This is a genomic window from Halovibrio salipaludis (genome assembly GCF_002286965.1).
GTDB lineage: Bacteria > Pseudomonadota > Gammaproteobacteria > Pseudomonadales > Oleiphilaceae > Halospina > Halospina salipaludis.
In genome coordinates, this window is record NZ_NSKD01000011.1 from 1 (window position 1) to 57,671 (window position 57,671).

General features: G+C 61.4%; 49 protein-coding genes and 1 pseudogene (1 of these 50 running past the window's edge). 22 read left to right on the forward strand and 28 right to left on the reverse strand.

The features are described from left to right. Positions 1 to 242, forward strand: a 242-nt coding sequence (locus CK501_RS15415) for an IS30 family transposase (RefSeq protein ID WP_143421455.1), incomplete at its 5' end; no start/stop codon positions are given. Between the two features lie 795 nt (positions 243 to 1,037). Here the strand turns inward: CK501_RS15415 and CK501_RS15420 are convergent. The 4 genes and pseudogenes from CK501_RS15420 to CK501_RS15430 all read right to left on the reverse strand — a co-directional run bounded on the left by CK501_RS15420 (position 1,038) and on the right by CK501_RS15430 (position 5,447). Further along, the gene (locus CK501_RS15420) at positions 1,038 to 1,814 is read right to left on the reverse strand and encodes a hypothetical protein (protein ID WP_233128926.1); all 777 of its coding nucleotides are present in this window, start codon (positions 1,812 to 1,814) and stop codon (positions 1,038 to 1,040) included. Between the two features lie 506 nt (positions 1,815 to 2,320). Continuing rightward, positions 2,321 to 2,968, reverse strand: coding sequence for a hypothetical protein (locus tag CK501_RS16760; RefSeq protein WP_143421456.1), 648 nt, complete (start codon positions 2,966 to 2,968; stop codon positions 2,321 to 2,323). A gap of 95 nt (positions 2,969 to 3,063) precedes the next feature. After that, the gene (locus CK501_RS15425) at positions 3,064 to 4,119 is read right to left on the reverse strand and encodes an SIR2 family protein (RefSeq protein WP_198949558.1); all 1,056 of its coding nucleotides are present in this window, start codon (positions 4,117 to 4,119) and stop codon (positions 3,064 to 3,066) included. Between the two features lie 336 nt (positions 4,120 to 4,455). After that, positions 4,456 to 5,447: pseudogene (locus tag CK501_RS15430) on the reverse strand (IS30 family transposase). A 164-nt stretch (positions 5,448 to 5,611) separates the two neighbouring features. Here CK501_RS15430 and CK501_RS17295 point away from each other — a divergent pair. Next, on the forward strand, positions 5,612 to 5,740 hold the full coding sequence (locus CK501_RS17295; RefSeq protein WP_408607580.1) for a PEP-CTERM sorting domain-containing protein: 129 nt from the start codon (positions 5,612 to 5,614) through the stop codon (positions 5,738 to 5,740). A 337-nt stretch (positions 5,741 to 6,077) separates the two neighbouring features. Here the strand turns inward: CK501_RS17295 and CK501_RS15440 are convergent, their stop codons facing one another. From CK501_RS15440 to CK501_RS15480, 9 genes are all read right to left on the reverse strand, one after another. After that, positions 6,078 to 7,466 carry an amidase gene (locus CK501_RS15440; protein ID WP_095618638.1) on the reverse strand — a complete coding sequence of 463 codons (1,389 nt, stop codon included), beginning with the start codon at positions 7,464 to 7,466 and terminating at the stop codon, positions 6,078 to 6,080. Between the two features lie 12 nt (positions 7,467 to 7,478). Then, entirely contained in the window at positions 7,479 to 9,302 is a 1,824-nt protein-coding gene (locus CK501_RS15445; protein WP_095618639.1) for a long-chain-acyl-CoA synthetase, read from the reverse strand. A gap of 158 nt (positions 9,303 to 9,460) precedes the next feature. After that, a complete protein-coding gene (locus CK501_RS15450; RefSeq protein ID WP_095618640.1) occupies positions 9,461 to 10,294 on the reverse strand; it encodes an SDR family oxidoreductase in 834 nt (277 codons plus the stop codon). Further along, the gene (locus CK501_RS15455; protein ID WP_095618641.1) at positions 10,284 to 12,275 is read right to left on the reverse strand and encodes an acetyl-CoA carboxylase biotin carboxylase subunit; all 1,992 of its coding nucleotides are present in this window, start codon (positions 12,273 to 12,275) and stop codon (positions 10,284 to 10,286) included. Before CK501_RS15455 ends, CK501_RS15450 begins: the two co-directional genes overlap by 11 nt. Positions 12,276 to 12,342: 67 nt before the next feature. Next, the gene (locus CK501_RS15460; RefSeq protein WP_095618642.1) at positions 12,343 to 13,155 is read right to left on the reverse strand and encodes an enoyl-CoA hydratase-related protein; all 813 of its coding nucleotides are present in this window, start codon (positions 13,153 to 13,155) and stop codon (positions 12,343 to 12,345) included. After that, positions 13,155 to 14,321 carry a citronellyl-CoA dehydrogenase gene (gene atuD / locus CK501_RS15465; protein WP_095618643.1) on the reverse strand — a complete coding sequence of 389 codons (1,167 nt, stop codon included), beginning with the start codon at positions 14,319 to 14,321 and terminating at the stop codon, positions 13,155 to 13,157. The genes CK501_RS15460 and atuD overlap by 1 nt, the downstream gene beginning before the upstream one ends. Positions 14,322 to 14,572: 251 nt before the next feature. Continuing rightward, entirely contained in the window at positions 14,573 to 16,189 is a 1,617-nt protein-coding gene (locus CK501_RS15470) for an acyl-CoA carboxylase subunit beta (protein ID WP_095618644.1), read from the reverse strand. 5 nt (positions 16,190 to 16,194) lie between these two features. Then, complete coding sequence (locus CK501_RS15475; RefSeq protein WP_095618645.1) at positions 16,195 to 17,067, reverse strand: SDR family oxidoreductase; 873 nt, start codon at positions 17,065 to 17,067, stop codon at positions 16,195 to 16,197. A 187-nt stretch (positions 17,068 to 17,254) separates the two neighbouring features. Continuing rightward, the gene (locus tag CK501_RS15480) at positions 17,255 to 19,048 is read right to left on the reverse strand and encodes an acyclic terpene utilization AtuA family protein (protein ID WP_095618646.1); all 1,794 of its coding nucleotides are present in this window, start codon (positions 19,046 to 19,048) and stop codon (positions 17,255 to 17,257) included. A 127-nt stretch (positions 19,049 to 19,175) separates the two neighbouring features. Here CK501_RS15480 and CK501_RS15485 point away from each other — a divergent pair, with 127 nt between their 5' ends. The 7 genes from CK501_RS15485 (at position 19,176) to parE (ending at position 29,328) form a co-directional block, all read left to right on the forward strand. After that, positions 19,176 to 19,787: a TetR/AcrR family transcriptional regulator gene (locus CK501_RS15485; protein ID WP_269844211.1), complete on the forward strand. Its 612-nt coding sequence runs from the start codon at positions 19,176 to 19,178 to the stop codon at positions 19,785 to 19,787. Between the two features lie 253 nt (positions 19,788 to 20,040). Continuing rightward, positions 20,041 to 21,087 carry a hypothetical protein gene (locus CK501_RS15490; protein ID WP_095618648.1) on the forward strand — a complete coding sequence of 349 codons (1,047 nt, stop codon included), beginning with the start codon at positions 20,041 to 20,043 and terminating at the stop codon, positions 21,085 to 21,087. A gap of 50 nt (positions 21,088 to 21,137) precedes the next feature. Continuing rightward, positions 21,138 to 22,166, forward strand: coding sequence for a putative solute-binding protein (locus CK501_RS15495; protein WP_095618649.1), 1,029 nt, complete (start codon positions 21,138 to 21,140; stop codon positions 22,164 to 22,166). Positions 22,167 to 22,194: 28 nt separating this feature from the next. Continuing rightward, complete coding sequence (locus CK501_RS15500; RefSeq protein ID WP_095618650.1) at positions 22,195 to 24,243, forward strand: TRAP transporter large permease subunit; 2,049 nt, start codon at positions 22,195 to 22,197, stop codon at positions 24,241 to 24,243. 103 nt (positions 24,244 to 24,346) lie between these two features. Continuing rightward, the gene (locus tag CK501_RS15505) at positions 24,347 to 26,833 is read left to right on the forward strand and encodes a S8 family peptidase (RefSeq protein WP_143421459.1); all 2,487 of its coding nucleotides are present in this window, start codon (positions 24,347 to 24,349) and stop codon (positions 26,831 to 26,833) included. 18 nt (positions 26,834 to 26,851) lie between these two features. Continuing rightward, positions 26,852 to 27,337, forward strand: coding sequence for a protease complex subunit PrcB family protein (locus CK501_RS15510; protein ID WP_095618652.1), 486 nt, complete (start codon positions 26,852 to 26,854; stop codon positions 27,335 to 27,337). 92 nt (positions 27,338 to 27,429) lie between these two features. Beyond that, positions 27,430 to 29,328 carry a DNA topoisomerase IV subunit B gene (gene parE / locus CK501_RS15515; RefSeq protein WP_095618653.1) on the forward strand — a complete coding sequence of 633 codons (1,899 nt, stop codon included), beginning with the start codon at positions 27,430 to 27,432 and terminating at the stop codon, positions 29,326 to 29,328. 21 nt (positions 29,329 to 29,349) lie between these two features. Here parE and fabB read toward each other — a convergent pair whose 3' ends face one another. The 3 genes from fabB to CK501_RS15530 all read right to left on the reverse strand — a co-directional run bounded on the left by fabB (position 29,350) and on the right by CK501_RS15530 (position 32,540). Beyond that, positions 29,350 to 30,567 carry a beta-ketoacyl-ACP synthase I gene (gene fabB / locus CK501_RS15520; protein WP_095618654.1) on the reverse strand — a complete coding sequence of 406 codons (1,218 nt, stop codon included), beginning with the start codon at positions 30,565 to 30,567 and terminating at the stop codon, positions 29,350 to 29,352. Positions 30,568 to 30,581: 14 nt separating this feature from the next. Continuing rightward, complete coding sequence (fabA, locus tag CK501_RS15525) at positions 30,582 to 31,091, reverse strand: bifunctional 3-hydroxydecanoyl-ACP dehydratase/trans-2-decenoyl-ACP isomerase (protein ID WP_095618655.1); 510 nt, start codon at positions 31,089 to 31,091, stop codon at positions 30,582 to 30,584. Between the two features lie 162 nt (positions 31,092 to 31,253). After that, positions 31,254 to 32,540 carry an EAL domain-containing protein gene (locus CK501_RS15530; protein ID WP_095618656.1) on the reverse strand — a complete coding sequence of 429 codons (1,287 nt, stop codon included), beginning with the start codon at positions 32,538 to 32,540 and terminating at the stop codon, positions 31,254 to 31,256. 231 nt (positions 32,541 to 32,771) lie between these two features. Between CK501_RS15530 and CK501_RS15535 the strand changes: the two genes are divergently transcribed. Both CK501_RS15535 and CK501_RS15540 read left to right on the forward strand, forming a co-directional pair. Beyond that, positions 32,772 to 33,350, forward strand: coding sequence for a cytochrome b (locus CK501_RS15535; RefSeq protein ID WP_095618657.1), 579 nt, complete (start codon positions 32,772 to 32,774; stop codon positions 33,348 to 33,350). 23 nt (positions 33,351 to 33,373) lie between these two features. Continuing rightward, positions 33,374 to 33,976: a YceI family protein gene (locus CK501_RS15540; protein ID WP_198949559.1), complete on the forward strand. Its 603-nt coding sequence runs from the start codon at positions 33,374 to 33,376 to the stop codon at positions 33,974 to 33,976. Here CK501_RS15540 and CK501_RS15545 read toward each other — a convergent pair. Further along, positions 33,970 to 34,218 (reverse strand): hypothetical protein, encoded by a 249-nt coding sequence (locus CK501_RS15545; RefSeq protein WP_143421460.1) that lies wholly within the window; start codon positions 34,216 to 34,218, stop codon positions 33,970 to 33,972. The two genes, CK501_RS15540 and CK501_RS15545, sit on opposite strands and share 7 nt — an antisense overlap. A gap of 163 nt (positions 34,219 to 34,381) precedes the next feature. Between CK501_RS15545 and parC the strand changes: the two genes are divergently transcribed. After that, on the forward strand, positions 34,382 to 36,685 hold the full coding sequence (gene parC / locus CK501_RS15550; RefSeq protein WP_233128927.1) for a DNA topoisomerase IV subunit A: 2,304 nt from the start codon (positions 34,382 to 34,384) through the stop codon (positions 36,683 to 36,685). Further along, entirely contained in the window at positions 36,678 to 37,913 is a 1,236-nt protein-coding gene (serB, locus tag CK501_RS15555) for a phosphoserine phosphatase SerB (protein ID WP_095618660.1), read from the forward strand. Before parC ends, serB begins: the two co-directional genes overlap by 8 nt. Before the next feature lie 18 nt (positions 37,914 to 37,931). Here the strand turns inward: serB and CK501_RS15560 are convergent, their stop codons facing one another. The 3 genes from CK501_RS15560 to epmB form a co-directional block, all read right to left on the reverse strand. Continuing rightward, entirely contained in the window at positions 37,932 to 40,019 is a 2,088-nt protein-coding gene (locus CK501_RS15560) for an EAL domain-containing response regulator (protein WP_095618661.1), read from the reverse strand. Between the two features lie 41 nt (positions 40,020 to 40,060). Further along, positions 40,061 to 41,833: a GTPase gene (locus CK501_RS15565; RefSeq protein ID WP_095618662.1), complete on the reverse strand. Its 1,773-nt coding sequence runs from the start codon at positions 41,831 to 41,833 to the stop codon at positions 40,061 to 40,063. A 101-nt stretch (positions 41,834 to 41,934) separates the two neighbouring features. Next, a complete protein-coding gene (epmB, locus tag CK501_RS15570; RefSeq protein WP_095618663.1) occupies positions 41,935 to 42,981 on the reverse strand; it encodes an EF-P beta-lysylation protein EpmB in 1,047 nt (348 codons plus the stop codon). Between the two features lie 33 nt (positions 42,982 to 43,014). Between epmB and efp the strand changes: the two genes are divergently transcribed. Next, positions 43,015 to 43,590: an elongation factor P gene (gene efp / locus CK501_RS15575; RefSeq protein WP_095618664.1), complete on the forward strand. Its 576-nt coding sequence runs from the start codon at positions 43,015 to 43,017 to the stop codon at positions 43,588 to 43,590. Next, the gene (epmA, locus tag CK501_RS15580) at positions 43,587 to 44,531 is read left to right on the forward strand and encodes an EF-P lysine aminoacylase EpmA (RefSeq protein WP_095618665.1); all 945 of its coding nucleotides are present in this window, start codon (positions 43,587 to 43,589) and stop codon (positions 44,529 to 44,531) included. The genes efp and epmA overlap by 4 nt, the downstream gene beginning before the upstream one ends. A gap of 10 nt (positions 44,532 to 44,541) precedes the next feature. Here the strand turns inward: epmA and asd are convergent, their stop codons facing one another. From asd to CK501_RS15610, 6 genes are all read right to left on the reverse strand, one after another. Then, complete coding sequence (gene asd, locus CK501_RS15585; protein ID WP_198949560.1) at positions 44,542 to 45,396, reverse strand: archaetidylserine decarboxylase; 855 nt, start codon at positions 45,394 to 45,396, stop codon at positions 44,542 to 44,544. Continuing rightward, on the reverse strand, positions 45,393 to 46,205 hold the full coding sequence (locus tag CK501_RS15590; RefSeq protein ID WP_095618666.1) for a sulfurtransferase: 813 nt from the start codon (positions 46,203 to 46,205) through the stop codon (positions 45,393 to 45,395). The genes asd and CK501_RS15590 overlap by 4 nt, the downstream gene beginning before the upstream one ends. Positions 46,206 to 46,267: 62 nt before the next feature. Next, positions 46,268 to 48,058 (reverse strand): sodium-extruding oxaloacetate decarboxylase subunit alpha, encoded by a 1,791-nt coding sequence (gene oadA, locus CK501_RS15595; protein WP_095618667.1) that lies wholly within the window; start codon positions 48,056 to 48,058, stop codon positions 46,268 to 46,270. 22 nt (positions 48,059 to 48,080) lie between these two features. Then, on the reverse strand, positions 48,081 to 49,502 hold the full coding sequence (locus CK501_RS15600; protein WP_095618668.1) for an acetyl-CoA carboxylase biotin carboxylase subunit: 1,422 nt from the start codon (positions 49,500 to 49,502) through the stop codon (positions 48,081 to 48,083). Positions 49,503 to 49,513: 11 nt separating this feature from the next. Then, positions 49,514 to 50,110 carry a CBS domain-containing protein gene (locus CK501_RS15605; RefSeq protein WP_095618669.1) on the reverse strand — a complete coding sequence of 199 codons (597 nt, stop codon included), beginning with the start codon at positions 50,108 to 50,110 and terminating at the stop codon, positions 49,514 to 49,516. A 62-nt stretch (positions 50,111 to 50,172) separates the two neighbouring features. Next, on the reverse strand, positions 50,173 to 50,511 hold the full coding sequence (locus CK501_RS15610; protein ID WP_095618670.1) for a hypothetical protein: 339 nt from the start codon (positions 50,509 to 50,511) through the stop codon (positions 50,173 to 50,175). Between the two features lie 155 nt (positions 50,512 to 50,666). Between CK501_RS15610 and motA the strand changes: the two genes are divergently transcribed. Next, on the forward strand, positions 50,667 to 51,518 hold the full coding sequence (gene motA, locus CK501_RS15615) for a flagellar motor stator protein MotA (protein ID WP_095618671.1): 852 nt from the start codon (positions 50,667 to 50,669) through the stop codon (positions 51,516 to 51,518). A gap of 34 nt (positions 51,519 to 51,552) precedes the next feature. Beyond that, positions 51,553 to 52,488, forward strand: coding sequence for a flagellar motor protein MotB (gene motB, locus CK501_RS15620; protein ID WP_095618672.1), 936 nt, complete (start codon positions 51,553 to 51,555; stop codon positions 52,486 to 52,488). On the opposite strand, the gene rsgA is transcribed toward motB, so the two are convergent. Further along, a complete protein-coding gene (gene rsgA, locus CK501_RS15625) occupies positions 52,478 to 53,467 on the reverse strand; it encodes a ribosome small subunit-dependent GTPase A (protein WP_095618673.1) in 990 nt (329 codons plus the stop codon). The genes motB and rsgA overlap by 11 nt on opposite strands. Before the next feature lie 71 nt (positions 53,468 to 53,538). Here rsgA and orn point away from each other — a divergent pair, with 71 nt between their 5' ends. After that, a complete protein-coding gene (gene orn / locus CK501_RS15630; protein ID WP_095618674.1) occupies positions 53,539 to 54,093 on the forward strand; it encodes an oligoribonuclease in 555 nt (184 codons plus the stop codon). 31 nt (positions 54,094 to 54,124) lie between these two features. Here orn and bcp read toward each other — a convergent pair whose 3' ends face one another. Next, positions 54,125 to 54,601 carry a thioredoxin-dependent thiol peroxidase gene (gene bcp, locus CK501_RS15635; RefSeq protein ID WP_095618675.1) on the reverse strand — a complete coding sequence of 159 codons (477 nt, stop codon included), beginning with the start codon at positions 54,599 to 54,601 and terminating at the stop codon, positions 54,125 to 54,127. 211 nt (positions 54,602 to 54,812) lie between these two features. Here bcp and CK501_RS15640 point away from each other — a divergent pair, with 211 nt between their 5' ends. The 4 genes in view from CK501_RS15640 to CK501_RS15655 are tightly spaced (at most 20 nt apart) and all read left to right on the forward strand, a layout consistent with a single transcriptional unit that may run on beyond the window. After that, positions 54,813 to 55,838: a chromate resistance protein ChrB domain-containing protein gene (locus CK501_RS15640; RefSeq protein ID WP_095618676.1), complete on the forward strand. Its 1,026-nt coding sequence runs from the start codon at positions 54,813 to 54,815 to the stop codon at positions 55,836 to 55,838. Continuing rightward, positions 55,835 to 56,494 carry a ferric reductase-like transmembrane domain-containing protein gene (locus CK501_RS15645; RefSeq protein ID WP_095618677.1) on the forward strand — a complete coding sequence of 220 codons (660 nt, stop codon included), beginning with the start codon at positions 55,835 to 55,837 and terminating at the stop codon, positions 56,492 to 56,494. Before CK501_RS15640 ends, CK501_RS15645 begins: the two co-directional genes overlap by 4 nt. Before the next feature lie 12 nt (positions 56,495 to 56,506). After that, positions 56,507 to 57,403 (forward strand): TolB family protein, encoded by an 897-nt coding sequence (locus CK501_RS15650; RefSeq protein ID WP_095618678.1) that lies wholly within the window; start codon positions 56,507 to 56,509, stop codon positions 57,401 to 57,403. A 20-nt stretch (positions 57,404 to 57,423) separates the two neighbouring features. Next, a protein-coding gene (locus CK501_RS15655) for a hypothetical protein (RefSeq protein WP_095618679.1) crosses the window boundary here: on the forward strand, positions 57,424 to 57,671 show its 5' portion. The gene runs 805 nt beyond the window's last position; 248 of the gene's 1,053 nt are visible here — the first part of the coding sequence; its start codon is at positions 57,424 to 57,426; its stop codon lies off the right edge, out of view.

Consider the following 57,671-nt stretch of genomic DNA (forward strand, 5'->3'; position numbering starts at 1 on the left):
ATTTCTGCGATCCGTACCGCTCCAGCCAGCGGGGCACGAATGAGAACACCAACGGGCTGCTGCGCCAGTATTTCCCGAAGGGCACGGACTTCCGCAAGATCTCTGACAAAGCGCTCCGGGCCACCGTAAAGCAACTGAATAACCGACCCCGGAAACGGCTCGGTTATCGCACACCGGCGGAAGTGTTCTGGGGTGAATACTCAGGCGCACTGGAAACGGGTGGTGCTGCAGTTATTAGTTGAAACCAAGGGTCAAGGTGGGAGGCCAGTGCGGATACGCATTCGTAAATCCGTGAATAGACATATCCCATAGCGTGAAGAAGCTCCGATGAGGGCAGGTTCGACACCACCCATCTACGCTCTACACGAATACCAGATGCGCGCGAAATTCCAGATGGAAGCTGATCTCTCGAAAATTGGATGAGCTTGTCGGTGCTGCTCTTCAGAAGCTTGTCGCTATTGCAGGGGATTTCGATGTCATCTTCCTCAAGATAAGAGAAGATCAATCTCAACCGGAGGACACTGCAAGCCTCTAAATCTCCCTCCTTTTCAATTGTGTTCCGGGCGTTTTTGGCCCATTCCATGAACTTGTCGTCTTTCCACGGTTCAACCACCGTGTTCCTGTACCAGTTGTCAAAGTCCGGGATCTGTTCTTTATTCTTTTGGACTATGAATGTGACTGTCCTCGCTGTCTGCAGGAAATAGTTCGTGTTGCGGCGAAAAAGCTCCGGATCGAAGTAAGTGGAGTCACAATTCTGGAGCGCGTGGGCGAGATCCTCCAGACGCCTTTCCCAGGGTTTTCTATGAAGCATTGGACCAACCACCGCTAACGTCACGTAGCTTGATGGCTAATGAATTGGGGCGAAGCCGCAATGCAGTAGCTGTTGCTGTGACTGGGATTTTAAGCACCGTGTGAGGCTGCTCCATCAGACCACCAACCAACTCTTGTTCTGGTTTGCTAGCTCATGCATAGTCGTGCGCTTCCGTTTCGCAAAGCGGGAGCGAGGCAGAGGTTTTTGGATCCTGTGCATGGCCTGGTTAATCATCCTCAACGGGCTCTTCTTCCCCATCAGGCCCCGTAATTTTATCAAGAACGTAACTTACCGGGCCGGTCAACATCCTTTTTAGTTTTAATGCTCTAGCCGTGAAAGCATCAAGCTTATCAAGCAACCCACCCAACCGTTCGAGAATATCAGGCTCATCTGTTTCCAGTTGCTTCAGGCTTTGGTGGTTTGCAACCACTGATCCCACAAGCGATTGCAGCGCCTCTTTCAGTCCCTTTGCACCCTTTATTTTTATCAGCACGATGGCCTTCTGTATGCGATCAAGCTCCTCAAGAAGAGCAAGCTTTAGCTCTGGCGATATTGAGCTATCAGTGATCGCATCGGAAAGTGCACTAACCATTTCGTGAATTTGGGAGACATCTTCCTCTGAGATAGCCTCTTCGGAATAGAATCCTTGAAGAGCTTCTGCACAAAATTGAAGCCGGGCAAGCACCTCCCCGTCGAGATTGCTTCTCAGTGCCTTCCATTGTTGCCCAAGGTTTACAGGAAGAATGGCTTTTTCGATTTTCGGGAAGGAGGCCAGGTAAAGGTCATGGTTCAAATCTGGATTAAGTTTGATCAGATTTTTTACTTCTTCACATAGGCCATATACTTCGACTAATCCGCGCAGGACAGAAGCTTCGTCTTTTGGGCTGCAACCAAAAACAGGAGCCCAGACATCCCTGACGCAGATGCCGTCTCCGTTCTTTGTAGCCACTTCGGAAAGTATCCGGTGAAGTCTGCCTGCAGGATTACTTTCGTCAATCACCATTCTACGGTCCTAGTGTTTAACGCCGGTGGAACAAACCGCTCCCGTTGATGCACTTGTATGGATAATTTCACGCATCTGCACCAAACATCATAGAATCTAACTGGTCATTCGTTGAAACAGAGCCTAGCTCAATGATCCTTAACAGAACCTCTCTAAGCAAGTTGAGCGCATCCAAAATACTGCGACTGTGCTTCGGGCGGCCGTGGGCAACTTTAGACGTTCATTGTACAGCTTCTTTTGGCGCTCTTTTCGGTCCGTACCAGGGGGCTCCAGAAACGAGGCAATGAGGGCGGATACCCGAAACTGAAGTTCGGCCGAGCTTGGTGAAAACAAGGGTTCTAGAGCACCCCACAACGACACATGGGTCAGGGCTGTGTTTTGAATGAACTGCCCAAACAGCCCAAAACCGGCAAAAGGGAAGCAGATGTAAAAGCTGCTTAAATAAGGGCTCCATCGGGGCATGTGTCAGGGGAATACTGTCACTGTACATCCTTTGCTTGCACCTGTTAGAGCTCGTCATTGTTCCTTTTCTCACGGTATGTTCTTGAGAACGCTCTGAAATAGATGTCTAAGAGTGGGTTTGATTTAACCATTTGTATTATTAAATTATAAAATAGATCCTCACTGCTAGCGTCATAGTTCTTCTTTAAGACCAACTTAACTCCAGGTGCTCTATATTTTACTTCTACATCGTCCGGAATATTTGCAAGTAAGATGTATCCACTCACTTTTTCACCCGGATTAAGATATCCTGCCTTGATGCTTATCCCACCTTCATTTTCCCACCCAACAACTAAATCAAGTTCGTCAGAACTATCAAAATTCTTCTCAGGGACATTTCCACCTATAATGTCAGTATTTCCTATTGTTTTTACTCCAATATTTACGTCGTCGATTACAGAGTTACCGGTATTCGCAATATAATAATCCATATGACTTGCGGTCTCGGCTTTCCTGCCGGCAACTTTTATTTCAATGGAGTCCTTAATGACATCATCCACACTTACCAATCGCTTTGGTTTTGATAAATAAATGGTAAGTTCTTTTCGTTGCCTACTTTTACGATGGATGATTATTGCTACCAATGCGGTAATTAATGCGCCTAATACGGCGCCGACAATAGAAAAGAGCCCATTAATAACTTCCGTGCTCAAAATCATCCTCCAATAGCCCTGATGCGAGGGCAGCAGGTGGGGTTATCGATTGTAGCGGAACAAATAAATTGGTCCCGTTGACGTGTTGGTTAGAACTAGCCTCCAGTGTTTGGCTGCAAAGGTTCGCCAGAAAATCGCTCCTTTTTCTTGTCGTAACGCTGTTCTTCTTCGATCAGAGGTCTAACCCATTCTTGTAGCTCACTGAGCTCTTCAAACCTTGGGTATGGATTGTCGTGCCAAGGCGAGCACATGAGCGTAGCCGAAGAGAATGCATCACAGCTGCGGCGAGGATGAGTAAATAAATAGCTACTAAAGATATCTTCAACGATCATGTAATGGTGACTGAATATGAACTCATTCCAGCTATCCTCGACGTCTTCTTTCGGACGAATATCGATAACCTCAACTTCAGCTAGCTCAAGCGATTTATTATCCTCCCAGACCTCAAGCATCAGCGTGCGCGCTTCAATATCAGTCTTGGGTGCACTGTATCCAAAAACAGTCAGAAAGTAGCCATAGTTAAGATTTGTACGTAAAGCATCCCACTCGCCCCGTATAAATGGATCTGAGTTATAGTCTTTATGTTTAACCGGATAGAGCAGTCTGGAGGGTGAGAGTGGCTGTTTACACTGCGAGCAAACTTCGCCCTTAACGCCAGAAACTTTATCTTTTTCGCAAATACCGATGGAAACATTGCCATGCAAAAAGGCTAATTGAGGCCTCCGACCCTTGGCAACGCCTTCATTTCGCATATATGCCTGAAGCAAAAATGGGTCCCAATTAAATGTTGCAATTATGTCCTTTTCTCGAAGGCTGAGAACAAGGTAATCGTAGATTGTTGGCTTTTCTGGCAAAGATAGCGAGCTAAAATAGTCGTACACCTTCGATTCGATTTTGGATAGCAGGTCAGGGTATTCACCTGATGATGCCAGCTCATCATAGAATGCTTCGAAGTTTAAATTAACCACTTCGAATCCGGCGTTTTCAATATCTTCACGAAGTCCAATAGTATCGATCAGTCCTTGCATTGATGGGAGCTCATCTCCTTCGGAACCCCAGTCTAGGTATGCCGCAATGCTCGCTCCTGCGCCTAGGATAACGACATGTGGCGCGTGATTGACGTTGCCATCCATAGGCGGTATTGCAGGCATATCGTCTCCTTGTTTGATTTAACGCATAGCTTCCAGCAAATTTGGAGGCGCAAGGCGATGCGAATTTCACCTAGTTTCGCGTTACGGAGTTTATGAGCGTTCTGAATATCGCACCATAGCATCCGTTTGTGTGGGTGCGGCCTTTAATCCTTAAGTAAAAGCTTAGCTGAAGACAGATCTAGGGTCCATGCGGTCATTTTTTGGTTTCCGGTTGTCACGTAGGGTCGGTGGCAGTTCACTGTCGGCAGTACGGTCTGCTCTGATGCGCTCTTGCACGGCATCCTCCTGGCAGTTAGCTTTCCAATTCATCGTTGCTGGTAGTCTGTGGTCTTGGTTTCAACTAATAACTGCAGCACCACCCGTTTCCAGTGCGCCTGAGTATTCACCCCAGAACACTTCCGCCGGTGTGCGATAACCGAGCCATTTCCGGGGTCGGTTATTCAGTTGCTTTACGGTTGCCCGGAGTGCTTTGTCGGAGGTCTTGCGGAAGTCCGTGCCCTTCGGGAAATACTGGCGCAGCAGCCCGTTGGTGTTCTCATTCGTGCCCCGTTGGCTGGAGCGGTACGGATCGCAGAAATAGGTCCCGACACTGAGCGTTTGAGAGATCCATTCATGGGCCGCGAACTCAAATCCGTTATCCAATGTCAGCGTGCGCACCGCGCCTCTTATGGGCCGGAACTGGCGGATGATCGCCTCGGCTGTCGGCCTAGCTTTGAGCTGTACAAGCCGTTCAGCCAGAAGGTAACCACTGCGCCGCTCCGCCAGAGTGACAAGGCCCGATTGCTTATGCCCGTGAAGCACGGTATCGCCTTCCCAGTGTCCAAGTGTTCCACGAGTCTCAACATCGCTGGGCCGTTGCTCGATTCCAACCCGGTTCGGGATGCGGCCAAGCCCGGCACGCTTGGCCAGGCGACGCTGATAGCGCCGACGCCCCGGCTGGCGGCAGTAGCGCCAAAGATCGCCGCCCGCTGCCTTGTCCCGATAGATCAGCTCATAGATCCACTGATGGGAAATGAGCCTGCTTCCCACCCGGGCATGAACCCGATGATCTGGCCGGGACTCCAGTATTCACGCAGACGTTTGCTCACCCAGATCATCAACGACCACGCCTGCTTGCTGGCTTTGTGGGCCTTCTGGCGGCGGCTGGAACTGATGCGCTGGGCCTGTTCAGGACAGTAGCCATGGGCGCTTGTGTTGCGCCGAATCTCTCGCGAGACCGTGCTACTGTTGCACCCAATACGCTGGGCGATCGCACGAAGGCTGCAGCGGTGCTGCAAACCGGCCTCAATCTGGTATCGTTGTCGCTGGGTCAGTTGTCGGTATCCCATCTGCTCTTCACTTTGGTCGGTAAAGGCGGTGAGGGTACCGGCGGCGGCCCTCCTACCTCTACCGGTTCAAGCCAAAGTGCTGCAGTTATTATCTGAATTTAGGTTTATCCGGGTTTGTATCGCCTAATTTTGGCTCAAGCGGAAGTGTTGAATTAAGGACACAAATCTTCGGCAACCAGGACGAGCCAGATGACGTTCCTCCTAGTGCTTCCGTTCCTGAACCAGGTACATTGGCGCTTCTAAGCCTTGGTTTACTTGGAATGGGAGTCCTACGCCGTAATAAATCCAACTGAAATGTTCTAAAGAAGGGATCCCCGATTCGCTCGGGGATTTACAGCTCTTAAAATCCTTATCTTTGGGCGCATCTTTGCAGACTGGCACAGTCAAGTCCTAGTTAATCGCCTGAACTGGCTGTGGTCGAGTTAGCACCTACCAGACAACATGCATATACTGGGCGATGCAGGCATGTACTGTGTCACAGAAGCTATCTGGTGCTTCGCGCCCGACTGCCCTAATAAGACACTTACCGCCAATTATGAGCGGTAATCCCCCCAAGTCCCATATTAGGGGTAGGGTTGAGCAATCCCAGCCAGACCAACCCGATTGAATGCTTCGAGTCCAGGTTCGGCTTCACCCGCTTTCCAGTTCATACCCCAGCTCCAGCAGCAACCGCTCCTGCCCGTGCCCGGCGGCCAGATGGACGCCGATGGGCAGCCCCTGGTCCGTCCAGCCCATGGGCATGGAGAGTGCCGGGCCGCCGGCGGTGTTGCAGTAGGGCGTGAAGCTCACGTACGCCGACAGGCGCTCCATCAGGGTGTCGTAGGACACATCCGGGTGCAGCCAGCCCAGTTCCGGGGTGGTGTGGCCGAGCACCGGCGAGAGCAGGATGTCGTAGTCCTCGAAGAAGCGCGCGTACTGCTTCCGGGTGCGTTTGAGGCGTGTGATGATCGCCGGCAGGCGGTGCATGTTGCGCCGGAAACGTTGATAGAGCCCACGGCTGAGGCCGTCCACCTGCTCAGGGTCAAACCCTTTGCCGAAGGCGAAGCGGCCGCCGGCGGTAGCCAGGAATGACAGCATCCCCCAGTAGTGCTTGAAGTCCTCCGGGAACGAGGGATCCACCGGTGGGGCCACGGGCTCGATCCGGTGGCCGTTGAGCTCCAGCTGGTGGGCGGTGTCCTCCACGGCGCGCCGGGTGGCCTCGTCGGTCGGGGTGCCGTTGATGGAGTCCGGCATCAGGCCCACGCGGCACCGCTTATGGCCCGGCCCCTGGACATGGCCGATGGGCGGTAGTTTGCGGTTGCGGTGCACGCGTTCCATTTCGGCATGAAAGAGAGCAGTGTCACGGACCGTGCGGGTGACCACGCCTTCGCTGACCACATTGATCGGTAGTGGGCGGGCGGTTTCACTGACAGCATGGCGCCCCCGTGTGGGCTTGAGCCCGACCAGGCCGCAGCAGGCAGCGGGAATGCGGATGGAACCACCGCCATCGTTGGCATGGGCCATGGGGACGGCGCCAGCCGCCACCATGGCCGCGGACCCACCTGAGGAACCGCCGGTTGAGAATGCCGGGTTCCAGGGATTGCGGGTCGGCTCGTCGTGGGCCGGTTCGGTGGTGGCGTTGAAACCGAACTCGGGTAGAGCCGTCTTGCCAAGCAGGGTCAGGCCCGCAGCCAGGAATTCCTTTGCGTAGGCGCCGTCGTGCCTGGCCGGGTGCGGTTGGATGGCGGCGGAGCCATGGCGGCTGGGAATCCCCTTGAGGTCAGTGTTGTCCTTGAGTAGTGACGGGATGCCGGACAGACTGCCGTTTTGGCCCGGCGTACTTTTCCTTGGCTCGTCGAAGCATTCCACCACCAGGGCGTTAAGCTGCGGATCCAGCTGGCGCAGGCGTTCGATGGCCGCCCGGGTCACGTCCTGCTCGGAAACCGCACCCCGGTTGAGCCGTTCCTTCAGCGCCACCGCATCATCATTGCCCAGGGCATCGTCCTGGAAGGCATGGATCTTCGGCGTTGGGTCTGTCATCGATACACTCCCTCAGAATGCGATCTCGCCGCGGTCGATGGCCGCCACGGTGGCCTTGTCCAGTTCCTGGTAACCGTTGCCGCCCGGCAGCAGCGCGAACACCTGATCGCCTTCGTCGCCCGGGTGCCAGGCCTGCTTCTGGAGGTCGGTTTTCTTGTACTTGAAAGTGCCGGTGGTCTCGATGGCTTCGGTCAGCCGCAGGAAGACAGGCACTGCGTAGGGCGGCAGGTTGTCCTTCAGGTAGCGGTGGAAGGCATCCATATCCGGCGCCTGGTCACGCGGCACCAGGGTGGCCATGCCCGCCTTGCCATCGTGGCCCGGGATGGTCACGCCGTAGACGACAATGTCCTCAAAGCCGCCGAAGCCGTCGATGATGTTTTCCACCTCGTTGGTGGAGACGTTCTCGCCCTTCCAGCGGAAGGTGTCGCCCATGCGGTCGACGAACTGCAGGTGGCGCCAGCCGATGTCGCGCATCATGTCGCCGGTGTTGAACCAGGCGTCGCCTTTTTTGAAGGCGTCCCGGATGATGGACTTCTCGGTGTCTTCCTTGCGGGTGTAGCCCTCGAAGTTCCACTTCTGGTTGATCTCGCCGATCAGCAGGCCGGGCTCGCCCTTCGCGACTTCCTGCAGCTTGCCCTGGTTATCCCGGATGGGTTCCTTGGTGCCTTCCTTCACTTTTACGAGCTTGTAGGGGGCCGTGGACATGCCCACCGTGCAGTCGAGATTGAAGACATTGGTGAACCCGATGTTGCCTTCGCTGGAGGCGTAGAACTCCGCTACCTGTTCGATACCGAAGCGTTCCTTGAACTCGCTCCAGATGGAGGGGCGGAGCCCATTACCGATCATCTTACGCAGTGGATGGTTGCGATCCTGGGAGGTGGCCGGCTGGTTCAGCAGGTAGCGGCAGAGTTCGCCCACATACCCGAAGGTGGTGGCGCCGTAGTAGCGCACGTCATCCCAGAAGCGGCTGGCGCTGAACCGGCGTTTCATGACCAGCGATGAAGAGCCGGAGAGCACCGACCCCCAGCACACCAGCAGCGCGGTGCCGTGGTAGAAGGGCAGGCTGCAGTAGAGTACATCGTCCGGCGTCATGTTCAGCGCCATGAGCCCGAAGCTGCCGCTGGCCTTGAAGAACTTGCGGTGGCTGCTCGGGGCTGCCTTGGGCAGGCCGGTGGTGCCGGAGGTGTAGATGTAGACGGCGGTGTCGCCGAGCCGGGGCGGGTCCTTGGGGGCCGGGTCGAGTGTGTCGACGGCACTGATGGCCTCGGCGAGATTGGTATAGCCTTCCGGGGCATCGCCGAAGTCGCTGCGGGTATCCCGGTCGGCAAGGTACAGCAGGGTGTTGTCGCCCTCCGGGGTGACGCGGTCCCGTATGGCTTCAAACGTGTCCAGGAGTTCCTCGCCCACCACGATCTTTTCCGGCTCGACCAGGCCAATGCTGTGTACGAGGACGTCACCTTTCTGCGAGGTATTGAGCATGGCGCAGGCAATGCCCATCTTGCCTGCGCCGGTGACGACCGCCAGGAGTTCCGGGCGGTTCTCAAGCAGAACGCCAATGGTGTCACCGCGCTTCAGACCCTGGCTTCGGAACCAGTGGGCGTACTGGTTGGCCCATTGGTTGAACTGGTGCCAGGTGAGGGTCTGCTCGCCGTAGTGGATGGCGGCGTTCTCGCTGTGGCGGCGCGCGTTGCGCTCGACGAAGGTGCCGATGCTCTGGGGCTTGTCGTCGTTGCTCAGGGAATAGTAATAGAGGCCCCGGGCCATGTAGGGGGCTTTGCGGATGAGGCCGGGGACTTTGCGGATGACGTCGGTTGCTGTGATCTGGTCCGTGGTCATGGCGATCCTTGTTTAGCTCGTTGCAGGAGGGGGAGCGGGGCACCCTTCACGGGAAACGCTGTAAATACATCCCTGTACGCTGCTCTTCCGCCATCCATGGCTCCAGAGCTTCCCGTGAAGGGTGCCCCGCTCCCCCTCATCGAGCTCGTTGCTGGTCTTCAGTCGTCGAGGAAAAAGTCCTTCATCAGCTCCGGTCCGTTCGGGTCGTACCGGTAGTGCTCCAGGTCCGTCACGCCTTCTTCCGCCAGTACGTCATCGTCGATCAGGCACTGCCCGGTGGTGCGCGACGGTGGGCGCTGGAGGATGGCGGCTGCGGCGTCGCCCATGATCTCGGGTTTGCGGCCTTTCGCCATCAGGTCCGGGCCACCCACTTCGAATTCAATGGCGGCCGTGGACACCAGGGTTCGCGGCCAGAGCGAGTTCACCGCGACTGGCATTTTGCGGAACTCTTCCGCCATGCCGATGGTGAGCATGGACATGCCGTACTTGCTCATGGTGTAGGGCGCATTGTTGGCGAACCACTTGGGGTTGAGGCTGATCGGTGGCGCTAGGTTCAGGATGTGGCCGTGATCGGATTCGCGCAGCCAGGGCAGTGCGGCCTGGCTGCAGACGAAGACGGCGCGTGCGTTGATCGACTGCATCAGGTCGTAGCGTTTGACCGGCAGGTCGGCGACGCCCTGCAGGCGGATCGCGCCGGCGTTGTTGACCAGGCAGTCGATGCCACCGAAGTGGTCAGCGGCTTTCTGCATGACCTCGCCCACCTGGTTTTCGTCCTGGACGTCCAGCTTCAGCGCCAGTGCCCGGCTGCCCTCGGCCTCCACTTCCTCGGCGACGGTGTGGATGGTGCCAGGAAGCTTGGGGTGAGGCTCGTCCGATTTGGCGGCGATCACGATGTTGGCGCCCTGGCGCGCGCAGGCCAGCGCAATGGCGCGGCCGATGCCGCGGCTGCCGCCGGTGATAAGGACCGTTTTTCCGTTCAGGTTACTTGTCATTGTTGCTCTCCGCGTCGCGTGAGGCGTCGGCCGTGACGGTCATCAGGATCTGGCGGGTTCGCACCTGGTCGCCGGTGCTGACCCGGACCCCGGTGATCTCACCGTCGCGATCGGCCCTGAGTGGGTGTTCCATCTTCATTGCTTCCAGTACCGCCAGTGTCTGGCCGGCCTGGACCCGGTCACCCTCGGTCACGCTCACTTCAACGACGGCGCCATCCATTGTGGCGCGGACCTCGCCGCTGCCCTGTTCGTCGGCCCGCCGGGCCGGAGCGTGGGTCGTGTCCTCAAAACGCAGGGCGCGACCCTTGGCGTGACAATATAGGGTTGATCCGACAATCTGATATTGGCTCTTCTGACGCACACCGTCGAGGGTGACGACCAACTCATTCGCATCCTGGGACTCAATCCGCAGCTCATGGCGGATTTCACCGACTTGCGCCTCGATCAGGCCCCGCTGATCGGTCAGCCGGACCCACTGCTGGTGCTCACCGGTCGCCAGCTGGATCGGGCAGGCACTGGGCAGGCTGTTGCTCCAGCCCGCGTGATCCTCAAGGGGGCCGGTGGTGCCTGTCCGGTACAGGATGAGCGCCGCCAGCGCCAGTTCCGCGGTTGTGGGTTCAAGCGGGGACAGGCTGGGGTCGCCCTGGAATTCGGTCTCAAGGAAGGCCGTGGTGGCCTCGCCGGCGGCAAAGGTTTCATGGGCGAGGATGCGGGAGAGAAACCAGGCGTTGTGCGTGACGCCGAGCAGGACCGTATCCTCGAGGGATCGGATCAGCCTGCGCCGGGCGCTGTCGCGGTCCTGGCCGCGCGCCACGACCTTGGCGATCATCGGGTCGTAGTGCGGCGTAACCGCGTTTCCTTCGCGGATGCCGTCATCCACGCGGATACCGTCGCCCAGGGCGGGGCGCCAGCGGTGGAGCGGGCCGGTCTGAGGCATGTACCCCTGAGCGGGATCCTCGGCATAGAGCCGGACTTCGATGGCGTGGCCCTGAATGCGGACATCCGACTGCTGCAACGGCAGTGGTTCACTCTGGGCGACCCGGAGCTGCAGTTCCACCAGGTCCAGCCCCGTGACTTCCTCGGTGACCGGGTGCTCCACCTGCAGGCGCGTGTTCATCTCCAGGAAGTAGAAGTTCCGCGCCTCGTCCACGATGAACTCCACCGTGCCGGCGCCCACATAACCACAGGCCTGGGCGGCCTTCACCGCCGCATCGCCCATGGCCTGACGCATGGATTCATCGACGAACGGTGAGGGCGCTTCCTCGACCACTTTCTGGTGACGGCGCTGAACGGAGCAGTCCCGTTCCCCCAGATGGATGGCATGACCCTGCTGATCCGCGAACACCTGGATCTCGATGTGTCGCGGCCGGACGATCGCCTTTTCCAGGATCAGCTCCCCGTCGCCGAAGGCCGACTCCGCCTCTGAGCGGGCCCGGGCCAGCTCATCCGCCAGTTTGTCGGGCTCATGCACCAGCCGCATGCCTCGTCCGCCGCCACCGGCGGACGCCTTGATCATCACCGGGTACCCGATCTCCTCGGCGGCCTTCTGCCAGGGGGAGGGATCCGTCTCCGCGCTCTGGAAGCCCGGCACCGTCGGTACGCCCGCCTCGGCCATCGCCTCCTTGGATCGCCGTTTGCTCCCCATCAGCTCCATGGCATGTGCTGGCGGCCCGATGAAGGTGATCCCGTGTTCCGCGCAGGCTGAGACGAACGCCGCGTTTTCCGACAGGAACCCATACCCCGGATGGATTGCATCCGCCCCGGTCAGGCGCGCCGCCTCCAGGATGGCCTCAATATTCAGGTACGACTCACCCGCCGGCGCCGGCCCCACGCGAACCGCTTCATCCGCCACCCGCACATGCGGCGCGTCCCGGTCCGCATCACTGAACACCGCCACCGTCCGATAACCCATCGCCTGGGCCGTCCGGTTGATCCGCACCGCGATCTCGCCACGGTTGGCAATAAGAACCTTATTGAACATCCATCACCCCTCATCGGTGGTGTAGTTATTTTCCACCGGCAACACACTCAGCCGTCTGGAAAACAGACTATTCCTCGGCCCAGGAAGGCTTGCGCTTCTGCATGAACGCCGTCGTCCCTTCCTGCCCCTCGTCACCGCGCACCGCCCCGGCAAAGTCCCGGGCCGCCTTGTCGAGCAGTGCGTCCAAAGGCTCCGATTCGACTGACAGCAGAAGCTCCTTGGTCATCCGCGACGCGTGCGGTGCACAATGCCGGATCCGCTCCAAAAGCTGCTCCAGCTTCTGATCCAGCTCCTCACCGGACTTGGCAAAGTCATGCACAACGCCAAGCCAGAACGCCTCACTCCCATCAAACCGATGCCCCGTCAACGCCAGCCGCCGCGCCTGGGTCAGCCCGATCCGACGCACCACAAAGGGCGCGATCTGCGCCGGCGTGATCCCCAGGGTCGTCTCCGGCAGCCCGAATTTCGCGCTCTCCAGGCACAGGGCGACATCTGACACACAGGCCAGCCCGAAACCGCCGCCCATGACGACGCCCTCCAGTACCGCGACCGTCGTCTGCGGCGCCGATTCCGCTTCGCTCAACAGATGCCCGAACGCCCGGTTCAGCTCAAAGATCGGATCACTGCCATCCTCCGCCTTCTGCCCACGCGCCGAGGCCATGTCCTTCACATCACCCCCGGCACAGAAGTGCCCGCCGGTGCCGCGCAGGACCACGGCCCGCACCCCCGTGTCGTCGCGAATGGCGGCAAACACCGAGCGCAGCTCGTGAACCATGGCCAGGCTCATGGCATTGCGGCTGTCCGGCCGGTTGAGGGTGAGATGCAGGATGCTGCCGGACTGTTCCAGTTTCAGCGTCTCGCACTCGGGGAGGGTGGCCATCACGAGTCTCCTTTCTGCTTGCCGGGCAGGGTGCCCATGAGTTTGCAGATGATGCCGAGCATGATCTCGTCGGCCCCTCCGCCCACTGACACCAGGCGCACGTCGCGGTAGGCGCGGGAGACCGGGTTATCCCACATGTAGCCGTTGCCGCCCCAGTACTGCAGGCAGGCGTCTGTCACTTCGCGGCCCAGACGCCCGGCCTTGAGCTTGGCCATGGAGGCGAGCTGGGTCACATCCTTCTGGGCCACATGCAGCTCGCAGGCCTGGTAGGTGAGGGCGCGCAGGGCCTCGATCTCGGTCTGGAGCTCGGCCATGCGGAAGTGGATGGCCTGGTTGTTGATCAGCGGCTGGCCGAAGGTTTCGCGCTCGCGGCAGTAGTCGATGGTCTTATCCACGCAGCCTTCCAGCGCCTTGATGACGTTGGCGGCGCCCCAGAGGCGTTCCTCCTGGAACTGCAGCATCTGCATCATGAAACCGGTGCCTTCGGCGCCGATGCGGTTGCGCTTGGGCACGCGCACGTCGTCGAAGAAGACCTGAGCGGTCTCGGAAGAGCGCATGCCGAGCTTGTCCAGGTGCGGCGCGACGCTGATGCCGGGTGTGTCCATGGGGACGATGATCAGGCTCTTGTTCTTGTGCGGCTTGTCATCGCTGGTGTTGGCCAGCAGGCAGATGAAGTCGGCACTGGGGGCGTTGGTGATCCACATCTTGTGGCCGTTGATGATGTAGTCGTCGCCGTCGGATTTGGCGTTGGTCTTCAGTCCCGCGACGTCCGAGCCCGCGCCGACTTCGCTGACGCCGATGCAGCCGACCTTCTCGCCGGTGATGGCGGGGCGCAGGAATTCTTCTTTCTGCTCGGTGGAACCGAAACGGGCCAGGGCCGGAGTGCACATGTCGGTCTGGACGCCGATGGACAGGGGCACGCCGCCGGCGGCGGCGATTCCGAATTCCTCGGCGGCGACGAGGTTGTAGCTGTAGTCGAGGCCCATGCCGCCGTAGTCCTCGGGTTTCTGGATGCCGAGGAGGCTGAGGTCGCCGAGTTTCCTGAAGATCTCGTGGATGGGGTAGCGGCCCTCGCGTTCCCATTCATCGCAGTTGGGGTTGATTTCCTTCTCCACGAAATCGCGGACGGTTTTTCTTAGGGCCTGGTGTTCTTCGGTGAATTGCATTTGTTATTGGCCTCTATGTTGTCTCTAGGTTGTTGTGTCTTTGCCGGGCTCTGAAGTGGGGGATTCTTTCCGGGACCGCTGTGAACCCATCCATGGGCGCTGGCGCGATGACATCCCTGTCATCGAGCCTCCCGGAAAGAATCCCCCACTCCAGAGCCATCCGAGCGTGTGAGTAACGCCGCTACAGCCTTGTCTTGTGTAGGAGCGAGCTTGCTCGCGATTGTTTTCCATATCGTCTGCAAAGCAGCCTCCTAAAGGCGCGCCACGCCGAAGCTGTTGGGTTGAAGGGGGCGTTCATCGCCCTCCTGACAAATCGCCAGCGCTTCACCCACAACCCGGCGTGTATCTCTTGGGTCAATCAGCCCGTCGTCCCAGAGTCGGGCGGTGCCGAAGAGGGAGTGGGAACCATCATTGAGTTTCTTCGCCGTGGATTTCTCGAGCACGTCGAGCTGTTGTGGGTCGGGTTCGACGCCGTTCTTGCGTTGCTTTTCCTCGGCCACGATGCGCATCACTTTGCCTGCCTGGGCGCCGCCCATGACGGCGGTGCGGCTGTTGGGCCAGGCGAAGATGAAACGGGGGTCGAGACCCCGGCCGCACATGGCGTAGTTGCCGGCGCCGTAGGAGCCGCCGACGACCACGGCAATGCGCGGCACGCGGGCGTTGGTGACGGCCTGGATCATCTTGGAGCCGTGCTTGATGATGCCGTTCTGCTCGGAGTCGGTGCCGACCATGAAGCCGGTGGTGTTGTGCAGGAACAGAAGCGGTGTCTGGGACTGGTCGCAGAGCTGGATGAACTGGGCGGCCTTGGCGGCGCCGTTAGGGGTGATGGGGCCGTTGTTGCCGATGATGCCCACGGATCGGCCATAGATCTCGATCCAGCCGCAGACCGTCTGGCTGTCGAAGTCGTTCTTGAAGTCGAGGAAGCGTGAGCCGTCAGCAATACGGGCGAGGATCTCGCGTACGTCGTAGGGCCTGCGGCTGTCGGCTGGGATCACGCCGGGGAGTTCGTCCGGGCTGTGCTGTGGTTCGTCCCAGTCCTTCGGGGCGTGTTCCGGCAGTGTCTTGTTCCAGTCGAGCGAGGCCATGATTTCGCGGGCCTGGCGCACGCCGTCGGCGTCGTTCTCGGCGAGGTATTCGGCGGTCCCGGCGACTTCGCTGTGCATGACGGCGCCGCCGAGCTCTTCGTCCGTGGCGATTTCGCCGGTAGCGGCCTTGAGTAGGGGCGGGCCGGCGAGGAACATCTTGGCCTGGTCGCGCACGACGATCACGTAGTCCGAAAGGCCGGGCTGGTAGGCGCCGCCGGCGGTGGCGTTGCCGTGGACCACGGTGATCTGCGGTATCCCGGCGGCGGACATGCGGGCCTGGTTGGCGAAGCCCCGGGCGCCGGGGACGAAGATGTCCGTGGCGTAGTTGAGGTTGGCGCCGCCGCTTTCGGAGAGTGAGATGACCGGGAGGTTGTTCTCCATGGCGATTTCCTGGGCGCGCAGGGTCTTGTCCAGGCCCGCCGGGGTGATGGTGCCGCCCTTGATGGCGCTGTTGCTGGCGGAGACCATCACCCGTGCACCGCCCACGTACCCGATGCCGCAGATCATGCCACCGCCGGCCATGGAGCCGTCTTTGTCGTCGTGCATCTTGTAGCCGGCGAGTGGGCAGATCTCCAGGAAGGGACTGCCGCGGTCCAGGAGCAGGTTGATGCGGTCCCGGGGCAGGAGCTTGTTCTTCTGGTTGAACTTTTCCCGCGCCTCTTCCGCCTTGTCGCGTACCTGCCGCTCGACATCACGGAAGGTCTCGATCTCGGCCTGCATGGCCTCCGCGTTTCCGGCGAATTCCGGGCTGTTGGGATTGATGGTGGATTCAATCACCTGCATGGCGTTCAGTCCTCGTCGTCCTGGAGTACCCGGGGCGTCACCGCCCGGTGGAAGCCGTTGAAGGCCTCGTTGTTCTTCGCTTTCGGCAGCGGCCAGACGCTTCCGCCTTGGGAGGCGCCGCCGTCGATGCGCAGGGTGTCGCCGGAGATGAAGCGTGAGCCGGGGGAGAGCAGGAAGCAGATGGCCGAGCTCACTTCCGCTTCGGTGCCGATGCGCTTGCAGGGCACGGCGTCGCGCAGGCCGCGGATCCAGCTCTTCATGCTGTCCGGGTAACTGTCCATGCCGCTGGAGGCGATCCAGCCGGGAGCAACGGCGTTCACGCGCACGCCGGAAGCACCCCATTCCACCGCGGCGGTCTGGGTGAAGTTGACCATCCCGGCCCGCGCTGCCCCCGAGTGTCCCATACCGGGCATGCCGCCCCACATGTCGGCCACGATGTTCACAATGGCGCCGCCGGTTTTCGTCATGCTCTGGTTGTAGACCTCGCGCGAGACCAGGAAGCCGCCAGTGAGGTTGGTGCGCACGACGGTTTCCCAGCCTTTCTGGTTGATGCCGGCCAGCGGCGAGGGGAACTGGCCGCCGGCGTTGTTGACCAGGCCGTGGATGGGGCCGTGTTCTTTGATGATGGTCTGGACTGCCGGTTTCACGGTGTCTTCGTCGCGGATGTCGCAGCTGTAGGGATGGGCGGTGCCACCGTCCTCTTTGATCTCGTCGGCGACGGTCTGGACTTTTTCGAGCTTGCGGCCGATGAGAATGACGTTGGCGCCGAGGGCTGCCAGTTCATGGGCGGTGCAGCGGCCGATGCCGGAGCCGCCGCCGGTGACGATGATGGTCTGGTCTTTAAAAAGGTCTTCTTTGAAGATTGATTGGTAGCTCATTGGGTGTTTTGGTCCTTGCCCCAAGCATGTTGTTTATGTGCCTGCACCGCTGCGGGGGAACCCTTTCGGGGACCGCTGTGAACCCATCCCTGGGCGCTGGCGCGATGACATCCTGTCATCGAGCCTCCCCGAAAGGGTTCCCCCGCATCGGCGCTTCTAACGTTTTGGGTAGCGCTACCCCGCCTCTTCACGCCAACAAATCTGACGGCACCCGCACTGGAATCTCCAGTAACTGCTGCGCAAATGCCTTCCCCTGTGGATCAATCCGCAGGCTGGCCACGCCGCCGCCTCCAAGGCTGTGCTTGAGCAGGAAATTCAGCGCGTTGATGCCGGGCATGTGCCAGCGCAGGACCTCGCCGTTTTCTGGGTCCAGTGTGTGTCCCATCCACTCCGCCACGCGCTCCTCTGTCAGCGTAGCCGCAATCCATGGCAGATACTCGGCTCGCCGGGCGACAACGCCGATGTTGCAGTGGTCGCCCTTGTCGCCACTGCGGCCCCAGGCCAGGTCGACCAGGCGGACTTCGGTGTCGGCGTTTCCTTCCGGGGCCGGTACGTCCACGGGGTCTGCGATCTGATCCCGTGAGAAGCCGCCTTCCTGTGGTGCCGCCACCTCGGTCTTTTCGCCCTTGTACTCGATGGTTACCGAGACCTGGTCCTTGGGCACCAGACAGGAGTAAAGCCGGATCTTGGGCCAGACCGTGGGGCGGCCGCCGACGATGCCGGTCAGGCCCGGGGCCATGCCCGTGCCGGCCTGGGCGATCTCGCGGGAGAAGATGACCAGGGCTTTCTTGTCCGGGTGGGTAGCGCTGATCTTGATGACCACTTCGCGGGTGTCGCCGTGGCGGCCCTGGGGGCCGTAGGTGGTTTCGGTGCCCAGCAGTTCCACGCTGGTGTCGCTGTAGGGGGCGTAGCCCTGTTCCTGGATCAGGCGTTCGGACTTGCGCAGTATCGCGCTGGAAACCGCTTCGGCTTTGCGCGCGGCGTCCATCCCGGCGAGCAGGAAGGTGACGGTGCACTTGTGGCCATCGGGCCAGGTGCCGGCGACCTTGTAGGTGTTGGTCGGGGGCAGGCCGCGGGCGCCGCTGATGCGGACCTGGTCGGTGCCGGTTTCCTCGATGGTAACGTTGGTGAAATCGCAGATGACGTCCGGTAGGTAGTAGGCGCGTGGGTCGTCGATTTCATAGACGAGCTGTTCCGCCGCAGTGCCAAAGCTGACTTCGCCGCCGGTTTCCGGGGGCTTGGTCAGGGTAAAGCTGCCGTCCGGGCTCACCTCGGCGATGGGGAAGCCCATGTTGTCGAAGCCCTCGGCGACGCGTTCCCAGTCGGTAAAGTTGCCGCCGGTGGCGTGAACGCCGCATTCGATGAGGTGGCCGGCGAGGCTGCCCTGGGCGAGGCGGTCATAGTCGTCGACGGTCCAGCCGAATTCATGCATCAGGGGGGCGAGGACGACGGCGCTGTCGGCAACTCGGCCGGTGATGACGATGTCCGCGCCCTGTTCCAGTGCCTGCACAATGCCCGGGGCACCGAGGTAGGCGTTGAGGCTGACCATCATGCCGGGCAGGGGGGCGCCGGTGTCGATTTCGGTAATGCCGGCCTTCGAGAGTTCGCCTTTCTGTGGCATCAGGTCGTCTCCCAGCACCAGCGCGATCGTCAGGTCCAGGCCCTGTTCATCCACCAGGGCCTGGAGGGCGTCGCGGCAGGCGGTCGGGTTCACGCCACCGGCATTGCTGATGACCTTAAGGCCCTGGTTGCTGATCTCCCCAAGAAGCGGCCCCATGACGGTGTCGACGAAGTCCCGGGCGTAGCCCTGGCTGGGGTCTTTCATCTTCTGGCCGGCCATGATGGACATGGTGATTTCGGCCAGGTAGTCGAAGACCAGATAGTCCAGGTTGCCTTGCTCCACGAGTTGGCGTGCGGCGGTCTGGGTGTCGCCCCAGAAAGCGGCGGCGCAGCCGATGCGCAGGGATTGGGGGGCGCTCATGGTGGTGGTCCTTACTGAATTGGTCGTGGTTGGGATTGAATATACCTAGCAAGCGCTTGGTTTGTAAACTGTGATAGACTAGCTTCCTGCTAGACTCAGTCGCACTACCCAATTGGAGACTTCTGTTTTGTCCCAGGAAATGCCCACCCAGTCTGCTCCCCCGAGCTTCACCGATCCCGAATCCCCACGGGGCCGCCTCCTCCGCCAGGCCGCCCACCTGTTCCGGGACAAGGGCTATGAGCGCACCACGGTGCGGGATCTGGCAGCAGCTGTGGGGATCCAGTCCGGGAGTATCTTCCATCACTTCCGCACCAAGGAGGAGATCCTCAAGGCGGTGATGAGGGAGGCGATCCTGGTGAATACGGGACGCATGCGGTCACGCCTGGCATCGGCGGGTAGTACCCGCGATGCGCTGCGGGTTCTCGTCCAGTGCGAGCTGGAATCGATCAATGGCGAGACGGGCGAGGCCATGGCAGTGCTGGTCTATGAATGGCGGAGCCTGTCCGAGGCCAGTCAGGCGGAGATCCTGGAACTCCGGGAGGTCTACGAAGGCATCTGGCTGGACACGCTGACCCGTGCCAAAAGTGATGGGCTGATCGAGGCGGAGCCGTTCATACTGCGTCGGTTCCTCACTGGCGCACTCAGCTGGACCATTACCTGGTACCGGCCCGAGGGGGATATGACCATTGAGAATCTGGCGGATCATGTGATGAGCATGCTGAAGATTCCCCCTTCCTGAAGCCTTTTTTCAGAAGATTTTGCACTCTCCGCAGCCTTGTGGACTCAGGCCAGACCGTTGTTACCTGCGGTTACTCGCTGTAACGACATCACAGACCTGCCATTTCGGCCGTTGCATCCTCCCCGAGACTGCCGTTTCATGACGGCCTTGACGATCATCAAGCTTTAGCCCGCTCTGTGGCGGGCATTTGAGTGGATTGTCCAACAATTCGGTGCCCGCTTCCGGGCTGCTGCGTAACAGATGGAGAGTGATCATGCCGAACAAAACCAATAACGGCATCTCCCTGGCTCGCATCACTGGTGTGCTTGTCGCTCTGGTAATGCTGGCCGGGTGTTCCGTTAACCCCCTCCACAAGATAACCGGTGACGTGATGACCGGTTATGCCGAAGCCGAGAACACGCCCTACGTGCTGGCGATGACGGACGTGGGGAAAGCCTGCTCGCTGGGCGAGTCCGTGGACCCGCTGCTCTATTCTTTTTCCCGGGTAACCATGGAACCGGCCAAGACCGGGACGCTGCTGTCCGTACTGGCTGGCATCTGCATGGAGGAGGAGTCGCAGGAGCAGGAGCTGCGTTACCTGCGGGCCGACTATGAGGGCAACATGAATGAGCTGCGTGATGCCCGCGAGGCCATGCAGCGTCGGTATGGTGTTACCGCTGAGCGCCGGGAGCGTGCCTTCAAACGGATGCTGACCGGGTTCAGCTATGAGCCCACGCCGGATGCCGAGTGTCCGAACCTGTACTCCGACCAGGATGAAATCACGTTCCTCCTGGGGCTGGTTGCCGGTGCCCAGGCCGTGCTGAACGATGGTAAGGCACAGGGGCGCGCGGACGTTTCCCGCCAGCTGGCCGCTCAGGTTGAGCGTTCCACCTATTGCGTCGACAACGAGAAATGGGCCGGTATTCCGGAAGGCCTGAGGGCCACCATCTGGGTGCTGCTGCCGGATCTGAAACCGGACGAGGTCTCCGCGGACACCTGGGAGGTTCTGGCGCGCAACCGCCGGCTTGGCGTGGAGAAAGGGCTGCGCATCCCGGCCGCCTTCGAGCTGATGATCGCCGAGAATGTGGGGCGTGATGAGACCATCGCCGAGGTGCTTGCCTATCTGGACAAGACGTCCGGAGACTTTGAGGTGTGGGAGCGGTATCAGCTCGCGGACCGTGTGGCGATGCGTACCGTCTGGGCCGTGTCCGACCGGCTCTGGACCCGTGAGCACGGCCATCGCACCCCGAAGAACCGTTTCGGTGAGACCGGCACCGAGGCGGACGAGGACGACAGTATTGATACCGAAGGCCTGCTCTGACAGGACCGGCCACAGGATCAACCGATAACAAAAGCCAACAGGAGAAATCCATGCGACTCCGCAGTCTGACAGCAGCTGTATGCCTTGGCCTGGCGCCTTTTGCCCAGGCGCAGGACAAGGAAATCGATATGTGCGTGTTCGATCTGATCGGTTCCAGCGGTGACCAGTATGCGCTGGTGGAGAACTATGCGCTCGATATGCGCGACGAGGGCATCAAGTTCAACCTGGAGCCCTACACGGACGAAGGCGTGGCCATGTCCGCCTTCTCCGCGGGTGACTGCGATGCGCTGGCCGCCACCGACCTGCGGATCCGGCGCTACAATGCGTTCACGGGCACGCTCAGTGCGGTGGGTGCCATTCCCACCTACGAGCACCTGGAAATGGTACTTACCGCCATCAATAAGCCTTCGGCCAGCAAGTACATGAAGGAAGGCAACTACGAGATTGCGGGCATCTTTCCGCTGGGCGCGGCCTACCTGTTCGTGACGGACAGTGACATGGACACTGTCGAGGATCTGGCCGGCAAGCGTATCGCGACTCTCAAGAATAACCCGGACCATGAGCACATGGTTAATTATGTGAATGCCAGTGTGGAGCCCTCCGCGATCACCGATTTCGGCGGCAAGTTCAATAATCACTCGGTGGACGCGGCCTATGCCCCGGGCTGGGCCTACGAGGCACTGGAACTTTATCGGGGGGTTGGTGACGAAGGTGGTGTTGTGGACTACCCGCTTGGCCAGCTGACGATGCAGATCGTGGTACGTGATGACGTTCTCACGGATGAGGAAGCGCAAACCTCGCGTGAAGTGGCGATGGATCACTTTGATGACGCGCTGGATAGGCTCAAGGAGTATGAGAGTGATATCCCGGAGGAGGACTGGGTCCGGATTCCGGATTCCGACATTGCGGATTATCAGGAAATGTTCCGGCAGAACCGTATCGAGCTGCGTGATGGTGTCGACGCGGACGGTGATGAGGTGCCAGAGGTGTACAACGGCGAGATGCTGACACTGCTGCGCAAGGTGCGTTGCCGGATCAATCCGGAGGCCTCCGAGTGCACAGCACCGGATCGTGAATAACGCCCATTCCTGACGTTTTGAGGTAGTCATGTCGGAGCCATCCTCTTCCTGGGGGAGCGCACGCGCCCCCAGCCATGCGCGTCGTCTCCATGGCGCGGTCGTTCTCCTGCTGTTGGCTGCCCTGCTCCTGATGGGGCTGGGCAGCAACATCCATTCCCGTATGCTGTCGGTCGGGGAACAGATCTGGCCGGGGTACTATTCCTTGGACCCGAATGCCGATGCGCCCGCGTGCGAGACCGATGTCGATATCGACAAGCGGGTTCAGGAAGAACTGTCGGCAGAGAAGGAAGACGACCCCTTCGGCATGGGCGGTGGAGGACCCAGTGAAGAGCAGCTGCGGCGTTCCATTGAGAGCAACGTCGAGCGCTGTGAGGAGCGCCATGAGCAGTATGAGTCGATGCAGGAGCGCATCACACCCGTTCTGGTGGCTTACAAGGCCGTCGAACGGGGGATGGCCAGGTGGCTGACGGACAACCGGTCACTGTCGACTTACCTGTTCATCATGCTCCTTGGTTTCGGCGCGGCGACGGCGGCTTTCGCCAACCATCACATCAGCATTCGACCGCCCATCAACCGGGTGGACTGGGTGCTGGCGGAGGGTGGCCAACTGGTGGTCAACCTGCTGATGGTGTACTCGCTCTACAACTACTTCGGGAATCTGGTCGATACCCCCGATACAGGGCGCCTCCAGGATCTCCAGAAAGCCTGGATGGTGATGTTCACCGTCCTTGCCGGCATCAACCTGGTCCGCCTGTTCAGCATGCCTGCCGATCTGCCTCGTGGCCGGCTCGGGATCTCATCGCCACTCGCCATCCCGCTTTACTGCTGGATGGGCGTTATGGGCTACCTGTATTTCTCGAGCGGCGGTAACTGGGACTCGGCCGGCCTGGGGGTCTATCTGAACCAGCTGACCAAGCACGCGTCACTGTTCGTCAACATCGGCCTGTATGTGTTCGTGGGGATGATGCTCAAGCAGACCACGATTCCGGATCGTCTGCTCGCGGTGGTGCAGCCCTGGCAGTTGCCCCCGGCCACGCTGGCCTCGCTGGTGATCTTCGCCACCGCCTTCCCGACGGCGTTCACCGGTGCCTCAGGCATCTTCATCCTGGCGGTGGGCGGGACCATCTATGATGAGCTGCGGCGTGCCGGTGCGGGGCGTCAGCTGTCTCTCGCCACCACGGCCATGTCCGGCAGTCTGGGTGTGGTTCTCAACCCCTGCCTTCTGATCGTGGTGGTGGCAGCCCTGAACAAGGAGGTGACCACCTCCGAGCTCTTTGGCTGGGGCTTCTGGGTCTTCATCCTGTCGGCCACCATCTTCACCCTGATGGTGACCCGCAGCGAGAAGGAATGGCGCCCGCGCGTCAGCAATCCCCGGCTGGCCATGAAGCAGTCGCTGCGGGCGCTCAAGCCCCTGATTCCGGACGTCACCCTGATTGCTGTGATTGTCTTCCTGTTCTGGTTCGTGCTGGGCATGAAGTTCAACGAGTTCTCGGCGCCCACCATGCTGCCGATCATCATGATGGCGCTCGTGGCCCTGGACTATGATGGTGGCGGCAGCCGTGTCATGGGCACGGGGCGCCGTATCGCCATTGGTGCCGGTGAGTCGGCCGTGCATGTGGGCGCGCTGCTAACGCTCATTGGGCTGTCCATGACCGTGGGTGGCGTGCTGGAACGCTCCCATGTGATCGCCGGCCTCTTCCCGGCGGAAGCGGAGTCGGTTCTGCTCGTGGTGCTGGCGCTCATGGTGATGCTGACCATCATCGGCATGTTCATGGACCCGTTCGCGGCCGTGGTGCTGGTTTCCGCGACCATTGCGCAGCCAGCCATTGGTCTTGGCGTCGACGCGCTGCATTTCTGGGTCATGACCATTGTGGCCTTCGAGCTGGGGTACCTGACGCCACCGGTGGCACTCAACCACCTCCTTACCCGACAGGTGGTGGGCGTGAAGGAGGCGCTGGTCCCGGAACCCGAGGCGCCCAACCTTTACCGGCGTTTCCAGCGCCTGATCCTGCCACTGATGGTGATGGGCACGACCCTGCTGCTGGTTGGCCTGGTGCCTCTGCTGTTCTACGGTTAAAACTGTGAAAGCTTGTACAAAAGCGGCCCTTAGGGGCCGCTTTTTCGTATGGGATCATGGAAGATGAGGTTGATCTGCAACCAGCAAGAGTGAGAGCCGATCCGTGTATCCCTGGCGTCTGACCCGACTGGCCCAATTGACCGTGACCGGGGCATCAATGCTGCTGCTGGCTGCCTGTGGTGGTAGCGGGGACTCGAATGGTCCGGGCGTGATCCGGGGCACGATTGAAATTGCGTCCGGGACCCGCACTGATGCGGATACAGCACTGGATCTGACCGAGCAGGGTCTGGACAGCTCCCGTTCTTCGCCTCTGAGTGGCGTTCAGAATGATGGCGCGCCCTTCCCGGGCAATGTCACTGTTGGTGGCTATGTCAGTGCGGAGTCCGGTGTATATGGCAATGGCTTCCAGTACCCGGCCGATGCCTCGGACAGACTGCAGGTGAACCTTGTGGAGGGACAAAGGGTCACCGTGAACATCTTCCCTGCGCCCTATAACCCTTCGGGCAGCAGTGGGAACGCACCTGTAACCCAGCTGGAGCTGGATCCCGTGGCCTCGGGGAGCGCGGATTCAACCGGCAGTAATGAGGAGGCCAACAAGTCGGTTCAGGCCCAGCAGGATGGGGCCCACAACCTCATCATCCGGGCCCGGGGTGGTGGCCCGGCCCGTTACGTGGTGCGTGCGACTTCCCTGAACCAGGGGCAGACACTGGGCATTTCAGGCACCGACATCCTGCCCGGTGAGGCCATCGTCACCATGGAATCCGGCATGGGCAGCGGTCGTATGCGGACCCAGGCGGGGGCGGCCGTGTCCCTGGCGGGGCAGCAGCGCGCCCTGGGTGGTGGCCAGCACCATGTGCGCATGCCTCGGGAGCGGGAAGCTCTTTTTCAGGCGGATACGTCACGGAAGAAAGAGGTTGCTCGGACTCTGGAGTGGGTCCGGGAGCTTCGTAATGAACCTGGTGTGGCGTCGGCTGTACCTAACAGCAAGGTGAGCACAGCGGCACCCTTGCCTCCAATGACACAGTCGGAATATCCAGATCAGGAGTGGCATTACACCCAGATCGGGGTTGACGCTGCCTGGGAAGACCGGACTGGGGAAGGGGTTCCAGTGGCCATTCTTGATACCGGTATAGATTATGGTAACAGGGACTGGCATCCGGATCTCGCACCCAACATTGACTGCGCTCAGCAGGGGTGCTTTGACGCTGTTGACGAGGATGAGTTTCCTGAAGACACCGGAACCTTGAGTCATGGAACCCATGTGGCGGGAATCGCTGGCGCGGATGCTCTGGAGTCCTCACAAGTGGCGGGGGTCGCTTACTTATCGAAACTTGTTCCCGTCCGGGTCCTGGGCAGTGACGAGGGCAGTGTAGCGGATGTGATTGAAGGCATACGGTGGGTGATCAATGATGGCAGCCCACGAGCGGCCATCATCAACCTCAGCCTTGGCAGTCAGACGAATAATCCTGGGCTTCAGGATGCTATAGCCGATGCTGAGGCCGCGGGCATTATTGTAGTAGGCGCTTCAGGTAATGCGGGTGATGATCGTCAGTTCTTCCCGGCGGCTTATTCCACGGTAATAGCTGTGGGCAGCGTCGATTGTCTGGGAAGGCGCTCGACCTTCTCGAATTTTGGGTTCTGGCTGGATGTTGTTGCTCCAGGAGGTGGCAGCGGGAGCGATTGTTCGGGAGAAAGTTCGGTTTTCAGTGCTGAGGCTGATGGGGGAACTTCAGGTCGTCGCGGAACGTCGATGGCGGCCCCGCATGTAAGCGGCGTCATGGCGATGATCAAGGAGGGTAATGGAGGCCTGTCTCCTGCGGTGGCCAGGGCTTTGATACGAGAGGGTGAGATCACTCAGAGCTCTTCCGGTACCTTTAGTGTTGAGATTGGGCGTGGTGTGATTGACGCAGATGCTGCTGTTGGGGACCTGTCAGGGTATGCAGCATTGGCGCCCCAGCCTGAAGTGTTTGAGTTGAGCGATGAGGATCAGGAAGCTGAGCTGCGTTTTACAGGTGTTGGAAGTCGCAGTGCATCTTTCACTGAACCCAGTGTCACTGCGTCTGAGGATTGGTTGAGCGTAGACGCGTTGGGCAAGCGTCGCTTTCGGGTCTCTCTTGAAACCGGAAGTATGGAGCCTGGTGTGTTTTTCCGTTCCACGCTTAAGGTGAGCTACGCCGTGGATAATGAGAGCCGGGAGTTTGAGCTACCGGTAACGGCGACTCTTGAAAGCGGGGAGGAGAACCGGAACGCGGGCGCCCATTTCGTGCAGCTGATTCCCGTGGATTCCGAGGATCCGGACATGGACACCCGGCAGACCCTGGTGGAGGCTGAGGGAGGGCGGTATCGCTTTGAGTTTGATACCTCGGAGATCACTCCGGGCGAGTATTTCGTCATTGCCGGCACGGACATGGACAATGACGGTATCATCTGTGGGCCGGGTGAAGCCTGTGCTGAGTATCCGTTTACCGGCCAGGCTGAATCCATAGAGGTAACGCCAACCATGAATCGGGACCTGACACTGGAAACCGCCTTCACCCGCCCGGTTGATACCCAGGCGGATCCCGGCTACCGTCGAAACAATGAGCAGTGAGCCGCCGGGAAGGGGATTATGGCAATTGTGAGTCTTCGTGCATTGGGTGTCGGTCTGCTGGCGCCGTTACTGGTCGGGTGCCAGGCAGGGCAGGCGGAGATGGAACCCCTTGCCGGGGTTGAGGTGGTCGGGAAAGCCGATCACTGCAACCGTGAGAAGCCCGGTCTTTCCCTGGTGCGGTCGATGTCGGACTTTCCTCAGGTGGATGGGCTGATGCCCGCCGGTGAGGGGGCCCTTGAGGCCGGCCACGACGTGCTTGTGGTGTACCTGGGGCAACGCCCCACACCGGGGTATGGTGGCGAGCTGCGTCAGGCGGAAATGGTGGATGGGATGCTTGAGCTTTCCCTTCGTTCCACCGAGCCGGAGAGCGGTTCCATGATGGCCCAGGTGATCACCACGCCCTGTGTGGCGCTGGCCATCCCCGATCAGGGCTGGTCGAGCCTGTCCGTCCGGATGGGGGCCGAGGGCTTTCCGCTCAGTCTTGAGGCGCCCACGGATCACTGAATCCCTGCCTGTTCTCTGGTACCGTTACGTTCGCACCGAAATGGGCGGCCTGCTGGCCGCCGCCTCACTCCCGTTGATGGACAGCTGAGCCCATGAGCCAACGCAGTGATTACAACGCCGATTCCATTGAAGTCCTGAAAGGGCTGGACCCGGTGCGCAAGCGCCCGGGCATGTACACCGACACCTCCCGCCCGAACCATCTGGCGCAGGAGGTCATCGATAACAGCGTGGACGAGGCACTGGGTGGCCATGCGAAGCGGATTGATGTGGTTCTGCACGCGGACGGCCGCCTGTCGGTGACCGATGATGGTCGTGGCATGCCGGTTGATGCCCATCAGGAAGAGGGCATTCCGGGGGTGGAGCTGATCATGACCCGGCTGCATGCCGGCGGTAAGTTCAACAAGGCCAATTACCAGTACTCCGGCGGGCTGCACGGGGTAGGGGTCTCGGTGGTCAACGGGCTTTCCAGGGAACTGGAGGTGCTGATCCGGCGCGACGGTAAGCTGCACCGGATCCGTTTCGAGCACGGTCACAAGGTTGAAGACCTGAACGTCATCGACACCGTGGGCAAGCGCAATACGGGCACCACCCTGAGCTTCCTGCCGGACCCGGATTATTTTGAGACCCCGAAATACTCGATCCCCCGCCTGCGCCACAACCTGCGTGCCAAGGCCGTTCTCTGCCCGGGGCTGACCGTCACGCTGCTGCAGGAAGAGAGTGGCGAGAAGGACGAGTGGTATTACGAGGACGGGCTGACCGACTACCTGAAAACCGCCCTGGCGGATCGGGAGTGCCTGCCGCAGGAGCCGTTCACCGGCGAGATCAGCGGCAACACCGAGATGGTCAGCTGGGCACTCCAGTGGTTGCCCGAGGATACGGAGGTGGTGGCCGAGAGCTACGTGAACCTGATTCCGACCACCCAGGGCGGCACCCATGTGAACGGCCTGCGGACCGGGCTTCTGGAAGCGCTGCGCGAGTTCTGTGAACTGCACAACCTGCTGCCGCGCGGGGTCAAGCTCACACCGGATGACATCTGGGAGCGCTGCAGCTACGTGCTCTCGTTCAAGATGCAGGAGCCGCAGTTCTCCGGACAGACCAAGGAGCGCCTGTCCTCCCGGGAGGCGGCCAGCTTCATCTCTGGCGTGGTCAAGGACGCCTTCAGCCTCTGGCTGAACCAGCACACGGACATTGCCGAGGCACTGGCGGAGTTCGTGATCGGCAATGCCCAGCGCCGCCTCAAGGCCTCACGCAAGGTCCAGCGCAAGAAAATCACCTCGGGGCCGGCCCTGCCGGGCAAGCTGGCGGACTGCACGGGGACGGATCCGGCCCAGTCGGAACTGTTCCTGGTGGAGGGTGATTCCGCCGGGGGGTCCGCCAAGCAGGCGCGGGACCGTGAGTACCAGGCGGTCATGCCGCTGCGGGGCAAGATCCTCAATACCTGGGAGGTGGACTCGGGAGAGATCTTCAGCTCCCAGGAAGTGCACGATATTGCCGTGGCCATTGGTGTGGATCCCGGTTCCGGGGACCTGGCCGGCCTGCGCTATAACCGGATCTGCATCCTGGCGGATGCGGATTCGGATGGCATGCACATCGCCACGCTGCTGTGTGCCCTCTTCGTCAAACACTTCCGGCCCCTCGTGGAGTCGGGGCACATCTTCATGGCCATGCCGCCGCTGTATCGCATCGATCTGGGTAAGGAGACCTTCTACGCCCTGGACGAGCATGAGAAGCAGGGCATTATTGACCGGCTCGCGGCGGAAAAGCGCAAGGGGAAGATCCAGACCCAGCGTTTCAAGGGCCTTGGCGAGATGAACCCGCTGCAGCTGCGTGAGACCACCATGGCACCGGACACACGCCGTCTGGTTCAGCTGTCACTGAGTCCGGGGGATGGTACCGACGATCGGATGGATATGCTGCTGGGCAAGAAGCGCGCCGCGGACCGGCGCACCTGGCTTGAAGAGCACGGCAACGAGGCCGAGGTCGTGGGCTGACCCCGGCCCGCTGCCGGCGGGTCAGCCGTCGAAGCGGCGGAAGACCAGCGTGGCGTTGGTGCCGCCGAAGCCGAAGCTGTTGCTCATGACCAGCGGCAGGTCCACGTTCTCTTTCAGTTCACGCAGGATGGGGTAGCCCTCGGCACCTTCATCGAGGTTCTCGATGTTGGCGGACGGCGTAATGAAGCCTTCCCGCTGCATGATGAGGGTGTAGATGGCCTCGTGCACCCCGGCCGCACCCAGGGAGTGACCGGTCAGCGGCTTGGTGGAGCTGGTCGGGGGCATGGCATCACCCGTGACCTTGTGAATGGCCTGCAGCTCCACGACGTCGCCCATGGGGGTACTGGTGCCGTGGGTGTTGATGTAGCTCAGCGGCTCATCGATGCCCTTCAGTGATTGCTGCATGCACCGGACGGCCCCTTCACCCGATGGCGCCACCATGTCCGCGCCGTCGGAGGTTGCCCCGAAGCCGACCAGTTCGCCCAGAATCGGCGCACCGCGCGCCTGGGCGTGTTCCAGCGACTCAAGCGCAAGCACACCACCGCCGCCGGCGATGACAAATCCGTCCCGGTCTGCGTCATAGGTACGGGACGCCTTCTCGGGGGTGTCGTTGTACTTGGTCGACAGCGCGCCCATGGCATCGAACAGCAGCGTCAGGGTCCAGTGCAGGTCCTCGCCGCCGCCGGCGAACATCACGTCCTGGCGCCCCAGTGCGATCAGGTCGGCGGCATGGCCGATGCAGTGGGCACTGGTGGCGCAGGCGGAGGTGATGCCGTAATTCACGCCCCGGATACCGTAGGCTGTGGCCAGGTTGGCGTTGATCGCGCTGCCCATGGTCCGCGGAACCCGGTAGGGGCCAACCCGCCGGATACCCTTCTCGCGGTGGGTGTCGATGGAATCCATGAGCTCCACGGTCGAGGCGCCACCGGTGCCCATGATCAGGCCCGTGGTGTCCGCCTTGATTTCCTTGTCCGTGAGGCCGGCCTGCTCCACGGCTTCCTGCATCGCCATATAGGCATAGGCGGAGGCGGGGCACATGAACCGGTAGAGCTTGCGGTCTATGTGCTCCTTCGGGTCGATGTGGATGCCGCCCCAGACATGGCTGCGGAGCCCGTTATCCCGGGCGTCCTCGCTGAACTCAATGCCTGAACGGACCTGGCGCAGGGAGTCGGTGACCTCCCGCTGGTTGTTGCCCAGGCTGGAGATGACCCCCATCCCGGTAATCACGACACGTCTCATTGCTAGTCTCTGCCTCAGAAGTTTTCCGTGGATGTGAAGAGCCCGACGCGCAGGTCCTTCGCGTGGTAGATGGGACGCCCATCCACTGAGACGACCCCGTCGGCAATGCCCATGGTAACACCACGCCGGACGATGCGTTTGATGTCGAGCTGGTAGCGCACCAGCTTGTTTGAGGGTAGCACCTGGCCGGTGAATTTCACCTCGCCGCAGCCCAGAGCCCGACCCCGGCCCTGGCCACCTGTCCAGGCCAGATAGAAACCGGTCAGTTGCCACAGGGCATCCAGACCCAGGCAGCCCGGCATGACGGGGTCGCCCTTGAAGTGGCAGTCGAAGAACCAGAGTTCGGGGTCAATATCCAGTTCCGCGATCAACTGACCCTTGCCGTACTCACCGCCTTCATCACTGATGTGGGGGATCCGGTCCAGCATCAGCATCTGATCAACTGGCAGCCGCATGTCGCCTTCGAAGAGTTCTCCTCTCCCGCAGCGTTCCAGATCGGCTTTGTCAAATTGGGCCACTGTCATGGCGATCTCCTGAGAATTACAGCTGTTACGGTAACAGACTCTGGTGCGGATTGCTTGATACTCTGTTCCCACACTTTGACTGCATGTGCGGACGCGTAAAGCTAACACGTGTTCGCTTCACGGGGGAATCACTGTCACGGGTTGACTGGGCGCCAGGAATACTCAGACTCCGGGCTGCTCGCCGGTAAGAATGTCGCAGCACAGTACCAGGGTACGGTCCCCGTGGGCGAAGGCGCGTGACAGGGTTATGCACATGTGTGCGCCCGTTGCCGAAAGATAGGGCCGGGTGATCTGGAGCTCGCCGGGGTAGCGCAGGGCGCGGCGCAGGTAGTGCTGTCGGTACCAATCCGCCTGGACAGTATTCTCGAGTGGCCGGAAACGCGGATCCAGGCGGTGGGCGCTTTCCGGTGAAAGCAGGCTGTCGTGGACCTGTACCCCGTCCTCACCGATGAGGTAGCAGCGCGATACGGTGTGGTGATTGACCAGCGTTTCACAGGCCTGTTCAAAGCCATGTCCTGCCTGGAGTGCACTGATTACCCGTTCAAAACGATGGCTGAAGAAGCTGGTGATCGTCTGTGTCGGGTCGGACTGCTGCTGTTTCTCCTGCTTGTATTCATCGAGCAGTGCATCGAAGTCGGTGGCGCTGCGGACGGCGTTGCCCAGCTCGGTCGTTGGCCGGTGGAAATAGAACCCCTGGACGAAATCCACGCCCGCATCCACGGCGATGAGTGCCTGGTCGCGGGATTCCACGCCTTCCATCAGTACCAAGCAGCCGGACTCGTGGAGCAGTGAGACAATACCCTTGAGAATCTGTCGGGTGCGTTTGTCTTCAGTCGCCCGGGCAAGCATCTGGCGGTCCAGTTTGACGATATCCGGGCGCAGGTTCCAGATTCGCTCGAAGTTTGAGTGCCCTGCACCGAAATCATCAATGGCCGTGAGACAGCCCAGGGAACGGTAGTATTCCACCGTGCGGCGCAGCAGGGCCGGGTCGTCACTGGGCTTCTCGACAATCTCCACCACCACGCGGTGGGCCGGGAAGCCTGAGTCCTGCAGCAGTCTGCCGAAGAAGGCATCCGACTGCATACCGCTGGCCATGCACTGGGGTGAGACGTTGAGAAAGAGCCAGTTGATCTCGTCCGAGACGCTCTGGAAGTTGCGCACATGCAGCGCGCGGCACAGGCGATCAAGGAGCAGGCTTGAGGGGTGATCCTCAGCGAGATCGAACAGGTGGGGCGGCAGGACCGGCGCCGCGTCGTTGTCAAAGGCGCGGATCAGTGCCTCGTAGCCGACAGTGCGCTTGTGGGAGATGCTGAATATCGGCTGGAGTGCGGTCTGCAGTACCAGTCCTTCATAGCGCCCGATCCAGCAATAGTCCTCCGCTGCCGAAGACAGCAGGGCGCTGACACGCTCAAGATCGCTCACTGAACTGCTCTGGTCGAGTGGTGGCATGGCCCTGACTGCACTATGAACAACGTCCCGTTTTTACGGCCCTCCTCCTGACAGGCATAGCGGATTGTGCCAATTTCATCAACGTAATGACATCCCCTGTCATCAAACAACGTTAAAAGCATCATGGAGACGGTCAGATTTTCTGAAGGTCAGTGACAGAACTTTTCGTTTTCACCGGTCGCAGGCAGGGGCTAGGCTGGAAACACTCGGAAGTCGAGGAGGCGGAGAGCAATGCAGTGGCGTAACACACGGGTCCGATGGGGGATTGTCAGCGTCGGCCTGCACTGGCTGATGGCGATTGCCGTTATCGGGCTTTTCGGGGTCGGCCTTTACATGGTCGATCTCGGGTACATGGATCCGCTGCGCAACGTGCTGCCGGACTGGCACCGCAGTATCGGAGTGCTGCTGGGCGCGGCCCTGGTGCTGCGGCTGCTGTGGCGTTTCATCTCCCCGCCGCCCGCGCCGGTTCCCGAGCACACGACGGTCGAGCACCTCAGTGCCCATGCCGTGCACTGGCTGCTCTACGGGCTGATGCTCGCGATGGTGGTCAGTGGCTATCTGATCTCCACCGCGGACGGGCGCGGCGTGGCCGTCTTCGACTGGTTCAGCCTGCCCGCCATCACAGGCAATGTGCAGGGGATGGAGGATCTTGCCGGAGACTGGCACCGCTGGCTGGGCTGGACCCTGATCATCCTCGCGGGCCTGCACGGGCTGGCCGCTCTCAAACACCATTTCTGGGATCGCGATGACACGCTGCGACGGATGCTGTGCATGAAGCTGCGCCAGTCGCGCTCCCCGGACAGGCAGTAGACAACACACAGAAGGAGAACACCATGAATCGGACAACAATGACCCGCAGTTTCCTCGCATCGGCCGTAACGGTGGCGATGTTCGGCACAGGCCAGGCTCTGGCCGCGGACCCCAGTGGCACCTATGCCTTTGACCGCGAGGGCCAGCACCAGTTCATCCAGTTCCGCATCAGCCATCTTGGTTTCAGTACCCTCTACGGTCGCTTCAATGATTTTGATGGCAGCTTCGAGTACGACGCGGACAATCCGGAAGAATCCTCGGTTCAGGTGACCGTCGACACCAGCAGTGTGGATTCCAACCATTCGGAGCGGGATAAGCACCTGCGGGAAGAGGACTTCCTGTACGTGAGCGAGTACCCGGAGGCTACGTTCAAGAGCACGTCCGTCGAGATGGAAGATGAGGATACCGCCACTGTAACCGGTGATCTGACCCTGCGGGGTGTTACCCGTGAAATCGACCTGGAAATGGAGCTGATCAATCACGGGGAGGATCCGTGGGGCAACTACCGCATGGGATTCGAGGGCACAACGACTCTGACGCTGGAGAACTACGGGATCGACTATGATCTGGGACCGGAAGCAGAGGAAGTGACCCTGATGCTTTCCGTGGAAGGCATACGTCAGTGACGGCGGCGTGACCGCTCATCGGTGGCGCCCTCATGGCGGGGGCGCCGCTGGTGGCGGGTCCAGAACAGGTTCAGGAACACCAGCACACTCACCCCCAGGCTGGTGAGTCCATACAGGCGCAGATCCACCAGAGCGCCAGCCCACATGTACTCCACTACAATGATCAGCACGAAGGTGACAAGGCCCACCATGAGTCCCTGGGCCGCAGCCCGGCGCGCAGCGCGTATTCGACTCGATGCCATAAGGGGTATCGGTTCCACCGTGATAACAGGATCGTCGCTGAAGGTGGATTCACGGTAGCCCCCGGCGCTCCCGGCCCACTATTCGGGAAATCCACTACCGTTGGTTTGGAGTCCAGCGCAAGCCTCCCTATAATGGCGCTTTGCCCGAAAGGGGCACCCACCCATGACGGAGCACAGAGGGCCTATGCCGGAATTCGAGACCACCGACGAGGGCTATGAGCGCGTCGCGCTGCGTGATTATACGGAGAAGGCGTACCTGGACTATTCCATGTACGTCATTCTCGACCGCGCGCTGCCGCACATCGGGGACGGCCTGAAGCCCGTCCAGCGTCGGATCGTCTACGCCATGTCCGAGCTGGGTCTCTCTGCCACCGCCAAGTACAAGAAGTCCGCGCGCACCGTGGGCGATGTGCTGGGCAAGTTCCACCCCCATGGTGACTCCGCCTGTTACGAGGCCATGGTGCTCATGGCCCAGCCCTTTTCGTATCGCTACCCGCTGGTGGACGGCCAGGGCAACTGGGGCAGCCAGGACGATCCCAAGTCCTTCGCCGCCATGCGCTACACCGAGGCACGGCTGGCCAGGTTCTCCGAGGTGCTGCTCAGCGAGCTGGGGCAGGGCACGGTGGACTGGCAGCCGAACTTTGACGGAACCCTGAATGAGCCGGCGACCCTGCCGGCCCGGGTGCCGCACGTGCTGCTCAACGGCACCACCGGCATCGCCGTGGGCATGGCCACGGACATCCCGCCGCACAACCTGCGGGAAGTGACCTCTGCCTGCATCCGGCTCCTGGACGAACCCGGGGCGGATGTGGATGCCCTCTGTGACCATATCCAGGGCCCGGACTTCCCGGCAGGTGCCGCCATCGTCTCCTCACGGGAGGATCTTCGCCAGCTCTACCGTACCGGGCGCGGAACCCTGCGCATGCGGGCCCGCTGGCAGCTGGAGGGCGGTGACATCGTGATCACGGCCATGCCGCACCAGGTCTCCGGCAACCGGATCATGGAGCAGATCGCGCAGCAGATGCAGCAGCGCAAGCTGCCCATGGTGACCGACCTGCGCGACGAGTCCGATCACGAGAATCCGGTGCGGCTGGTGATCTCGCCGCGTTCCAACCGTGTGGACACCGATGGGCTCATGGAGCACCTGTTCGCCAGCACGGATCTGGAAAAGAACTACCGGATGAACCTCAACGTCATCGGCCTGGACGGCCGCCCGATGGTCCGCGACCTCCGGGGGCTGCTCTCCGAGTGGCTGGAATACCGCCATGAGACAGTACGCCGCCGGCTCGAGCATCGCCTGGGCAAGGTGACAGCCCGGCTGCATATCCTCGAAGGGCTGCTGGTGGCCTACCTCAATATTGATGAGGTCATCCAGATCATCCGCGATGAGGACAAACCCAAGCCCGTGCTGATGGATCGGTTCGGTCTCTCGGACGAGCAGGCGGAAGCGATCCTGGAACTCAAGCTGCGCAATCTCGCCAAGCTCGAGGAGATGAAGATCCGTGGCGAACAGGACGAGCTGCAGCAGGAGCGCGACAGCCTCCAGGCCACCCTGGGCTCCGAGGACCGCATGCGCGAGCTGATCAAATCCGAACTCGAGGCTGACGCCGAAACCTTCGGCGACGACCGCCGAAGCCCCATCGAGGCCAAGGGCGAGGCCAAGGCCTTCAGCGAGACGGACCTGGTCTCCGGGGATCCGGTTACCGTGGTGCTTTCCGAGAAAGGCTGGATCAGGGCGGCCAAGGGGCATGATGTCGACCCCAGCGGGTTCAGCTACAAGGCCGGGGACCGCTTCGCCCTGGCGGCACGCGGGCGCAACAACCAGCAGGCGCTGGTGCTTGATACCACGGGGCGCAGCTATGCCCTCAATACCCATACGCTGCCCTCGGCGCGGGGCCAGGGCGAGCCGCTGACCACCCGCATCAATCCGCCCACCGGCGCCGGTTTTGCCGGTCTCATGATGGCCGGCGAGGGGCGGGTTCTGCTCAGTACCACCGCCGGTTACGGGTTTGTGACGCCGCTGTCGTCGCTGGTCAGCCGAAACCGTAACGGCAAGGCCGTTCTCAACGTGCCCCAGGGCGCCGGGATACTGCCCCCACAGCGGGTGCGCGAAGGCGACGACGTCTGGCTGGCGGCGGTGTCCAGCGAGGGCCGCCTGCTGGTTTTCCCGCTCAGTGAGCTGCCGGAACTGGCCAAGGGTAAGGGCAACAAGATGCTCGGGATCCCGCCGGCGCGGGTGAAAAGCGGCGAGGAATCCATGGTGGCGGTCACCACCTTCTCGGAGCGGGACCAGCTGGTGCTGCACGCTGGCAAGCGCCACCTGACGCTGCGCTTCAGTGACCTCGAGCACTACCGGGGCGAGCGGGGCCGGCGCGGCCACAAGCTGCCGCGCGGGCTCCAGCGGGTTGACCGTATGGAAGTGATTGAACACGACAACGCCGGGGAGGCGTCTTCAGCGGATGAGTGAACTGGTACTGATCAATGTCTCCGGGCGCGACAAGCCCGGCCTTACCTCGGAGATCACCGGCATTATGGCGCGCTTTGATGTGCGCATCCTGGACATCGGCCAGGCGGTGATCCACGACCACCTGACCTGGGGCATCCTTGCGGAGATTCCCGAGGAGAACAACGCCCCCCAGGTGTTCAAGGAGCTGCTGTTCCGTATCCATGAGCTGGACCTGCAGGTGCGCTTCGAGCCCATCACCGAGGAGGCCTACGGCGAATGGGTCCAGGGCAAGGGCCGCGGCCGCTATGTGGTCACCCTGATGGCGCGGGACATCACCGCGGACCAGATTGCGCGGGTCTCCAGCATTACCGCACAGCACGGGCTCAATATCGACAACATCGCCCGTCTTTCCGGGCGCACCAGCCTGGAGCGCAGCGACCGTATCGCCTGTGTGGAATTCTCCGTCCGCGGAACACCCCAGGATCTGGAGTCGCTGCGCTCGGACTTCCTGCATATTGCCACGGATCTCAACGTGGACATCGCCTTCCAGGAGGACTCCATCTACCGCCGCAACCGCCGGCTTGTGGTGTTCGATATGGACTCAACCCTGATCGAGGCGGAGGTGATCGACGAGCTGGCCGCCGAGGCGGGCGTGGGACACAAGGTGGCCGAGATCACGGAAAGGGCGATGAAAGGGGAGCTGGACTTCAGCCAGAGCTTCCGGGAGCGGGTGGCGCTTCTGGAGGGCATGGAGGAATCCGTGCTTGAGCGTGTGGCGGAGCGGCTGAAGCTGACCGAGGGCGCCGAGCGGCTGATCACCACGCTGCGTAACCTGGGCTACCGTACCGCGATCCTCTCCGGCGGCTTCACCTACTTCGCGCGGCATCTGCAGCAGCGGCTCAACATCGACTATGTCTACGCCAATGATCTGGAGATCGAGAATGGCCGTGTGACCGGCGAGGTGGCCGGCCGGATCGTGGATGGCCAGCGCAAGGCCGAGCTTCTGGAGCAGATCGCGGATGAGGAGCGCATCCGCCTGGAGCAGGTGATCGCCGTGGGCGATGGCGCCAACGACCTGCCCATGCTCAGCAAGGCCGGACTGGGCGTGGCCTTCCGGGCCAAGCCGCTGGTGAAGGAGTCCGCCCGTCACTCCATTTCCACCCTGGGGCTGGATGCGATCCTGTATCTGCTCGGGTACCGGGAATCGGACAGGGCGCCGGACCTGGTGGCCATGAACCGGGAGCAGTAGAAGCGCCTTTCGCGCTTCTCAGTCCCCCTCGCCGAAGTCGTAGTCCATGTCCGGCGTCGGCGCCTGCAGGTAGTACCCCTGGATGTAGTTGACGCCGGCCTGCCAGATGGTAGCCAGCACCGAGGCGCTTTCGACCAGCGGCATGACTGTTAGACGGCCCTGCTGGTGCAGGGTCTGGATCATCTCCTTCACCGTCTGGCGTGATTCCTCGTTTTTCTGGATTTCGTCGGTGTAGGAGCCGTCCAGTTTCACGTAGTCCACGTCCAGATGCTTGAGGGTGTTGAACGGATTCAGCGCGCCCCCGAAGTGGGTGATGGACAGGGAACAGTGCAGTTCACGCAGCGCGCCGCAGAAATCGCGTGCCTGCTTGAGGTAGGTGGTGGCATCGCGCTCCGCGATCTGGAAGATCAGCGAGTCTCCCGGCAGCCTTGCCGCCTTCAGGGCCACGCCCAGCCATGACGGGAAGGTCTGGTCCTGGACGGTCTCCGCGGTTACGTTCAGGAACAGCCGGGTCTCGTGCCCCTTGGAGCGGTGACTGGCCAGCTGTTTGATGGTCTGCAGGACCACCCAGCGGTCGATCTTGGCCGCTGTGTTCACTGGCCCGCCCGGAGGCAGGAAATCGTAGGGCGAGACCTCTTTGCCATGCTCATCCAGCATCCGCACAAAGGCTTCGTAGTGCTCCTCGCCCTCGCCGCGCAGGTTGATGATGGGCTGGAACAGCAGCCGGAACTGGTCGTTGTCCAGTGCCTGCTGGATGGCGTCGGCAGTGCCGTCGGCACTGCCCTGGGACTGCAGCTGCGGTTCGTGGACGTTGATGCCGTTACCCGCCTCATGGCCTTCCTGCTGGCGCACCTCGTCGGCGGCGGTGTGGGCGCGCCCCACCAGGTCCTCCGCCTGTGGGGCATTCTCGGTGATGGCGGCAATACCGATGCTGACTGTCAGCTGCAGGGTTCGGCCTGAAACGTCGAACAGGTGATCCTCAACGCGTTTGCGCAGCGTCTCGGCAACCTCCTTCATGCTCTCAACCGTGTCCTGGGGGCCGAGGATGCAGAAGGCGTCGTCACTGAGTCGCGCCACTACCTGGTCTTCCCGGGCGCAGGCAGCGATCAGTCCGGCCATGTCACCGATCACCAGATCCGCTCCGGAAATGCCGATCTGGGTTTTCTTGTGCACGAACTCATCCAGGGCGATGTAGGCCAGCGCCGCATCCGAGCCGTCCTTCTGCACCCGTGCAATGGTCTGGGACAGCGTATCCATCAGGTGATGCCGGTTGTAGAGCCCGGTGAGTACGTCCTTGCTGCTGATCTCCCGCAGCTTCTCGGCCAGCTCCGCACTGTCCTGGACGGGGCGTGCCACGATCTGGATGCAGGGCTCACCGTCATAGGTGGCGGCGGAGAGTTCGGCCGTGACCTCGATGGTTTCGCCGTCCGGGCGCTCAATGGTGACGGTGAGCGGTTCCTGCGGCTCTTCCCCTTCGCGGAACTGTTTCATGGCCTCCTTGAAGTGCTGCTGGCTGCCACTGTCCAGGGTGTCCAGCACCGGCAGGGCCAGAAGATCGTCCGGGTCCTCGTAGCCCAGCAGTTCCAGGTAGGACTGGTTGGCGTACACGTGCAGGCCGTCGTTGATATAGGCAATGGCGTCCTTGGAGCTTTCCAGCAGCAGGTGGCAGCGCTGCTCCGCATCCCGCAGGTGGCCGGAAAGGGAACGCCGCTGGCGTCGTTCACCGAGGTTGGCAAGCTCCCGGTCGATGACCTGGCGCAGCAGGGTGCTGTTGTCGAAGGGGACGGCATCCTGGGCGCCGCGTTCCATGATGGCACTGCGGCGTTCGCCGTCCTCGCTGGCGGTCATCAGGATGGTGGGCAGATCCTTGTCCTGGCGCCGGATCTGGTCGAGCGCCTCCTCCGGCGAGGGTTCCTGCTCCGCATCCCTGATGAGCATCAGGTCCCAGGCGCCGCTGCCGAGCGCGTCCTGCAGGTCTTCCGGCGACGTGACCCGATGGGCCCGTGTAGCGCGCCCCGCGTTGCGCAACAGGCTCACGACCTGCTCCGCATCATTCTGGGAGGGGTCAAGGAGAAGCAGATGGATGGTTTCAGTCTTCTGGGGCATGATGCCGCGCGAACTCCCTGAATTGATTGCAGGCCACAGTTTTACAGCGATTGCCAGAGTGAAGCAAAGTCATCGTCGTCACTGGCGCTGGACCGGTCTTTGCCGGATGGGCCACGGAAGCGCAGCTCAAACTGGCTGATGCTGCTGGTGGCGGAGACACGCCGGCTGAGCTGGGCTGTTTCCTGCTCGCCATCCCGCAGCAGCGTGATGCGGTGCCCGGTCTGAAAGGGCATGCGTGGGGTCAGCAGGGTTGCCGGCTGGCCGATGGCACTCAGTTCCGGCAGCAGCAGTCCCCGCAGGAACTCACTGCCACTGCCGCTCTTGTTGTCGAGGCGCAGCGCGCAGGGCATCGCGCCCGGGCCCAGCAGTTCAATACCAAGCTGGGCACTGCGCTGACCCCCCTGGCGGATCCACCGGATCAGGGCGACGCTCCAGGGGTGATCGACATTTTCGCGCACGCCCAGGATCTCGCCAGTCTGAAGGCTGGACGGCATCGCCGCATCCCAGTTGATGCAGTAGCCGCCAGGGCTGGTGTTCTCCAGGCTGACTTCGTAGAGCGGGTAGGCATGCTCACTGTCACCGGCCATATCACCGCCCGAGCCCCGGAAATTGATCGGCGCATCCGGGGAGGCCATGGATTCATGGTGGCCGGCGTCGAAGGCGCTGGCCCAGGGATCATTGCGCCGCTGCGCCGCGCCCAGGAAGACGTTCTGCGCCGGTTCGGTGTCCTGGCTGTCCACAAACCGGTTGAAGGCCACCTGGCCGGCGGAAAAATAGTGCACCGAGCTCATGCCAACCGCGATCTGCAGGCTGCCGGAGCTCTCGATGCGCCTGTAGGAGCGCTGGGTCAGGACCCCCAGGGCCCGCCCCAGGTGCATGAGCAGTGCATCACTGACCTTCTCGGGCAATTCAGGGGCATCCGCCGATGAGGCGGCGTTCCGGTTGTTCGCCAGGGCGGCCAGACCCTCCGCGAGTTCGGTGCTGTCGAAGCCGATGTGTTGCGTGGTCAACGGGGTCCTGAGCAGGTTGCGGTAGGTCGGGGGTGAGTCCTGACCGAGGTTGACCACAAAAAGCGCGTCATTCATGCCGCGCTGGAGGATATGGGTATGGCCGGTCCAGCATTCGAACAGGCTGTACACTTCCGCCAGCTCCTTCTGGCGCAGCTGGTTCGGTCGGCAGCAGCCAAGCAGCAGCAGCCGTTTGTAGGCGTCCTCAACAGTGGTTCGGCGGTGGTACTGGTTGACGGGATCCTCGATGGCAATACCGGTGATCTGGCGCGCGAGTGCCCAGTTGAAGATCTGGTGGGCTTCGTACCAGGTGCCAGCGGGGTTGGGCGCGTACAGTTGGCTGGCCCGCAGAAGCGTGCTGCCGAGGCCGGAAATCGCCCGGTGGCAGGCCTGGGCGTTGGCCATCTTCTGCTTGTCCGGATTGGGCGTATCGGCCAGCTGGCTCACGACGATCTTGTAGCCCGTGGCCAGGTGGCGCTGCAGGGCCTGCGCCAGGTTGGCGACCTTGCGCTGCTTTTCCGTCAGAGCGATGGATCGCCCCAGGAAATGCTGGGACAGCTGGTCACAGATGAAGTTCAGCTGCGGGCGCAGCTGGCCCAGGAGTTTCATTCTCAGGGCCGGGCTGATGTCGAGCTGGTTGAGCTCGATGGCGGCATGGTAGAGCTGGCGCGCGGACTCACCCACATTGGCGATCGGCAGGCCGTCGACCCATTCCCTGAAGGCGCGTGGAGACGCCTCACAGAAGGAGAGGCTGCTGAGCTTCTGTTCCGGAAGCGCGAGATCCGGCTTTCCTGCTGTGCCCGCCATTGATCGTTACCGCTGGTTTCTGGGTGTCCGCTTACAATACAAGTCCAGGGTCGGGAGAATAGCAAGCGCAACAGGCTTTTGCCGTTGATTTCACAACGACTTTAAAGATTCAGGGGCTGTTTGGCCGGCTGGCCGGGGACTTCCCGTACCAGCTTCGGTACCAGAAAGCCGGGCAGCCGTTCCAGTAGCGTCCGGGTCAGTGCCCGGGCCCTTTCATCTCCGGGGTCATAGTGTGCGGCGCCGGCGATGGGGTCAAACGCATGCAGGTAATAGGGGAGAACGCCGCACTCGAACAGGCGCTCGCTGAGCTGCTCCAGGGTGTCGGCGTCATCGTTGATCCGGCGCAGCAGAACCGCCTGGTTCAGTAGCGTGGCCCCGGTGCCGGCCAGTGCCCTGAGCGCGGCCTGGACGTCGTCGTCGATTTCCGCCGGGTGATTGATGTGCACAACGACCACTTTCTGAAGGGGGGTGTCACCGAGCCAGTCCAGAAGGTCGGTATTCACCCGCTGGGGGATGACCACCGGCAGCCGGGTGTGGATGCGCAGGCGGCGTACATGCTCAATGCGGGCCACCGCCGCAGCGAGCCGGGCCAGGAGCCGGTCCGGGCTGGCGAGCGGGTCGCCGCCGCTGAAGATCACCTCGTTGATCGCCGGGTCGTCATCGATCCGGTCCAGGGCGGCCTGCCAGTCGGAGCCGCCCAGCTGGTGCTCATCATAGGGGAAGTGGCGCCGGAAACAGTAGCGGCAGTTGATGGCGCAGGCGCCGGTGACCATCAGCAGGGCCCTCGAGGCGTACTTGTGCACAAGCCCTGAGGTGGCGCTGGCGCTGTCGCCACTCACTTCCTCCAGCGGGTCACTGACATAGCCGGGCTGGTCTTCGCCTTCCTCGGGCAGGGGCAGGATCTGGCGCAGCAGTGGGTCGTCCGGATTGCCGGGCTCGATCCGACGCAGCCAGGGTTCCGGCGCCCGGACCGGGAACTGGCGGTGACCGGGTGCCATGCCGGCAAGCATGGATTCCGGCAGAGCCAGGCGCCGGCACAGGGCTTCAGGCGTGGTAACGGCCTGCCCCAGCTCCTTCTGCCACCGGGGGCGGTCGCTGGCGATGGTGGTGGTTTCGACAGGCGCGTGACCGGACTGTATCATTGGCATCCCAAGTTTACTGGCAATTCGAGCGAGGCATCGATGGCGACCTATTCTACCAACGAATTCCGCGGCGGGCTGAAAGTCATGCTCGACGGCGACCCCTGCGTGATTGTTGAAAATGAGTTCGTCAAACCCGGAAAGGGCCAGGCGTTCAGCCGCGTGAAGCTGCGCAACCTGATGACCAACCGGGTCTGGGAACGCACCTTCAAGTCCGGAGAGACCCTGGAGGCGGCGGATGTGCTCGACCTCGACATGGAGTACGTCTACAGCGATGGTGAGTTCTGGCACTTCATGAAGACCGACGGCTCCTATGAGCAGTTCGCGGCGGATGAGCGCGCCGTGGGCGATGCCGCCAAGTGGCTCAAGGAGCAGGATGTCTACAGTGTGACACTCTACAACGGCTCGCCGCTGAACGTCACACCACCGGCCTTTGTGGATCTGGAAGTGGTGGACACGGATCCGGGTGTTAAGGGCGATACGGCCCAGGGCGGCTCCAAGCCGGCCACGCTGTCCACCGGTGCCGTGGTGAACGTGCCGCTGTTCATCGAGATCGGTGAGGTGGTGCGCGTCGATACCCGCAAGAACGAGTACGTCTCCCGCGTCCGCAACGGATGAGCTGGAAGCCGGGCGCCACCCCCGCGATGCTGCGCGCCCGGGCCCAGCTGCTCCGGGCGCTGCGGGATTTCTTCGACGCACGTGGCGTGCTTGAGGTCCAGACCCCGGTTCTGGGCCGCCATACCGTGACCGAACCCGCCATTGAGAGCCTGCCGGTGACCATTGATGGTCTGCAGGCCTGGCTTCAGACCTCCCCCGAGTACTTCATGAAGCGCCTGCTGGCCGCCGGTTCCGGTTCCATCTACCAGATAGGGCCGGTGTTCCGCGCTGCGGAGCAGGGCCGGCGCCACAATCCGGAGTTCACACTGCTTGAGTGGTACCGGGTGGGCTTCGACCTCGAGGCCCTGATGGTGGAGGTGGCTGACCTGGTGCAGGAGGTGATGGAGAGTCCGCGTCCCCATGTCGCGGAATACCGGGAGCTGATGCAGGCGCATGCGGGGGTGGATCCATGGCGCGACGACCCCGCGCAGCTGGCGGAGCGGGCTTCAGCGGTCAGCGGCATTCCCCGTGAACAGCTGAATCGGGGTGAGGCGCTGGACCTGCTGATGAGCGGGTGTGTGGAGCCGGCGCTGGCGGACCAGGGGCCCGTGATTGTCCAGCATTACCCCCCGGACCAATGCGCGCTGGCGGCGGTTAGCGAAGTCGGCGGGGTTGCGGTAGCACGCCGGTTCGAGCTCTACCTGGACGGGATCGAGATCGGCAATGCCTATGAGGAGTTGCTGGATGCCACGGAGCAGTGCCGGCGGTTCGAAGCGGATAATGCACGTCGCCGCGAAGCGGGTCAGCCCATCCCGGAGCCGGACGGCAGGCTTCTGGAGGCGCTGGAAGCAGGGCTGCCCCAGTGCAGTGGTATGGCGATAGGTGTTGATCGCCTGCTCATGCATCGCACCGGGGCTGCTTCTCTGGATGAGGTGATGGCCTTTTCCCTGGAACGCCTCTGAGCTCCGGGGATCAGCTGGCGCGGAACAACGCCTCGCCCATCCGGACGCTCTGCTCCGGGCTCAGTTCAGCCGCTGGCTCACAGGTGCCCCTGGGCAGCATCAGTATGACCGTGCTGCCCAGGTAGAACCGGCCCATCTCGGCGCCGCGTTCCAGGTGAGGTCCATCGTGTGCGGCGTGGCGGATGCTCCGTGCCCCGGGCGCAACCCGGCCTCCCCAGACCGTTTCGATGCCCGCCACGATCATGGCGCCGACCATCACCACCGCCATGGGCCCGTATTCGGTACGGAACCAGGCAACCAGCCGTTCGTTGCGCGCAAAGAGTCGGGGCACATTACGGGTGGTGGCCGGGTTTACCGAGAACAGACGACCTGGGATGGTCGTGGTTGCCTCAAGGGTACCGGCCATGGGCATGTGCACCCGGTGATAGTCCTTCGGAGACAGGTAGATGGTGGCAAACCGGCCCTGCTCGAAGGCTGCCAGTTCGGATTCGGGCCGGGCGGTCAGCTCCGCCGCGGAAAAGCTCTGGCCCTTGGCCTGGAACAGGCGCCCACGGTTGATGGTGCCGCTCTGGCTGATGGCCCCGTCCGCCGGGCACACCAGCGTGCGCCCGTCGCCTTCAATGGGGCGGGCGTTATCGCGCAGAGGCCGGGTGAAGAAGTCATTGAAGCTGGTGTAGGCCTCCGGATCCGGGTCCGCTGCCTCTCTCATGTCCACACCATAGCGGCGGATGAAGCCATTGATCAGGCGCCGGCGCAGGGCGGGATGCCGGGAGTCCGCCACTCGTCCGGCCAGTCGTGACAGGCCGTGCTGGGGGGCCAGGTGCTGGGCGGCGATGAAGCCGCTGTCGAGCAGGGAGCGCATCATTCGACGGGGGTCTCCGTGTGGTTGCCCCATTCAGCCCAGGAGCCGGCATAGGCGCGCACGTCATGGTATCCCAGGGCACGGGCGGCGACGTAGGTGAGCCCGGAGCGGTGATGGCTCTGGCAGTGGGTGATGACGGGTTTTGAGGGTTCAATACCGAGCGAGGTCAGGGTTTCCCGGAGCCGGTCTTCCGGCAGCAGGCGGTAGTTGCGCTCCGGGTCCATGATCCGGGTCCATTCCAGGTTGATCGCACCGGGTATGTGACCGGAGCGGGCCGCGGACTGGCGCTCGCCGCGGTATTCCGAGGGCGCGCGTGCGTCCCAGATGGCGGTGTTTCCGGCCCTGACGGCCTCGAGCACCTCGTGGAGGTCCGCGGTTGTCGAGGGATCCAGAGTGAGCGCCGGGCGCGTGGGTTCGGGGGCTTCCGGAATCTCGGTGCTGGTCGGGTAGCCCTCGCTGACCCAGGCAATGCGCCCGCCGTTGAGAAGGCTCCAGTTGCGGTGCCCCACGGACTCCAGCAGCCAGATGAAGCGCCCGGCCCAGCCGCCGCCCTCATCATCGTAGGCGACCACGTGGTGCTCCGGTTTGAGACCGATCCGCCCGAGCAGCTGTTCGAGCTCCGCCTTTTCCGGCAACAGGCCCGGCACGGGTGAGGCAGCGCCCCGGGTTTCGCGGGGGTGAACGTGTATGGCACCCGGGATATGGGCTTCCGCGTAATGCTCCGGGCCGGAAAGATCCACCAGCAGCAGGTTCTCATCCTGGAGGTGCTGGTGCAGGGTGTCCGGCTCAAGAATCATGGGAAGGGATGGCATTGGGGCCTCGGTATCGTCCGTATTCGGTCGAAGGATACCAGAGGCCCCGGGTACGGACGAGGCTATTCGATCTCGACCAGTACCTCACCGGGGGTGACCCGGTCGCCCTTGCTGATGTGCACGGCTGTCACGGAGCCGGCCACCGGCGCCTTCACCTCGGTTTCCATCTTCATGGCCTCGATGATCAGCACCGGGTCGCCGGCGGCGACGCTGTCGCCCTCCTTGACCACCACATCCACGATGTTGCCGGGCATGCTGGTGGTCACGTGGCCCTCCTTAGTGGCCCGAGCCCGCTGACCACCGCCCGGGGCGGACTCGCCGACAGCCTCCAGCTCGATCTCCTCGGGGACACCATCGACGGTCATGTAGAACCGACGCCGGTCATCACCACCGGGGCTCACCCCGGTCACCTGGATGTCGTAGGTCTCGCCATGGACCTGGATGCGGAACTCGGTGGGTACGTGACCGGAAGCCTTCTCCGAGGGCGCCGGTTCCAGGACTTCCGGCTGGAGGGTGCCGTCGCGGCGCTGTTCGAGGAAGGTCAGCGCCTGGTCCGGGAACATCGCGTAGGTGAGCACATCCTCCTCGGATTCGGCGATGTCCGAGACGTCGTCCTTCAGCTGGTGGAACTCGTTGGCCAGCAGGTTGGCCGGGCGTTCCTCGACCAGTTCCTCCTTGCCAACAGCACGTTTCTGCAGGGTCTGGTCCACCTGGCCCGGCGCCTTGCCGTACCAGCCCTGGAGGTATTTCTTCACCTCGTTGGTGATGGTGGCGTAACGGCTGTCCGAGAGGACGTTGATCACCGCCTGGGTCCCCACAATCTGGGAGGTCGGTGTGACCAGCGGGGGATAGCCCAGCTCCTCCCGGACCTTCGGGATCTCGCGGAACACGTCCTGGATGCGGTCCAGCGCGCCCTGTTCCTTCAGCTGGTTGGCAAGGTTGGACATCATGCCACCTGGCACCTGGGAGAGCAGGACCGTGGTGTCCACGCCGTTGTACTCGCTTTCGAACTGGTGATACTTCTTCCGCACTTCCCGGAAGTGGCGGGCAATGCTGTCCAGTTTCTCCAGGTCCAGTCCGGTCTCGTAGCCGGCATCGTGGAGCGCGGCCACGATGGATTCCGTGGGCGGATGGCTGGTGCCGCCGGCGAATGAGGAAATGGCGGTGTCCAGGTGGTCCACGCCGGCCTCCACCGCAGCCCACTGGCACATGCTGGCCATGCCCGAGGTGTAGTGGGAGTGCAGGAAGACCGGCACGTCAAAGCGCTGCTTCAGGCCGCTGACCAGCTCGGACGTGGCGGCGGGTGTGAGCAGGCCGGCCATGTCCTTGATGGCGATGCTGTCCACGCCCAGGTCCACCATGGTCTGCGCCTGTTCCAGGAAGGCCTCGGTGCCGTGAGCCGGGCTCACGGTGTAGCACAGCGTGCCCTGGGCATGCTTGCCGGCCTTTTTCACGGCACGGATGCTGGTCTCCAGGTTGCGCACGTCATTGAGCGCGTCAAAGATGCGGAAGACGTCGATGCCGTTGTCCGCTGCCTTCTGCACGAACGCTTCAACCACGTCGTCCGCGTAATGGCGGTAGCCGAGCAGGTTCTGCCCGCGCAGCAGCATCTGCAGCCGGGTATTGGGCAGCGCCTGTTTCAGCTGGCGCAGCCGTTCCCAGGGATCTTCCTTCAGAAAGCGGACACAGGCGTCAAAGGTGGCACCGCCCCAGCATTCCAGGGACCAGTAGCCGGCCTGGTCCAGCCACTCGCAGGCCGGGAGCATGTCCTCGGTGCGCAGGCGCGTGGCGATCAGGGACTGGTGGGCGTCGCGCAGGATGACGTCGGTGATGTGGATCTTGCGTTGGTTCATGATGTTTCTCCTGATTCGGGGCTCACAGGCCAGCCTGGGCGGCAATGGCCGCGGCGATGGCGGTGGCGACGGATTCGGGCCTGGACTTGGTGCTGTACTCGAGCAGTTCCGGATGGTTCTCGACGAAGCTGGTGTTGAACCCGCCCGCGCGGAACTCCGGATTCTGGAGGATCTGCTGGTAGTAGGGGATGGTGGTGGTGACCCCGTAGATGCCCATGTCATTCAGGGCGCGCCGGCTGCGTTCCAGCAGTTCCTCCCAGCTCAGGGCCCAGACAATGAGCTTGGCGCACATGGAGTCGTAGTGCGGTGGAATCTCATACCCCGTGTACATGGCTGCGTCCGTCCGCACGCCCGGGCCACCGGCCGAGTAATAGCGGCTGATCCGCCCGAAGCTCGGCAGGAAGCCGTTCTGTGGATCCTCGGCGTTGATGCGGAACTGGGCGGCGAATCCCCGGTAGCTGATGTCGGACTGGCTGTACGCCAGGGGCTCGCCCGCAGCGATGCGGATCTGCGTCTTGACGATATCCACGCCGGTGATTTCCTCGGTGATGGTGTGCTCCACCTGCACCCGGGTGTTCATCTCCATGAAGTAGAACTCACCACTGTCGTCCAGCAGGAATTCCACGGTGCCGGCGTTCTCGTAGCCGCAGCCCTTCGCCACCCGTACGGCCAGATCGCCAAGGTACTCGCGTTGCTGCTCGGTCAGCTGTGGCGATGGTGCCAGCTCGATCAGCTTCTGGTTGCGCCGCTGCACGGAGCAGTCACGCTCGTACAGGTGGATGGCGTTGCCCTGGCGGTCGACCAGGACCTGGACCTCGATGTGGCGCGGGTTGACGATGCACTTCTCCAGGAAGACCTCGGCACTGCCGAAGGCCTTGGTGGCCTCGGAGATGACGCGCTCGTAGTTCTGCCGCAGTTCCTTTTCGCCGTCACAACGGCGGATGCCACGACCACCCCCGCCCGAGGTGGCCTTGAGCATGACCGGGTAGCCGATGCGCCCGGCCTGTGCCACGGCGTCTTCCACGTTCGCCAGGTTGCCCTCGGAGCCCGGTGTCACCGGGACACCGGCACGGATGGCCGTGTTACGGGCCTCGGTCTTGTCACCCATGCCGTGGATGACTTCCGAAGCCGGGCCGATGAACTGGACCCCGCGATCCCGGCAGACGGCAGCAAGGGTTTCGTTCTCGGACAGGAACCCATAGCCGGGGTGCAGGGCATCACACCCTGTTTCCACGGCCATGTTCACCACCTGGTGGGGGTTGAGGTAACCCGAGAGCGGATCCTGGCTGATGCAGTGGGCTTCGTCGGCCTTTTTCACGTGCAGCGAATACCGGTCCGCCTCCGAGTAGATGGCGACCGCCGTGATCCCCAGCTCCTGGCAGGCGCGGGCAATACGAACGGCGATCTCGCCCCGGTTGGCGATCAGTACCTTTCTGATGGGCATGGATGATCTCCTCAGTCGAACTGGCCGTTGACAGCCTGGACGATCTCCGCGAACGAACTCGCGCGCGCCCGGCTGTCCAGCGACACCCTGAGGCGCCGCGTGAGATGGCTGGCCGGGATAACCCCTCTCAGCGCGACGCTGTCGCCCTCCGGCGTATCCTCAATGACCAGCATGTGTTCTTCGTGGACCTCGTTGAAGGTATAGACGAGGTCGCCGACCCGGGCGGCCTCAAGGTCCTCGATGGTGATGGCGGGCAGGCGCCCGATGGGGCGCATGATGTCGTGGATGGGCACCTCTTCCGGGGGTAGACCCATTTCGTGGGCGCGGGCCATGGCCTTGCGCCCGAGCACGTCCTTGAGGGTGAGTAGCCCGATGCAGTCTTCTGCCGGGTTGAGGACCAGCTTGAGGGCGGAGTCGGCCATCCGCATGCGGATCTTGGCCTCGCCGGCCTCAAGGTGACCGTCGATCACCGGCGGCCGCTGCTCGCGGAAATCGATGAGCAGCGCCTTGGCGGGCGCGTCGGTGCTGAGGTCCGCGTGCATCTGGGGATGCGCGATGTGCTGCGCATCCAGCGCGCGGACGGTCGGTATGGGCTGATAGGTGCTCATGGCATCGCTCCTGAATCGTTAGGGGACGGAGACGCTTTTGGCAGGGCGTCCTGTCGGAACGTTCAGGCGTGCAGTGGAGGCCCCTGGGGGAGTATTGGGAAGCGGGTGAGATGATGCTGGAGCTGCAGCACCCGCTGGGGGGTACCGGGTCTCCCGGTCTGCTGCAATCCACCGGCGCTGGATCCTGAGGGATTGGCGGGCAGTTTGCCGGTTTTCGGTGTGTCATCGCCCGAGTTGCCGGTGGTCTCGGCATACTCGGCAACGCTCAGGCTGAAGGTCTCCGCCGCAGCTGATGGGTCATGACTGAATGCCAACTCGCCGGCCATGCACAGTACCAGCAGCGTAGCGAGCATCAGTCTTGTCGTGGGGAAACGCATTGCGGCGGCGTCGATTCCGTTCATGACATTTATCAAGGATAACTCTACCACGTCGGGGCCGTTGAGTGCGAAAACAACCGCAAGCTCCCCTCCGGTTTGCGGGGGGCGCTGGTCTGGTCCAGAATTAGCGGCGGGTCGTATCCCACCCGAGAGCAGTCCAGCAGGAGTTACGCTAACCCATGCTCATCATCATCGGCGCGGTAGTGGTCACGTTCAGCGTGCTGGTCGGGTATGTGCTGCATGGGGGCAATCTGCCCGTGCTGTGGCAGCCCACCGAGCTCCTGGTCATCTTCGGGGCGGCTTTCGGCGCCTTCCTGATGGGCAACAGCTTTCATACCGTCAAGGCCACCTTTGCCGCCTGGCCGAGGCTGATCATGGGCACGCCCTTCAACAAGGCGTTCAACATGGATCTGCTGAGCCTGATGTACGACGTGTTCGACAAGTCCCGGAAGCAGGGCATCATGGCCATTGAAGCGGATGTGGACGACCCTGAGGAGAGCCAGATCTTCACCCGCTATCCTGCCATCATGAAGATGGAGGAGCTGCTCCATTTCATCACCGATTACCTGAGGATCATGAGCACCGGCAATATGGCGGCGCACGAGCTGGAAGGGCTCATGGATCAGGAGATCGAGAAGCGTGAAGAGGAACTCAAGGAGCCCGCTCATGCGGTCGGCTCCGTTGCGGATGCCCTGCCGGGGCTGGGCATCGTGGCCGCGATCCTCGGCATCATCATTACCATGGGGTATCTGGGAGGAGAGACTTCGCAGATTGGCAGCCTGATCGGCGCGGCGCTTGCCGGTACTCTGACCGGTATCTGGGCGGCCTACGGTTACGTGGGGCCGATCAGCAAGACCATGGAGCGCCAGGCCGATGAAGAGATGAAGTGCTACGAGTGCGTGAAGAATTCACTGCTTGCCACGGTATCCGGCCAGGCACCACAGATGGCCATTGAATTCGGGCGCAAGGTTCTGCCAACCGAATCGCGGCCCAGCTTCCAGGAGCTGGATGATCATGTCCGTTCGCGCTGATACCGGCGCAGGTGATCGGGGTCGGAGGTAAGCGGTGGAAGATCGGCCGATCATCGTCAAACGCGTCAAGAAAAAGGGCGGCGGCCATCATGGCGGCGCCTGGAAGGTGGCGTTCGCAGACTTCGCCATGGCCCTCATGGCGTTCTTCCTGGTGATGTGGGCCACCAATCAGGCCACGCCTGAGCAGAAAAAAGATATCTCGCGCTACTTTTCGGATCCCGTGGGTTACGAGGAAGGCGGTAATCCCAATCCCGTGGATCTGGGTGGAGCGCCGGCCGTTACGCGCAACGAAGGGCCCAGTGACATTGCACCGGAACCCCTGAGTCTTAAGGAGGATCAGGTCAAGGAGCTTGCGGAGGCCATGGAGCGTCGCCAGACCGAGGAGCTGATGCAGGAGCTGGATGAAAAGCTCGAGCAGAGTGAAACCCTGCAGGAGTTCAAGGATCAGCTGCTGATCGACATCACCGACGAAGGACTGCGGATCCAGATCGTGGACCGTTCCAACCGCCCGATGTTCGACAGTGGTGGTGATGAGCTCAAACCCTACTCGCGCGATATCCTCTTTGAGCTGGCGGAGCCACTGGCCAAGGTCTCCAACAAGCTGAGCATCACCGGCCACACCGACCGCACGCCCTTCGCGCAGAGCAACGAGGAGTACACCAACTGGGAGCTTTCATCAGACCGGGCCAATGCGGCACGCCGGACGCTGGTGGCTGGCGGGGTTCCGGAGAACCACATTGGCCGCATTGTAGGGCTGGCGGATTCCGTGCTGTTCAATGAGGAGGATCCCCAGGCGCCGGTGAATCGGCGTATCTCCATCATTGTGCTGACGGACGCGGCCCTTGAGGCAATCGAGGAGCGGGAATCCAGCAATACCGCGGATCCTGAGGATCGCCAGAGTCTGGCGGAGGATAACTGGATGGAGCGCGCCCGCGACAGTCAGGTCGAGGAATCCGAGGTCAACTGGTAGTACGGCCGGCCTCGGCTTCATCCCGGATCATGAGGTAGTGTTCCATCCGCTGGGGATCCAGCTCCCCGTTCTCCACCGCTTGCTGCAGGGCACAGCCCGGTTCCTTCTCGTGCCGGCAGTCCCGGAACCGGCAGTGGCCGATCCATTCCCGCACGTCCGGAAAGCCATCGATCACGCGGTCAGGATCCATGTGCCAGAGTCCGAACTCACGGATGCCGGGGGAATCGATGATCGCGCCGCCGTTGGCGAGGCGGTAGAGGCAGGCGGTGGTGGTGGTGTGGGTGCCTTCGCCGCGTCTTGTCAGCTCGCCGGTGCGGATCTCGGTGCCCGGCAGCCAGCGCCGGATCAGGCTGGATTTTCCGACTCCGGACTGACCGGCGATGATGCTGGTGGCGGTGTCATCCATGGGCTCGGGCAGGGCGCTTTCATCCTCTTCCGATGCCGACGTGAGCGCCACCGGGTAGCCCAGGTCCCGGTAGGGGGCCAGGACGTCCTCCAACAGGTCCATGCTGTCCTCATCCAGGAGGTCAGCCTTGTTCAGGAGAATCACCACGTCCAGCTCATGAATCTCCGCCGCCGCCAGGTAGCGGTCCATCAGCGCCGGCTGGGGAGCCGGGGCCGGGGCGATGACGAGCACCAACCGGTCGATGTTGGCGGCCATGGTCTTGAGCCGGCCATAGCGGTCCGGGCGCTGGAGCTCGCGCTCGCGGGGCTGGCGCGCCACGACCACGGCAGTGCCGTTTTCCTCCTCTCGCCACACGACCCGGTCGCCGGCCACCAGGCCGCCGAGATTGGCTCTTGCCTGAGCACGGCGTTGCTCCCAGCCTGCATCCACGGGGTAGTCGATCAACAGCTCGCCGCCGAAGTGCGCCACCACGGTGCCGTCGTGGCCTTCCTCGCGCGAGGCGTCCTGCCACTGCTCCTGGCGGGACTGGATGCGGCGCTGCTGTTGGTGGGAGAGGTTGCGTTTGCGGGGCACTGGGTCTTGTCTTGATGCTGTGAGAAGATGACGCCAAACCAACAGCCTATCGGAAAAGGAGCGCCTCAGCCATGGCGGAGCAGAACGAACGGGCCCAGCGACTGATCTGGATCGACCTGGAAATGACCGGCCTGGACCCGGACAGTGACCGCATCATCGAGGTGGCCACCATTGTTACTGACCCGGACCTGAATGTCCTCGCCGAAGGCCCGGTGCTTGCCGTCCACCAGTCCGATGCCGTGCTTGACGCCATGGATGAATGGAACACCACGACCCACGGCAACTCCGGCCTGACCCAGCGCGTGCGCGAAAGCAGCCTGACCGAGCGCGATGCCGAGCTGGAGACCATCGCCTTCCTGAAGGAGTGGGTGGATGCGCGGACCTCGCCCATCTGCGGCAACAGCATCTGCCAGGACCGGCGCTTTCTGGCGCGTTATATGCCGGAACTGGAAGCCTTCTTCCACTACCGCAACCTGGACGTGAGCACCGTCAAGGAACTGGCCCGGCGCTGGAAGCCGGAAGCGCTGGAAGGCTTCAGCAAGAAAGGCGCGCACCAGGCGCTGGACGACATCCGGGAATCCATTGCGGAGCTGCAGCATTACCGGAAGACGTTGTTCGCGCTCTGAAGCCGTGGCAGATCTTTTGTGCCAGGCTCCCTCAGCTCAGGGTATTGTCCGCGCTTGCGAGATCCTCAAGGATCTCGCCCACGTGTTCTTCCGGTTTGACCTTGGCGTAGTGCTTGCGGATCACACCCTGCTCGTCAATCAGAAATGATTCCCGGTTCACGCCCAGTGCGGGCTTGCCGAACATGGTCTTTTCCTTGAGCAGGTTGTAGGCCTTGAGGACGTCGTGTTCCGGGTCGGCAAGGATCGGAAAGTTCAGTGATTCCTTGTCCGCGAACTTGCGGTGGGATTTAACGGTGTCCCGGCTGACGCCGAGCACCTGCACGCCGTGCGCCTCCAACTCGTCGAGGCGGTCGCGGAACTGCTGGGCCTCCACGGTGCAGCCCGGCGTACTGTCCCTGGGGTAGAAGTAGAGCAGGACCTTCTGCCCCCGGTAATCCGCCAGGGAGTGTTCATTGCCGTCCTGGTCCTGCAGCCTGAAATCCGGCGCCTGTTGCCCTTCCCAGCTCATGATTCAGTGTCTCCTTCATCGGGTGATTCGCTCTCAGGGTGAACAGCTTACGCAAAAACATGGGCCTGATCATCTCGAGATGCCGGTCACATTCTGTAACTCGGAAATGTTGATGGCGTGTTAAGTGTATGTAACTATTAGAGTTACCGAATTGGAGCGGTGTCACCGTGGAACGGTGATCTGGTGAGTAATCCGGAACAAGGAAGATGTTGTGGCGAAGTGGCACGGAATAGCGCTATTTGTCCCTCTTTTGGTGTTGGTCTGCCTGTCATATGCCGCCTCTGAAGATGGGGGTGATGGCAAAGCGACCTATGGAACCTGGCAAAGCCTGGAGCCCGACGCTTGGGCTTCAACTTGGTTGATTCTCAGCCATATTGACCCTGATGCTGATGTCGAGGTTCGCCCCTCTGGAACGGATCTGGACGTCGGGACTCCTTATGCTGTCCCCGGAAGCCAGTATGTCAGGGATAGTGAGTCCGCAGCGTTTGAAAAACTTCTTTCCAGGATTCCTGATCCCGATCCAGCGCTCGTCCGGATGGGGAAGGTCATCCATTCTGTGGAAAGTTCTACATGGGGAGCCGGAGATAACGAACTCTCCCATATCGTAGAAGAAGCTTACCGCACCCTTCAATCCCGCTTTGATCGCCATCACGTGCCTGTTACCTGTTACGGGCAGTTCTTTGATGCTCTTTATTCCTCCCTGAAGGCGAACCATTCGGTGGATAAGCTTTCTCAGGAGTTGAATAGCGTCCTCGGCTCCCTTGAGAGCGACTGTGAATGGAGCGTCGGTGATGGCGTCGCTCGTCAGGTAATGGAGAAAGGGAATCAAGAGGTTCAAACCGTTCCGGTGAGTGGTGTTCTTGAGGCCATCGCTTCTGACAAGGACGTTGTTTTTGTGGATACCCGCGAAGACCAGGAGTATCAGGCAAGCCGGATACCAGGCGCACTCAACATCAAGTTGAGAGAGGTCAATGAACAGACAGCGGAACGGCTCAGCAATGCGGACATGGTTGTCAGCTATTGCCTCAAGGACTTCCGTGGTTACGAAGTCGCCAGGAAACTCCTGCGGAATGGCGTTGAGCACTCTACTGTTATGAAACCACATGGTTTCGTGGGCTGGCAGAAGTTGGGCCTCCCCATACATGCCGGTGACGAGTCGGAACAGCAAGCGATAGATCGTCTCTCCCAGTGTGCCCGTTCAGGTAACAAATGCATGGAAATGGCGAGTCAACAATGAGGTCCCGGAAGGTACTGAACGCTGATGCACTTTGGGAAGTGATCGTGTTCTGCGTTCTCTTTGCAGCTGTTACGACCTGGAGTTTCAGTGTTTATCCCCTGGAGCTGACCGGAGGGACGATGCCTTCCGGGCAGGGATTTTACCTGTTCTCAAAGCTGTTGGGCTTGCTGACTGTGATTGCAATCTGGTGGCAGGTTATGGGCGCCATATTGAATCATCCCCTGGGTGCTGGAACGACTCTCAGAAGACATAAGCAGTCCGGTCTTCTCGTCGTTCTTCTTGGCAGTCTGCATTATGTGTTTTTTATGTTGGCTGTTTACTTCCGGAGTGGAAGCTTCCCTCTTTCACTTCTCAGTCCTGTTTTCGATAATTATTTCAGATTGACCGTCAGTGTCGGCTGGTTTGCTTTTACATTACTGCTGATCGGCGTACTTGCCGCTGTTTTCAGGCGCTATATCGGAAAGTCCTGGGGCTTTCTGCATCGCCTTGTTTATGGGGCAATGGTGCTCGGGGTACTTCATGGTTTCCTGATCGGGTCCGAGACCGGGTTTGGTGCTTTCTACTATATCTATATGTTTCTGGTTGCCAGTGTTGTCGGCGGCCTTATGTTCAGAGTTTTTCAGTATGTCAGGCGTCGGACTTCCGTCGCTTTGTAACGGTGTGAGGCTATGTTTTTTCGCAGGCCAGGGTTGGCGTCAGCTTTCGTTTTCTCTTTTATGGTTTCTGTTTCCTCCGGGTATGCGGAGGAATGCGCTGGTATTCCGACCGGGGCTTCCTTCATGGGGCATTCGGGGGAGGGGTGGAAACTATTTCACTCCGGAAACGGCGAGTCCTGGGAAGTAATAGAAACGGCCCTTGAGCCCAGGGGGTATTCCTATCATTCGGAAAATAACCTCCTTGTCTATGTGGGTATAGATGGCGCCATTTACTACAGGCATGGCGATTCCGGTGAAGAGGAGGTTGATACACCATCTGAAGACGCAGCCTATACCCAACCCGATATCAGCCCGGACGGTGCCAGGGTCTACCTTGTTGAAATGAAGAACCGTAACAGCAGGGAAACGGATATCGTTTCATGGAGTGTGCAGGAAGATCGTTTTGAAACGGTTCTGAGTCAGCGGTCAGCTCAATTTGAGCCATATGTCACTCAGGAAAGCGTTTTCTACTCCAACGTTCTTTGTGTCGAATCCTGCGGGCGCATCATTCAGGAAATATGGAGAAAGGATGCTGTAAGTGGGGTGGGTGAACAACTGACGCTTATGAATCATATTGCGAAACAACCTGTTCTCTCTCGCGATGGAAAGCGTCTTTATTTCAGTTCAAACCGTAAGGGGCATTACAAGATCTGGGTGTATGACATGGAGCAAGGCAAAGCAAGCCAGTTCACACAGGGGGAGGCCGTGGATCTTTACCCCATGGTGGGAAAAGGAGGGGGTGTTTTCTTTATCAGGCGGACTGATGGGCAGGTGAAACTGATGTGTCAGTCGGCAGAGGAGGCATCGCCTGAAGCCATCCCGTTGCCTGAGTCAGTGACGGATCTTCGTGAATTGGAGGCCTCAGGATGAGGGCTGGAATTGTAAATCTAATGGTGCTGGCTCTTGGTATCAGCGGCAATGCCATCGGAGCTGAGATCGGGGCATATGGTCAGAGGGCATTTAACCCTTCAGCGGGAGAGTCATTCGAGATCCCTGTCATTGCGGATCAGGCCGGGACCCTGAAGCTTGAGATCCGGAGTCCGGACAGGGATGTCGTCAGGGTGCTGGAGGAGAGGATTGAGGAAGACGAAGTGGGGCAGACCGTTCCCATTACATGGGATGGACGCGACCTCAAGGG

Bases quoted from the DNA above. Each gene is read 5' to 3' on its own strand.
- CK501_RS15420 (WP_233128926.1), bottom strand. From the start codon at position 1,814: ATGGTGATTGACGAAAGTAATCCTGCAGGCAGACTTCACCGGATACTT.
- CK501_RS15425 (WP_198949558.1), bottom strand. From the start codon at position 4,119: ATGCCTGCAATACCGCCTATGGATGGCAACGTCAATCACGCGCCACAT.
- CK501_RS15440 (WP_095618638.1), bottom strand. From the start codon at position 7,466: ATGACAGACCCAACGCCGAAGATCCATGCCTTCCAGGACGATGCCCTG.
- CK501_RS15445 (WP_095618639.1), bottom strand. From the start codon at position 9,302: ATGACCACGGACCAGATCACAGCAACCGACGTCATCCGCAAAGTCCCC.
- CK501_RS15450 (WP_095618640.1), bottom strand. From the start codon at position 10,294: ATGACAAGTAACCTGAACGGAAAAACGGTCCTTATCACCGGCGGCAGC.
- CK501_RS15455 (WP_095618641.1), bottom strand. From the start codon at position 12,275: ATGTTCAATAAGGTTCTTATTGCCAACCGTGGCGAGATCGCGGTGCGG.
- CK501_RS15460 (WP_095618642.1), bottom strand. From the start codon at position 13,155: ATGGCCACCCTCCCCGAGTGCGAGACGCTGAAACTGGAACAGTCCGGC.
- atuD (WP_095618643.1), bottom strand. From the start codon at position 14,321: ATGCAATTCACCGAAGAACACCAGGCCCTAAGAAAAACCGTCCGCGAT.
- CK501_RS15470 (WP_095618644.1), bottom strand. From the start codon at position 16,189: ATGCAGGTGATTGAATCCACCATCAATCCCAACAGCCCGGAATTCGCC.
- CK501_RS15475 (WP_095618645.1), bottom strand. From the start codon at position 17,067: ATGAGCTACCAATCAATCTTCAAAGAAGACCTTTTTAAAGACCAGACC.
- CK501_RS15480 (WP_095618646.1), bottom strand. From the start codon at position 19,048: ATGAGCGCCCCCCAATCCCTGCGCATCGGCTGCGCCGCCGCTTTCTGG.
- CK501_RS15490 (WP_095618648.1), top strand. From the start codon at position 20,041: ATGCCGAACAAAACCAATAACGGCATCTCCCTGGCTCGCATCACTGGT.
- CK501_RS15495 (WP_095618649.1), top strand. From the start codon at position 21,138: ATGCGACTCCGCAGTCTGACAGCAGCTGTATGCCTTGGCCTGGCGCCT.
- CK501_RS15500 (WP_095618650.1), top strand. From the start codon at position 22,195: ATGTCGGAGCCATCCTCTTCCTGGGGGAGCGCACGCGCCCCCAGCCAT.
- CK501_RS15510 (WP_095618652.1), top strand. From the start codon at position 26,852: ATGGCAATTGTGAGTCTTCGTGCATTGGGTGTCGGTCTGCTGGCGCCG.
- parE (WP_095618653.1), top strand. From the start codon at position 27,430: ATGAGCCAACGCAGTGATTACAACGCCGATTCCATTGAAGTCCTGAAA.
- fabB (WP_095618654.1), bottom strand. From the start codon at position 30,567: ATGAGACGTGTCGTGATTACCGGGATGGGGGTCATCTCCAGCCTGGGC.
- fabA (WP_095618655.1), bottom strand. From the start codon at position 31,091: ATGACAGTGGCCCAATTTGACAAAGCCGATCTGGAACGCTGCGGGAGA.
- CK501_RS15530 (WP_095618656.1), bottom strand. From the start codon at position 32,540: ATGCCACCACTCGACCAGAGCAGTTCAGTGAGCGATCTTGAGCGTGTC.
- CK501_RS15535 (WP_095618657.1), top strand. From the start codon at position 32,772: ATGCAGTGGCGTAACACACGGGTCCGATGGGGGATTGTCAGCGTCGGC.
- CK501_RS15540 (WP_198949559.1), top strand. From the start codon at position 33,374: ATGAATCGGACAACAATGACCCGCAGTTTCCTCGCATCGGCCGTAACG.
- CK501_RS15545 (WP_143421460.1), bottom strand. From the start codon at position 34,218: ATGGCATCGAGTCGAATACGCGCTGCGCGCCGGGCTGCGGCCCAGGGA.
- parC (WP_233128927.1), top strand. From the start codon at position 34,382: ATGACGGAGCACAGAGGGCCTATGCCGGAATTCGAGACCACCGACGAG.
- serB (WP_095618660.1), top strand. From the start codon at position 36,678: ATGAGTGAACTGGTACTGATCAATGTCTCCGGGCGCGACAAGCCCGGC.
- CK501_RS15560 (WP_095618661.1), bottom strand. From the start codon at position 40,019: ATGCCCCAGAAGACTGAAACCATCCATCTGCTTCTCCTTGACCCCTCC.
- CK501_RS15565 (WP_095618662.1), bottom strand. From the start codon at position 41,833: ATGGCGGGCACAGCAGGAAAGCCGGATCTCGCGCTTCCGGAACAGAAG.
- epmB (WP_095618663.1), bottom strand. From the start codon at position 42,981: ATGCCAATGATACAGTCCGGTCACGCGCCTGTCGAAACCACCACCATC.
- efp (WP_095618664.1), top strand. From the start codon at position 43,015: ATGGCGACCTATTCTACCAACGAATTCCGCGGCGGGCTGAAAGTCATG.
- epmA (WP_095618665.1), top strand. From the start codon at position 43,587: ATGAGCTGGAAGCCGGGCGCCACCCCCGCGATGCTGCGCGCCCGGGCC.
- asd (WP_198949560.1), bottom strand. From the start codon at position 45,396: ATGATGCGCTCCCTGCTCGACAGCGGCTTCATCGCCGCCCAGCACCTG.
- CK501_RS15590 (WP_095618666.1), bottom strand. From the start codon at position 46,205: ATGCCATCCCTTCCCATGATTCTTGAGCCGGACACCCTGCACCAGCAC.
- oadA (WP_095618667.1), bottom strand. From the start codon at position 48,058: ATGAACCAACGCAAGATCCACATCACCGACGTCATCCTGCGCGACGCC.
- CK501_RS15600 (WP_095618668.1), bottom strand. From the start codon at position 49,502: ATGCCCATCAGAAAGGTACTGATCGCCAACCGGGGCGAGATCGCCGTT.
- CK501_RS15605 (WP_095618669.1), bottom strand. From the start codon at position 50,110: ATGAGCACCTATCAGCCCATACCGACCGTCCGCGCGCTGGATGCGCAG.
- CK501_RS15610 (WP_095618670.1), bottom strand. From the start codon at position 50,511: ATGAACGGAATCGACGCCGCCGCAATGCGTTTCCCCACGACAAGACTG.
- motA (WP_095618671.1), top strand. From the start codon at position 50,667: ATGCTCATCATCATCGGCGCGGTAGTGGTCACGTTCAGCGTGCTGGTC.
- orn (WP_095618674.1), top strand. From the start codon at position 53,539: ATGGCGGAGCAGAACGAACGGGCCCAGCGACTGATCTGGATCGACCTG.
- bcp (WP_095618675.1), bottom strand. From the start codon at position 54,601: ATGAGCTGGGAAGGGCAACAGGCGCCGGATTTCAGGCTGCAGGACCAG.
- CK501_RS15645 (WP_095618677.1), top strand. From the start codon at position 55,835: ATGAGGTCCCGGAAGGTACTGAACGCTGATGCACTTTGGGAAGTGATC.
- CK501_RS15650 (WP_095618678.1), top strand. From the start codon at position 56,507: ATGTTTTTTCGCAGGCCAGGGTTGGCGTCAGCTTTCGTTTTCTCTTTT.